The 56,998-nt window shown below is 60.9% G+C and carries 52 protein-coding genes, 1 tRNA gene and 1 pseudogene (1 of these 54 cut by a window edge); 32 read left to right on the top strand and 22 right to left on the bottom strand.

Annotated features, from left to right (window positions below; all coding sequences use genetic code 11):
- A protein-coding gene (locus tag J5N58_RS08850) for a hypothetical protein (RefSeq protein WP_113443074.1) crosses the window boundary here: on the bottom strand, positions 1-399 show its 5' portion. It extends 285 nt beyond the left edge of the window; 399 of the gene's 684 nt are visible here — the first part of the coding sequence; the start codon lies at positions 397-399; its stop codon lies beyond the left edge, outside the window.
- A gap of 228 nt (positions 400-627) precedes the next feature.
- On the opposite strand from J5N58_RS08850, the gene ftsE reads away from it, so the two are divergent.
- The 4 genes from ftsE (at position 628) to J5N58_RS08830 (ending at position 3,966) form a co-directional block, all read left to right on the top strand.
- Positions 628-1,287: a cell division ATP-binding protein FtsE gene (ftsE, locus tag J5N58_RS08845; protein ID WP_162708311.1), complete on the top strand. Its 660-nt coding sequence runs from the start codon at positions 628-630 to the stop codon at positions 1,285-1,287.
- Between the two features lie 55 nt (positions 1,288-1,342).
- Entirely contained in the window at positions 1,343-2,293 is a 951-nt protein-coding gene (locus tag J5N58_RS08840; protein WP_425314459.1) for a cell division protein FtsX, read from the top strand.
- Between the two features lie 92 nt (positions 2,294-2,385).
- A complete protein-coding gene (locus J5N58_RS08835; protein ID WP_244710532.1) occupies positions 2,386-3,093 on the top strand; it encodes a YdcF family protein in 708 nt (235 codons plus the stop codon).
- An 84-nt stretch (positions 3,094-3,177) separates the two neighbouring features.
- A complete protein-coding gene (locus tag J5N58_RS08830; RefSeq protein ID WP_113465923.1) occupies positions 3,178-3,966 on the top strand; it encodes a lysophospholipid acyltransferase family protein in 789 nt (262 codons plus the stop codon).
- Between the two features lie 33 nt (positions 3,967-3,999).
- On the opposite strand, the pseudogene tlpA reads toward J5N58_RS08830, so the two are convergent.
- A pseudogene (gene tlpA, locus J5N58_RS08825) lies at positions 4,000-4,745 on the bottom strand (thiol:disulfide interchange protein TlpA).
- Between the two features lie 24 nt (positions 4,746-4,769).
- Between tlpA and argH the strand changes: the two are divergent.
- The 4 genes from argH (at position 4,770) to J5N58_RS08805 (ending at position 10,566) form a co-directional block, all read left to right on the top strand.
- Positions 4,770-6,173, top strand: coding sequence for an argininosuccinate lyase (gene argH, locus J5N58_RS08820; RefSeq protein ID WP_113338235.1), 1,404 nt, complete (start codon positions 4,770-4,772; stop codon positions 6,171-6,173).
- Positions 6,174-6,265: 92 nt separating this feature from the next.
- Complete coding sequence (gene lptM / locus J5N58_RS08815; protein WP_244710691.1) at positions 6,266-6,472, top strand: LPS translocon maturation chaperone LptM; 207 nt, start codon at positions 6,266-6,268, stop codon at positions 6,470-6,472.
- Positions 6,473-6,485: 13 nt separating this feature from the next.
- Positions 6,486-7,754 carry a diaminopimelate decarboxylase gene (gene lysA, locus J5N58_RS08810; protein WP_244710529.1) on the top strand — a complete coding sequence of 423 codons (1,269 nt, stop codon included), beginning with the start codon at positions 6,486-6,488 and terminating at the stop codon, positions 7,752-7,754.
- Between the two features lie 154 nt (positions 7,755-7,908).
- Positions 7,909-10,566, top strand: a complete 2,658-nt coding sequence (locus tag J5N58_RS08805; protein ID WP_244710527.1) for a TIGR02302 family protein — start codon at positions 7,909-7,911, stop codon at positions 10,564-10,566.
- A gap of 88 nt (positions 10,567-10,654) precedes the next feature.
- On the opposite strand, the gene J5N58_RS08800 is transcribed toward J5N58_RS08805, so the two are convergent.
- The 8 genes from J5N58_RS08800 to J5N58_RS08765 all read right to left on the bottom strand — a co-directional run bounded on the left by J5N58_RS08800 (position 10,655) and on the right by J5N58_RS08765 (position 17,374).
- Complete coding sequence (locus J5N58_RS08800; protein ID WP_244710525.1) at positions 10,655-11,938, bottom strand: sensor domain-containing phosphodiesterase; 1,284 nt, start codon at positions 11,936-11,938, stop codon at positions 10,655-10,657.
- Positions 11,939-12,022: 84 nt separating this feature from the next.
- Positions 12,023-12,904: a 3-hydroxybutyryl-CoA dehydrogenase gene (locus J5N58_RS08795; RefSeq protein ID WP_112830344.1), complete on the bottom strand. Its 882-nt coding sequence runs from the start codon at positions 12,902-12,904 to the stop codon at positions 12,023-12,025.
- Between the two features lie 130 nt (positions 12,905-13,034).
- On the bottom strand, positions 13,035-13,964 hold the full coding sequence (locus J5N58_RS08790; protein WP_112830343.1) for an electron transfer flavoprotein subunit alpha/FixB family protein: 930 nt from the start codon (positions 13,962-13,964) through the stop codon (positions 13,035-13,037).
- Between the two features lie 27 nt (positions 13,965-13,991).
- The gene (locus tag J5N58_RS08785; RefSeq protein ID WP_112830342.1) at positions 13,992-14,741 is read right to left on the bottom strand and encodes an electron transfer flavoprotein subunit beta/FixA family protein; all 750 of its coding nucleotides are present in this window, start codon (positions 14,739-14,741) and stop codon (positions 13,992-13,994) included.
- A 177-nt stretch (positions 14,742-14,918) separates the two neighbouring features.
- On the bottom strand, positions 14,919-15,704 hold the full coding sequence (locus tag J5N58_RS08780; protein ID WP_112830341.1) for a rhomboid family intramembrane serine protease: 786 nt from the start codon (positions 15,702-15,704) through the stop codon (positions 14,919-14,921).
- A gap of 19 nt (positions 15,705-15,723) precedes the next feature.
- On the bottom strand, positions 15,724-16,302 hold the full coding sequence (locus J5N58_RS08775) for a cob(I)yrinic acid a,c-diamide adenosyltransferase (RefSeq protein WP_112830340.1): 579 nt from the start codon (positions 16,300-16,302) through the stop codon (positions 15,724-15,726).
- An 11-nt stretch (positions 16,303-16,313) separates the two neighbouring features.
- Positions 16,314-16,511 (bottom strand): twin transmembrane helix small protein, encoded by a 198-nt coding sequence (locus J5N58_RS08770; protein WP_113338240.1) that lies wholly within the window; start codon positions 16,509-16,511, stop codon positions 16,314-16,316.
- A gap of 29 nt (positions 16,512-16,540) precedes the next feature.
- Positions 16,541-17,374, bottom strand: a complete 834-nt coding sequence (locus tag J5N58_RS08765) for an SDR family oxidoreductase (RefSeq protein ID WP_244710522.1) — start codon at positions 17,372-17,374, stop codon at positions 16,541-16,543.
- An 83-nt stretch (positions 17,375-17,457) separates the two neighbouring features.
- Between J5N58_RS08765 and J5N58_RS08760 the strand changes: the two genes are divergently transcribed.
- Positions 17,458-18,342 (top strand): YihY/virulence factor BrkB family protein, encoded by an 885-nt coding sequence (locus tag J5N58_RS08760; protein ID WP_113338242.1) that lies wholly within the window; start codon positions 17,458-17,460, stop codon positions 18,340-18,342.
- Here J5N58_RS08760 and gluQRS read toward each other — a convergent pair.
- Positions 18,310-19,191 carry a tRNA glutamyl-Q(34) synthetase GluQRS gene (gluQRS, locus tag J5N58_RS08755; protein ID WP_244710520.1) on the bottom strand — a complete coding sequence of 294 codons (882 nt, stop codon included), beginning with the start codon at positions 19,189-19,191 and terminating at the stop codon, positions 18,310-18,312. The two genes, J5N58_RS08760 and gluQRS, sit on opposite strands and share 33 nt — an antisense overlap.
- Before the next feature lie 77 nt (positions 19,192-19,268).
- Here gluQRS and J5N58_RS08750 point away from each other — a divergent pair, with 77 nt between their 5' ends.
- Together J5N58_RS08750 and J5N58_RS08745 are read left to right on the top strand one after the other, a co-directional pair.
- Positions 19,269-19,928, top strand: a complete 660-nt coding sequence (locus tag J5N58_RS08750; RefSeq protein ID WP_244710518.1) for a DNA-3-methyladenine glycosylase family protein — start codon at positions 19,269-19,271, stop codon at positions 19,926-19,928.
- Positions 19,929-20,008: 80 nt separating this feature from the next.
- Positions 20,009-20,566 carry an HNH endonuclease gene (locus J5N58_RS08745; RefSeq protein WP_112830334.1) on the top strand — a complete coding sequence of 186 codons (558 nt, stop codon included), beginning with the start codon at positions 20,009-20,011 and terminating at the stop codon, positions 20,564-20,566.
- Positions 20,567-20,579: 13 nt separating this feature from the next.
- Here the strand turns inward: J5N58_RS08745 and J5N58_RS08740 are convergent, their stop codons facing one another.
- Positions 20,580-21,092: a disulfide bond formation protein B gene (locus tag J5N58_RS08740; protein ID WP_113437675.1), complete on the bottom strand. Its 513-nt coding sequence runs from the start codon at positions 21,090-21,092 to the stop codon at positions 20,580-20,582.
- 15 nt (positions 21,093-21,107) lie between these two features.
- The gene (locus J5N58_RS08735; protein ID WP_113338246.1) at positions 21,108-21,698 is read right to left on the bottom strand and encodes a YqaA family protein; all 591 of its coding nucleotides are present in this window, start codon (positions 21,696-21,698) and stop codon (positions 21,108-21,110) included.
- Between the two features lie 217 nt (positions 21,699-21,915).
- On the opposite strand from J5N58_RS08735, the gene J5N58_RS08730 reads away from it, so the two are divergent.
- The 4 genes from J5N58_RS08730 to J5N58_RS08715 all read left to right on the top strand — a co-directional run bounded on the left by J5N58_RS08730 (position 21,916) and on the right by J5N58_RS08715 (position 25,089).
- Positions 21,916-22,000 (top strand) — tRNA-Leu (locus J5N58_RS08730).
- Between the two features lie 162 nt (positions 22,001-22,162).
- A complete protein-coding gene (locus J5N58_RS08725; RefSeq protein WP_244710516.1) occupies positions 22,163-22,705 on the top strand; it encodes a hypothetical protein in 543 nt (180 codons plus the stop codon).
- Entirely contained in the window at positions 22,702-23,355 is a 654-nt protein-coding gene (locus J5N58_RS08720) for a hypothetical protein (protein WP_244710514.1), read from the top strand. The genes J5N58_RS08725 and J5N58_RS08720 overlap by 4 nt, the downstream gene beginning before the upstream one ends.
- Positions 23,356-23,451: 96 nt before the next feature.
- A complete protein-coding gene (locus J5N58_RS08715; protein ID WP_244710511.1) occupies positions 23,452-25,089 on the top strand; it encodes an AMP-binding protein in 1,638 nt (545 codons plus the stop codon).
- Between the two features lie 49 nt (positions 25,090-25,138).
- Here J5N58_RS08715 and J5N58_RS08710 read toward each other — a convergent pair whose 3' ends face one another.
- The 3 genes from J5N58_RS08710 to secA form a co-directional block, all read right to left on the bottom strand.
- Positions 25,139-26,416 carry a GNAT family N-acetyltransferase gene (locus J5N58_RS08710; protein ID WP_244710509.1) on the bottom strand — a complete coding sequence of 426 codons (1,278 nt, stop codon included), beginning with the start codon at positions 26,414-26,416 and terminating at the stop codon, positions 25,139-25,141.
- 2 nt (positions 26,417-26,418) lie between these two features.
- Positions 26,419-27,822, bottom strand: coding sequence for a lipopolysaccharide biosynthesis protein (locus tag J5N58_RS08705; protein WP_244710506.1), 1,404 nt, complete (start codon positions 27,820-27,822; stop codon positions 26,419-26,421).
- A gap of 235 nt (positions 27,823-28,057) precedes the next feature.
- Positions 28,058-30,763 (bottom strand): preprotein translocase subunit SecA, encoded by a 2,706-nt coding sequence (gene secA / locus J5N58_RS08700; protein ID WP_112830695.1) that lies wholly within the window; start codon positions 30,761-30,763, stop codon positions 28,058-28,060.
- Between the two features lie 244 nt (positions 30,764-31,007).
- On the opposite strand from secA, the gene J5N58_RS08695 reads away from it, so the two are divergent.
- From J5N58_RS08695 to J5N58_RS08670, 6 genes are all read left to right on the top strand, one after another.
- On the top strand, positions 31,008-31,868 hold the full coding sequence (locus tag J5N58_RS08695) for a peptidylprolyl isomerase (protein ID WP_112830694.1): 861 nt from the start codon (positions 31,008-31,010) through the stop codon (positions 31,866-31,868).
- 63 nt (positions 31,869-31,931) lie between these two features.
- Positions 31,932-33,173, top strand: coding sequence for a bifunctional glutamate N-acetyltransferase/amino-acid acetyltransferase ArgJ (gene argJ, locus J5N58_RS08690; RefSeq protein WP_112830326.1), 1,242 nt, complete (start codon positions 31,932-31,934; stop codon positions 33,171-33,173).
- A gap of 8 nt (positions 33,174-33,181) precedes the next feature.
- Positions 33,182-33,961, top strand: a complete 780-nt coding sequence (locus J5N58_RS08685) for a GNAT family N-acetyltransferase (RefSeq protein WP_112830325.1) — start codon at positions 33,182-33,184, stop codon at positions 33,959-33,961.
- The gene (mutT, locus tag J5N58_RS08680) at positions 33,958-34,371 is read left to right on the top strand and encodes an 8-oxo-dGTP diphosphatase MutT (protein ID WP_112830324.1); all 414 of its coding nucleotides are present in this window, start codon (positions 33,958-33,960) and stop codon (positions 34,369-34,371) included. Before J5N58_RS08685 ends, mutT begins: the two co-directional genes overlap by 4 nt.
- 108 nt (positions 34,372-34,479) lie before the next feature.
- Positions 34,480-34,797: a hypothetical protein gene (locus J5N58_RS08675; RefSeq protein ID WP_112830323.1), complete on the top strand. Its 318-nt coding sequence runs from the start codon at positions 34,480-34,482 to the stop codon at positions 34,795-34,797.
- Between the two features lie 60 nt (positions 34,798-34,857).
- On the top strand, positions 34,858-35,031 hold the full coding sequence (locus J5N58_RS08670) for a Flp family type IVb pilin (protein WP_112830322.1): 174 nt from the start codon (positions 34,858-34,860) through the stop codon (positions 35,029-35,031).
- Between the two features lie 9 nt (positions 35,032-35,040).
- Here the strand turns inward: J5N58_RS08670 and J5N58_RS08665 are convergent, their stop codons facing one another.
- A complete protein-coding gene (locus J5N58_RS08665) occupies positions 35,041-35,922 on the bottom strand; it encodes a methyltransferase domain-containing protein (RefSeq protein ID WP_112830321.1) in 882 nt (293 codons plus the stop codon).
- A 92-nt stretch (positions 35,923-36,014) separates the two neighbouring features.
- Between J5N58_RS08665 and J5N58_RS08660 the strand changes: the two genes are divergently transcribed.
- Genes J5N58_RS08660 through J5N58_RS08645 form a run of 4 tightly spaced genes read left to right on the top strand, consistent with a single transcriptional unit; the run spans position 36,015 to position 38,372 of the window.
- Positions 36,015-36,764, top strand: coding sequence for a ComF family protein (locus J5N58_RS08660; protein WP_244710504.1), 750 nt, complete (start codon positions 36,015-36,017; stop codon positions 36,762-36,764).
- Positions 36,765-36,816: 52 nt separating this feature from the next.
- Entirely contained in the window at positions 36,817-37,074 is a 258-nt protein-coding gene (grxC, locus tag J5N58_RS08655; protein ID WP_112830319.1) for a glutaredoxin 3, read from the top strand.
- Between the two features lie 12 nt (positions 37,075-37,086).
- On the top strand, positions 37,087-37,947 hold the full coding sequence (locus J5N58_RS08650; protein ID WP_244710502.1) for a carbon-nitrogen hydrolase family protein: 861 nt from the start codon (positions 37,087-37,089) through the stop codon (positions 37,945-37,947).
- Positions 37,944-38,372, top strand: a complete 429-nt coding sequence (locus J5N58_RS08645) for a DUF1178 family protein (RefSeq protein ID WP_112830318.1) — start codon at positions 37,944-37,946, stop codon at positions 38,370-38,372. The genes J5N58_RS08650 and J5N58_RS08645 overlap by 4 nt, the downstream gene beginning before the upstream one ends.
- 31 nt (positions 38,373-38,403) lie before the next feature.
- Here the strand turns inward: J5N58_RS08645 and J5N58_RS08640 are convergent, their stop codons facing one another.
- Positions 38,404-38,955, bottom strand: a complete 552-nt coding sequence (locus J5N58_RS08640; RefSeq protein WP_244710500.1) for a DUF924 family protein — start codon at positions 38,953-38,955, stop codon at positions 38,404-38,406.
- Positions 38,952-39,722 (bottom strand): bifunctional 2-polyprenyl-6-hydroxyphenol methylase/3-demethylubiquinol 3-O-methyltransferase UbiG, encoded by a 771-nt coding sequence (gene ubiG, locus J5N58_RS08635; RefSeq protein ID WP_244710498.1) that lies wholly within the window; start codon positions 39,720-39,722, stop codon positions 38,952-38,954. The genes J5N58_RS08640 and ubiG overlap by 4 nt, the downstream gene beginning before the upstream one ends.
- A 313-nt stretch (positions 39,723-40,035) precedes the next feature.
- Here ubiG and J5N58_RS08630 point away from each other — a divergent pair, with 313 nt between their 5' ends.
- The gene (locus tag J5N58_RS08630; RefSeq protein WP_112830315.1) at positions 40,036-40,755 is read left to right on the top strand and encodes an SH3 domain-containing protein; all 720 of its coding nucleotides are present in this window, start codon (positions 40,036-40,038) and stop codon (positions 40,753-40,755) included.
- A 235-nt stretch (positions 40,756-40,990) separates the two neighbouring features.
- Here J5N58_RS08630 and J5N58_RS08625 read toward each other — a convergent pair whose 3' ends face one another.
- Both J5N58_RS08625 and mprF read right to left on the bottom strand, forming a co-directional pair.
- Complete coding sequence (locus J5N58_RS08625; protein WP_244710496.1) at positions 40,991-42,355, bottom strand: virulence factor family protein; 1,365 nt, start codon at positions 42,353-42,355, stop codon at positions 40,991-40,993.
- Entirely contained in the window at positions 42,352-44,973 is a 2,622-nt protein-coding gene (gene mprF, locus J5N58_RS08620) for a bifunctional lysylphosphatidylglycerol flippase/synthetase MprF (RefSeq protein WP_280519922.1), read from the bottom strand. Before mprF ends, J5N58_RS08625 begins: the two co-directional genes overlap by 4 nt.
- A gap of 290 nt (positions 44,974-45,263) precedes the next feature.
- Here mprF and J5N58_RS08615 point away from each other — a divergent pair, with 290 nt between their 5' ends.
- From J5N58_RS08615 to clpB, 6 genes are all read left to right on the top strand, one after another.
- Positions 45,264-46,538, top strand: a complete 1,275-nt coding sequence (locus tag J5N58_RS08615) for an aspartate kinase (RefSeq protein ID WP_113443059.1) — start codon at positions 45,264-45,266, stop codon at positions 46,536-46,538.
- Between the two features lie 91 nt (positions 46,539-46,629).
- Positions 46,630-48,897, top strand: a complete 2,268-nt coding sequence (gene ptsP, locus J5N58_RS08610) for a phosphoenolpyruvate--protein phosphotransferase (RefSeq protein ID WP_244710494.1) — start codon at positions 46,630-46,632, stop codon at positions 48,895-48,897.
- Positions 48,898-48,921: 24 nt separating this feature from the next.
- On the top strand, positions 48,922-50,001 hold the full coding sequence (gene prfA, locus J5N58_RS08605; RefSeq protein WP_112830310.1) for a peptide chain release factor 1: 1,080 nt from the start codon (positions 48,922-48,924) through the stop codon (positions 49,999-50,001).
- A complete protein-coding gene (prmC, locus tag J5N58_RS08600) occupies positions 49,998-50,885 on the top strand; it encodes a peptide chain release factor N(5)-glutamine methyltransferase (RefSeq protein ID WP_244710492.1) in 888 nt (295 codons plus the stop codon). The genes prfA and prmC overlap by 4 nt, the downstream gene beginning before the upstream one ends.
- 333 nt (positions 50,886-51,218) lie before the next feature.
- Entirely contained in the window at positions 51,219-51,872 is a 654-nt protein-coding gene (locus tag J5N58_RS08595) for a DUF4167 domain-containing protein (RefSeq protein WP_113443055.1), read from the top strand.
- Positions 51,873-52,087: 215 nt separating this feature from the next.
- Entirely contained in the window at positions 52,088-54,688 is a 2,601-nt protein-coding gene (clpB, locus tag J5N58_RS08590; protein WP_244710490.1) for an ATP-dependent chaperone ClpB, read from the top strand.
- A gap of 118 nt (positions 54,689-54,806) precedes the next feature.
- Here the strand turns inward: clpB and J5N58_RS08585 are convergent, their stop codons facing one another.
- Positions 54,807-56,750, bottom strand: coding sequence for a M23 family metallopeptidase (locus tag J5N58_RS08585; RefSeq protein ID WP_113443053.1), 1,944 nt, complete (start codon positions 56,748-56,750; stop codon positions 54,807-54,809).
- Between the last annotated feature and the right edge of the window lie 248 nt (positions 56,751-56,998).

Below are 56,998 nucleotides of genomic sequence, written 5' to 3'. Positions count from 1 at the left end.
CAGCGGGCCGGAAGGCGCCGCCGCGTTCTTCGCAGTGCCGCCGGCAAAGACGCTGGCAGCGGCAAACATCAGGGCGAAGGACGCGGAAACGACAACCGCGAAGGTTTTCTCGGAGAGCCGCTGCAGCGCCTGTTCGCTCCAGTGCAGAGGGGCGGCAAGGACGTTTGTCCAGTGGTTGAGAGAGGGCGCGGAGGTGAAGCGATGGGTTGAGCGGCGGCTGTTGTTGCTCCCGTTCGTGCCTTGCGACCGGGAGACGGCCTCGCGGATGACCACGAAATGGGCATCGACAATGTCCTCATCGACGCGGATCGGCCAAGCGTGCTGGTGGCGGCGGCGTTCGGGCGGCAAAAGGTCGATGACCGGCTCGTCGGGAACTCGTCGGGATCTCGCTGCGCTCATGGACCGGAGCCTTCCTTGAACCGCCCTTCCAGGAGCCTCTCCTCAAAGCGTCTGGGGGTGGACAAAACTGGGGCATTGAAACAATTTGTCCCCAGTCGTAAATTTAAATGGTTAATGCTTCGAAAAGATCCGGCGGAGAGAGCCGTTCTTTGACCCGTGTTTACCGGCCGTTAACGTGTGGCGTTAACATGTGGCCGGTCGTTAGATCCGTCAGACTGGGCCCGTCGGTTGATCCATTTCGAAAATGTCGGTTTGCGCTACGGAATGGGACCGGAGATCCTCCGCGACCTGACCTTCGACATTCCGAAGCGTTCGTTTCAGTTCCTCACCGGCCCTTCCGGAGCGGGCAAGACGACTCTGTTGCGCCTGCTTTTCATGTCGCTTCAGCCGACGCGCGGACTGATCCGCAGCTTCGGCCGGGACATCACCCGGATTCCACGCAGTGAGTTGCCGATGTTGCGCCGGCGGGTGGGAATCGTGTTCCAGGATTTCCAGCTTCTCGACCACCTGACGACCTATGAGAACGTGGCGCTGCCGCTTCGCGTGCGAGGCAAGGATGAGAACAGTTACCGCAAGGACGTCCTGGAACTGCTGAAATGGGTCGGACTCGGCGAGCGCATCAACGTCTTGCCGCCGGTTCTGTCCGGGGGCGAGAAGCAGCGTGTGGCGATCGCCAGGGCGCTGATCGACCGGCCGGAAATCCTGCTTGCCGACGAACCGACCGGCAATGTCGATCCGCCGATGGCGCGTCGGTTGCTCAGCCTTTTCCTCGAACTCAACCGTCTCGGAACTGCCGTCGTCATCGCCACCCATGACCTGGCGCTGATGGATCAGGTGGATGCGCGGCGGATGATCCTTACCGACGGGCGGCTCGACATCTATGAGTGATATCGATCAGCCTTCCCGCCGGAAGAATGGGGGCCAGACTCCGCGCCGCATCGAGATGAGCGTCCGCCCGACCGCGCCCATCCTGCCGCCCTCCAATATCCAGGGCAATGCCTTGATGGTGGTGATCGCGATCATGGCCTTCCTCGCCTGCCTGACGCTCGGCGCGGTCAGCATGGTGCGCGCGACCGCCGCAGGCTGGCAGAGCCAGATCTCACGGGAAATCACCATCCAGATCAAGCCGGACGACAATCTCGACATGGAGAAGACGCTGGCAAGGGCGCGTGACCTGGCGCTCACCTTCGTCGGCACCAAGGATGGCCGGATCATGGACGATGCAGCGACTGCGCGGCTCCTGGAGCCCTGGCTCGGCACGGGTCTCGACATCAACGAACTGCCGGTGCCGCGCCTCATCATCATTACCATCGACGAGACTCATCCGCCCGATTTCGCGGCCATGCGGGATCTCCTGAAGGCCGAGGTGCCGCAGGCCTTCCTCGACGATCATCGTACCTGGGTCGACAGGCTCGTGCAGATGGCGCGCACCACTGTGCTGATCGGTTCGGGCATTCTCGTCCTTGTGTTTACCGCCATGGTCCTGACCGTGGTCTTTGCCACCCGTGGAGCGCTTTCCGGAAACAGGCATATCATCGAGGTGCTGCATTTCGTCGGCGCGGAAGGCTCGTTCGTTGCCCAGGAGTTCCAGAAGCATTTCCTCAAGATCAGCCTCAAGGGGGCGGCTGCCGGCGGCATTCTCGCCGCCGCGCTGTTTGCGGCTGCCGGCTTCTGGCAAAGCCGCTCGCTCGCCACGCCCGAAAGCGATCAGGCGACCGCATTGTTCGGCACGTTTTCGATCGGCTATCTCGGCTATCTCGGTATTTTTGCCACGATGATCGTGATCGCGCTTCTGACGACCGTGACAGCGCGCATAACCGTTATGAGAACCATTTACGAAATCGATCTCGTCAGGTCGGATCCTGCGCGCACGGACGGCCTGCTCAAGGATTGAGCGCTTGAGCCGAAAGCCTGTTGAATTGCCACAAAGCCGCCTGTTCCGTGTGTGAAAAGCGCGCTATTCACAAACCCATGTCGATGGACCGAATGATACGGAAGAAAGCGTCCAGAGAAGAGTTGTCGCTGCGTCCGACGGGCGGCATTCTCTCGCGTCATGGGCGTTTGCGCCGTTTTCTCCACTATGCCGGACTGGTGCTGATCTTTGCCTGCGCTCTGGTGCTGGCGGGTTTTCTGCGTTTTGCCGATGCCGTGACCACGTTCACGCCGCCAATCGATGCGAAAGCGGACGCAATCGTCGTGCTAACGGGAGGCTACCAGCGGATAGACCAGGCGATCGAATTGCTTCGCAAGGGCATGGGAAGGCGGCTTCTGATTTCCGGCGTGCATCCGACGACCACGCCCGCACAGATCCGCAGGGTGACCCAGAGTTCGCCCGATCTTTTCGAATGCTGCATCGATGTCGGCTATGAGGCGATGGACACCATCGGCAACGCCAACGAGACATCGCGGTGGATCCACGATCGCGGTTATTCGTCCGTGCTTGTCGTCACCAGCAATTATCATATGCCGCGCAGCCTGATGGAATTGCGCCGCATCGATCCGTCGACCACCTTCATTCCCTATCCCGTCGTGATTTCAGACCTGAAGACGACGGCCTGGTATGCGGAACCCAATCTGCTGAGAACGCTGCTTTCCGAATACGGCAAGACGCTTGTCGCCTATGCCCGCGGCGTCATCGGCTGGGGTGTGGGTGAGGGGCTGCGGTCGAAGGGGCATCTTGCCAAGGTGGAATGATCTTCCGTGAAAGGTCAGCGTTCGGCTTTTGCTTTCCGGGATTTTGAGATAGGGACGTGCGAGCCCGCCCACGGATAACGCCCCATGACCACCCTGCGTTCGATCTTCTTTAACACGGTTTTCTATGCCAACCTCATTCTGCGCATGATCGTGCTGTCGCCGGTCTATTTCCTGATGCCGCGCAAGAAAGCCTTCTCCATTCCGAAGAACTGGGCGCTTTCCTGCCATTGGCTGATGGAGAGGATCGTCGGCACGACCTTCGAGATCAAGGGACTGGAGAACATTCCGAAGGGCGGCTACATCCTCGCACCGAAGCACCAGTCTTTCTGGGATACTTTCGCGCTGTTGCCCTGGCTCGACGACCCCGTCTACATTTTGAAGCGGGAACTGATGTGGATCCCGCTGTTCGGCTGGTACGCGAAGAAACAGCGGATGATCCCGGTTGATCGCGGCGCGCGCGGCAAGGTGATGGCTGCGGTCATGGAACGCGCCAAGCAGGAAATGCGCAACGGCCGCCAGCTCATCATCTATCCGGAGGGTACGCGTCGCCCGCCGGGAGCCGAGCCGCTATACAAATACGGCATTGCCCGCATCTATCGCGACCTGCAGGTTCCGGTAGTCCCGGTCGCTATGCATCCCGGCATCTTCTGGCCGCGGCGCAAGTTCATGCGCTATCCCGGTCATTTCAAGGTCCGGATCCTGCCGCCGATCGAACCGGGCCTCGATCCGGACGCCTTCTTTGAAACGCTGATCGCTCAACTCGAAAAGGCAAGCGATGAACTGTTGCTGGAAACAGTTCGCGACAATCCGCATGTGCCGTTGCCGCCGACGGCGCTCAAGCGGCTCGCGGAGTTGAAGAACGCTTCTTCCTGACGGGTATTCCTGTGCCGGCCCGATCTGCGATGGTCATGCGCCCGTCGCGGCACGGACCAGCTTTGCCGCATCCTCGCTGTCCCAGGCCGCGGGGCCGTTCATCGAGCCAAGCAGGCAGCCTTTTGCATCAATGAGCAGCGTCACAGGAAGACCGAATGCCAGGCCTTCCTTCTTCATCTCGTTGAAGACACCCATGCTGGAGTCGCGGTAGAGGCCGAGAGCATTGACGCCGATCTCGCTGAGAAATGTCTTTGGTTTTTCAGCACTTCCTGTGTCGATGTTGATCGCAAGCACCTGGAACTTGTCGTTGCCCTCCGCCTTCTGCAGAGCGTCGAGTGCCGGCATTTCCTCGCGGCAGGGCACGCACCAGGTGGCCCAGAGATTGAGAAGAACCGTCTTGCCCGAGAAGTCGGCAAGCGTCATGTCCTTGTCCGNCGGCAGGGCACGCACCAGGTGGCCCAGAGATTGAGAAGAACCGTCTTGCCCGAGAAGTCGGCAAGCGTCATGTCCTTGTCCGATGCATCCTTGAAGGAGAGGCCGTCGATCACACGGGGGGGGCTTGCCGCCACCATTGCGGCGACCTGTCCGGTCGTAAAGGACTTCAACGCCTCGGCCTTCTGGGCAGTGCCCTGGCACTGCGCGGTTTCGGCTGCGACCTCGCCATTGCCAGACATGGTCTGCTTCACGTATACCGCTGCCGCGCCGGCGAGAATACCGGCGACCGCCGCAATCGCAACCAGCTTGGCGGAAGGAAGTCCGAGCGGTCTTTTTTCTGTCATTGCAGTCTCCAGGATGGGCATCGCATGGCCGAGGACACCAACAACACGAAATCCTCCAACCAGATGTGGGGCGGACGCTTCGCTTCCGGACCTGCTGCCATCATGGAGGAGATAAATGCCTCCATCGGTTTCGACAAGAAGCTTTATGCCCAGGATATCCGCGGCTCAATCGCGCATGCGACCATGCTGGCGCATCAAGGCATCATATCGGCGGACGACAAAGACAAGATCGTTCACGGCCTGAACACGATCCTGTCAGAGATCGAAGCCGGCCAGTTCGTATTTTCGCGCAAGCTCGAGGACATTCACATGAATGTCGAGGCGCGCCTTGCGGAACTGATCGGCCCCGCCGCCGGCCGTCTTCATACCGCCCGCTCGCGCAACGACCAGGTGGCGCTCGATTTCCGCATGTGGGTCAAGGAGGAATTGCAGAAGGTCGAGGTTGCCCTGACCTCGCTCATTGCAGCCTTCCTCGATCGCGCCGAGGAGCATGCCGACACGGTCATGCCCGGCTTCACTCACCTTCAGACCGCGCAACCGGTGACCTTCGGCCATCACTGCATGGCCTATGTCGAGATGTTTGGACGGGATCGGCAGCGCGTGCGCCATGCCATCGAACACATGGACGAAAGCCCGATCGGGGCCGCGGCTCTTGCCGGCACCGGCTTTGCCATCGACCGCCACATGACGGCGAAGGCGCTCGGCTTCCGCGAGCCGACCCGCAACTCGATCGACACCGTGTCGGATCGGGACTTCGCGCTCGAATTCCTGTCGATTGCCTCGATCTGCGCTACTCATCTGTCCCGGCTTGCCGAGGAGATCGTCATCTGGTCTACGCCGCAATTCGGCTTCGTACGCCTGTCCGACGCTTTCTCCACGGGCTCGTCGATCATGCCGCAGAAGAAGAATCCGGATGCAGCCGAACTGGTGCGTGCCAAAACCGGCCGCATCAACGGATCGCTGATCGCGCTCCTGACGGTGATGAAGGGCCTGCCGCTCGCCTATTCCAAGGACATGCAGGAAGACAAGGAACAGGTCTTCGACGCCGCAGAAAGCCTCGAACTGGCGATCGCCGCGATGACTGGCATGATCCGTGACCTGACGGTGCGCGCCGACCGGATGAAGGCCGCCGCCGGCTCAGGTTATTCGACCGCGACCGATCTTGCCGACTGGCTGGTGCGGGAAGCGGGCCTCCCCTTCCGTGAGGCTCATCATGTCACTGGTCGTGCGGTGGCGCTCGCCGAACAGAAGGGTTGCGATCTCGCGGAGCTTTCGCTTGAGGATCTGCAGTCGATCAACCCGGCCATCACCGCCGGCATCTTCGACGTCCTGACGGTCGAGGCCTCCGTTGCCAGCCGGAAGAGCTATGGCGGCACGGCTCCATCCGAAGTGAAGAAGCAGATCGCCTGGTGGCGCGCCCGCAACTGATCACATTCGTTTGCAGGCGTATCACGAGATTGAGGGTGCACAAGCCCAGAGATTTTCGCTACAGGCTATAGGAAGATGTTCCGGTGGATAAGATGATGGTGAAAACGCTACGACGCTCAATAGTCGCCGCTGGCCTGCTTGTAACGGCTGCTCTCGTGCTTTCCGGCTGTGGCCGCAAGGCCGATCTCGATCCGCCGAGCATGCCGGCTGACCAGCAGAACGTACGCACGACCGGTGGCAAGCCGCAGGCTGCTCCGGCAAAGCCGGACGATCCGTTCATCCTCGATCCTCTTCTCTGACAGGCCACACCCCGTGAACCACTTCGACTATCGCGATGGCGTCCTCTATGCCGAGGATGTGCCTGTGCCCGAAATTGCCCGGGCCGTCGGCACACCCTTCTACTGCTATTCCACGGCGACGCTGGAGCGGCATTACAAGGTATTTTCTCAGGCATTCGACGGCGTCGACGCGATGGTCTGCTATGCGATGAAGGCCAATTCCAACCAGGCCGTGCTGAGAACGCTGGCCCGGCTCGGCGCTGGCGTTGACGTCGTTTCCGAGGGCGAGCTTCGCCGTGCGCTTGCAGCCGGCATTCCGGCGAAGCGCATCATGTTCTCCGGTGTCGGCAAGACCGTCTCCGAGATGGATCTCGCCCTTGAGGCCGGTATCTACTGTTTCAACGTCGAATCCGAGCCGGAACTCGAGGTTCTCGCTGCCCGTGCCGCAAAGTCCGGCAAGCAGGCGCACGTCTCCTTCCGCATCAATCCCGATGTCGATGCGCGCACCCACGCGAAGATTTCGACCGGCAAGAAGGAAAACAAGTTCGGCATTTCCTATGAGCGCGCCCGCGCGGTCTATCAGCGGGCGGCGAGCCTGCCGTCGATCAAGGTGACCGGCATCGATATGCATATCGGCAGCCAGATTACCGAACTGCAGCCGTTTGAGGATGCCTTCCGACTGCTGCGGGAACTGGTGGAGACCTTGCGCGGCGACGGCCATGCCATTGACCATGTCGATATCGGCGGAGGTCTCGGCATTCCCTATCGGGACGACAACAACCCGCCACCGGAACCCGATGCCTATGCCCATATCGTCAAGGAACAGCTTGCCGGGCTCAATTGCCGGATCGTTACGGAGCCGGGCCGGCTGATCGTCGGAAATGCCGGCATTCTTGTCACCGAGGTCGTCTTTGTGAAGGACGGAGGCGACAAGACGTTCGTGATCGTCGATGCGGCCATGAACGATCTCATCCGGCCGACGCTTTACGAGGCCTATCACGAGATCCGTCCGGTCGTGATTTCGGCGGCCAGCGCCCCGCGTATCCGGGCGGATGTCGTCGGTCCCGTCTGCGAGACGGGGGATTATTTGGCTCTCGACCGGGAAATGGCCATGCCCAAGACCGGCGATCTGCTCGCTGTCGGTTCCGCAGGAGCCTACGGCGCCGTGCAGTCGGGCACGTATAACAGCCGGCGGCTGGTTCCCGAGGTGCTGGTGAAGGGTGGCGAATTCCATGTCATTCGGCCGCGACCGAGCTACGAAGACCTGATCGGACTCGATTCCGTGCCTTCCTGGCTTGACTGATTGCCGTTCACTTTTCAGCGACCAGGGCAAAAAAGCGGTTCGAATGGCGCTGTCGCCCTCGTCTTCGCCACAAACGATGTTATCTTTTAGCGAATGATTGCGCTCATGGATGAGCCGCGCGCTTCGATCAGTGGACGAAACGGAGACCCGACGGATGGCCCCTCCCCAGCCGGGCAGTACGCGAAAGGGCGCATTCCGCACCGACCCGGTGCTGGCGCGTCGTGTCGCCGTCAAACGCCTGCTGGCGCGCTTTGTCCTTTTCGCTGAGCGTCTTCTGCCGCTGTTTCTGCCGGTGGCGGGTATTGCCGCGATTTTCGTCTCATTGGCCTGGTTCGGCGTTTTCCGGCAATTGCCGGATGTCCTGCGGCTGATTGTCGTCTTTGCCCTCACCTTTGCTTTCGTCTGGTCTCTCCTTCCGTTCACACGCCTGCGCTGGCCCGAAGCAGAAGAGGCCGACCGGTTGTTGGAAGAGCGCAACGGGTTGCCCCACCAGCCGGTGGCGGTCCAGGATGACGAGCCGGCTTTCGAGACGCCTTTCGCCCGCGCCCTCTGGCAGGAGCATCAGCGACGCATGGCGGAGACCATTGCAGCGCTGGACGCCGGCCTGCCACAGCCGGATATCGCCCGTTTCGACCGGCATGCCCTGCGCGCCATACCGGCGCTGCTCCTTGTGACCGCGTTTGCCTATTCGAGTTCGAACGGGGCAGGGGTCATCGCGGATGTCTTCCGCTGGAATGCGGGCGGGGGTACGGGCCAGGAGATCCGGGTCGATGCCTGGATCACCCCGCCATCTTTTACGGGTCGCGCTCCGATCTTCCTTTCAGGCGCCGGTGCGCAGGCTGAGGAGGCCGGTGGCGTACGCGTGCCGCAGAATTCGCAGGCGACTGTGCGCATCAGCGGCGGCAGCTACGACGAGAAGGTGCTCTACCGGGTCGCCGATGGGGGTGAGGTCGTCGATATCGCAGCGAGTGCCGGCGCATCGCCAATCGAACCCAACGCGGGCGACTCTGCTCCGGTCGTTACCAGTCGCACCCATGAATTCAAGCTGGAGCAGAACGGCGAACTTCTGGTCGGCCAGAAGCGTTGGGCGATCGAAGTCATCGCCGACAAGCCGCCGGAGATCGCTTTCGACGGAATGCCGAAACCGACGGTCAACGGCGCGTTGGAGATCGGCTTTACAGCGCGTGACGATTACGGCCTGCAGTCCGCTCGGGCGGAGATCGTGCCGGTGGAAGAGAAGCCTGGCGCCACCCCGCTTTATCCGCCGCCGGACTACAGGCTGGATCTGCCGCGCCATAACTCGCGTGATGCCAAGGGGGTTTCGAGCCGCAACATCACGGATCATCCGCTCGCCGGCCGCAAAGTTCGGATCACGCTGACGGCAACCGACGGTTCCGGCCAGACCGGCCGCAGTCCGTCCCATGAAATGGTTCTGCCGACCCGTCATTTCGTCGAACCGCTTGCCGCCGCCGTTGCCGAGGAGCGGCAGGTGTTTGCGCTCGATACCCGCGATATCGACCAGGCGATCGCTCTCAACGAAGCCATTTCGCTGCGCGCGGACGAGACCATTCCGAACCCCACGCATTTCCTGCTCATTCAATCCGCGCAGGCGCGGATGAAGCTTGCCCGATCCAATGATGACCTCAAGGATACCGCCGATTATCTCTGGGAGATCGCGCTTGGCATCGATGACGGGGATCTTTCGCTGGCGGAACGCAAGCTGCGGGATGCGCAGCAGGCGCTTGCCGATGCGCTGGAGCGCAACGCTTCCGACCAGGAGATCAAGCGCCTGATGGACGAACTCCGTGCTGCCATGCAGGAGTTCATGAAGGCTGTTGCCGAACGCCAGCAAAATGCGCAGGGCGACGGCCAGCAATCGGCGCAGAATATGATTCGCCAGAGAGACCTGGAAAACATGCTGAACCAGATCGAGAATCTGGCCCGCTCCGGCAACCGGGACGCTGCGCGCCAGATGCTATCCGAACTGCAGCGCATGATGAACAGTCTTCAGGCCGGCCGGCCTCAACGCGGCGGGCAGCAACAGCAGCAGACCAGCGAGCTGCGCCAGCAGATCGACAAGCTGGGCGAGATCATGCAGGAGCAGCAGAAGCTGATGGACGAGACCTTCCGTCTCGACCAGGCGCTGAAGGACCGCATGCAACGCGGCGATCCGGGTGACGGTGAGGATGGCGAGTTCCTGCAGGACCAGCCGCCGGTGACGGAAGACGGGCGGCAGGGTCAGCAAGGCGAGCAAGGTGAACAGGGCGGTTCGGCAATGGATCGTATGACTGCCGAACAGCTCCGTGAAGCCTTGAAGAACCTGCGTGGCCAGCAAGAGGCGCTCGGCAAGAAGCTCGAAGAACTTCAACAGGGGCTGAAAGGTCTCGGATTTCAGCCCGGCGAAGGAATGGGCAAGGCGCAACGTGAGATGAAGGGCGCGGGCGAGGCCCTTGGCGAAAGCCAGGGCGAGCGCGCTGTCGAGGGGCAGGGCAAGGCCATGGAAGCGCTGCGGCAAGGTGCGCAGGAGATGATGGGGCAGATCCAGCAGGCGATGCGCGCCGGCCGACAGCCGGGAGATGGCGACAACGGTCAAGGCGGTCAGCGCGGACGGGACCCGCTGGGCCGGGAACCTGCCAGAACGAGTGAGGAGATGGACGACGGACGGCTGAGGGTTCCCGACGAGATCGAGGTGCAGCGGGCCCGTGAAATTCTCAATGCCATTCGCAAGAAGCTCGATACGATGTCGGTGGACGATGTCGCTCGACCCGAGCTTGAGCGCCGCTATCTCGAGCGACTGCTCGACATACAATAGCGGTGCGCACGGCATCGTGCTGGTAGCGAAAGGTGGATCGAAAATTCGTCACTGTGGACGTCACGGCTGTGCGTGACTTCCTGTCATTTCAGCCTGCAGGTATTGCCGCAGTGCCGAGATTGCTTTTCCCGGCTCCCTTTTTCCATAAGACTATTGCATCGGCGGATATGGGCCGCCCAAGATGAAACCCCTGGGCGGCGTCGACGCCGAGGATGCGGAAGGTCTCGGCCGCTTCGGCGGTTTCCACTCCTTCGGCGACCAGGGTGCAGCCGATGTCACGGGTGAAACTTACCAGCGCTGCAGCGAGCGCCCGCCGCACGGCATCTTCCTCGATTTCATGACAAAGCTCTGCGTCGAGCTTGATAATGTCCGGTCTCAGATTGAGGATGTGGCGCAGGCTTGCATAACCGGCTCCGGCGTCATCCACGGCAAGCCGCAGTCCCCGCGTCCGCAGGGGCGCCAAAGCGTCTGCCAGTCGGTCGTAGTCGTGGATATCCGCGTGTTCGGTCACCTCTATGACGAGACGCTCGAGCGGGAGACCTTCGACCAACTCCGCAAAACGAGCATCGAGCAGGGTCGCCGGCGACACATTCACCGCCAGATAGCCATTCTCCGGGGGGAAGGGCGGATTCTCGATCACCAGTCGCAGGGCCTTCAGCTCGAGTTCGACGCCGTGGCCGACCTCGAACGCTTCGGCAAACCAGGTGTCCGGGCCTCGCGCAGGCATGGCAGAGAAACGGGCCAATGCTTCGAAGCCAACGATTTCGCGGCTGTTGAGGTTGAGGATGGGCTGATAGACCATCGTTATGCGGTCATTCTCCAGCGCATCGAGAATGCGGGCCTCCGCATGCCGTTGGCTGACGCGCTTGTCGATCGCGCGGTCGAGTTCGAAGGCGGCGAAGCGGGCAAAGGAGCGCAGAATTTGCAGATCGCGCTCGTTGAGCGTTGGATCGGGCCGGGTGGAAAAGCAGCAGAAGGTACCGTAAAGGCGCCCGTCTCCCAACCTGATCGGCACACTCATATGGGAGCCGATCGGGAAGGCATGGGTCGCCTCGATTTCCAGGGCGGTAGGTAGCAATGACGTATCGGGAATAAGTTCCGGCAGTTCGCCATCGACGATCCTCTGGCAATAGCCTTCGTCCATGGGTAGCCAGTCGCCGGCGCGCAAGAGTTCGTCCGGCAAGCCGATATCCACATAACGGAGAAAGCGCCGACTGCCGGCGAATTCGGAGATGAAGCCGATATCCATGCCGAGGCAGTTGCGCGCGGTCGCCAGAATATTGCCGATACGCTCTTCTGCCTCGATCTGCTGCTCCAAGCTGAAAAGCAGATCGTGCAGGCCGTGTTGCCTTGCTCTGTCAAAAAACGTCATGAGGGAATCCATGCGACTCTTCACCTTTAAAGTGAATAAGCTGCCTCGAACGGATTCAAGTGCTAATTTTAGCAGTATCCGGCATTATCTGGTGGGAACGGGGTGCTCGCCACGGTAGTCGTAGAAACCTCGGCCGGATTTACGCCCCAGCCAGCCTGCTTCCACGTACTTCACCAGCAACGGGCATGGGCGATATTTGCTGTCGGCCAGCCCGTCATGCAGAACCTGCATGATCGAAAGGCAGGTGTCCAGGCCGATGAAATCTGCCAACTGCAACGGTCCCATAGGGTGGTTTGCGCCGAGCTTCATGGCCGTATCGATGGCCTCGACCGAGCCGACACCCTCGTAGAGCGTATAGATCGCTTCATTGATCATCGGCAGGAGAATGCGGTTGACGATGAAGGCCGGGAAATCCTCGGCGACCGTGATCGTCTTTTCGAGCGAGCGGGCGAAGTTCTTGGCGGTCTCGAAGGTGCTTTCCTCGGTGGCGATGCCGCGGACCAGTTCGACGAGCTTCATCACGGGTACGGGATTCATGAAGTGAATGCCCATGAAGCGTTCCGGCCGGTCTGTGGCCGAGGCGAGGCGCGTAATCGAGAGCGAGGAGGTGTTGGTGGCCAGTAGCGCCTCGGGTTTGAGCACGGGGCAGAGCTGCGCGAAGATCTTGCGCTTGACGGTCTCGTCTTCGGTCGCCGCCTCGATCACCAGATCCATGGGCGCCATGTCGTTGATGTCGGTGGTGCCGCTGATGCGGCCAAGTGCGGCCTTGCGATCCTCGTCAGAGAGCTTGCCGTTTGAAACCTGCCGGGCCAGGTTCCCGTTGATGGTGGCCAGTCCCGCCTCGATCCGCTCCTTGGCGAGGTCGTAGATGGTGACCTTGTAGCCGGCGAGCGACGCGACATGGGCGATGCCACATCCCATCTGGCCCGCTCCGACGACGCCTACATTGTCCAAAACCGTGGTCATGCCGTTCTCCTCACCTGAACCCGCAACGCCTGACAAAAATGCCGGGCCAACGTTACGGTTGGTCCGGCATTTTTGATAGCCCTGGACGGGGTGATTTTCCAGTCTTTTCGCAGTTGCGAAGAGCGATGCCTCAAAGCGCCTTTTCGAGCTCGGGGAGAGCTTCGAAGAGGTCTGCGACGAGGCCGTAGTCCGCGACCTGGAAGATCGGGGCTTCCTCGTCCTTGTTGATCGCGACGATGACCTTCGAGTCCTTCATGCCGGCGAGATGCTGGATGGCGCCGGAGATGCCGCAGGCGATGTAGAGCTGTGGTGCGACCACCTTGCCAGTCTGGCCGACCTGCCAGTCGTTCGGGGCGTAGCCGGCATCGACCGCCGCGCGCGATGCGCCGACGGCGGCGCCCAGCTTGTCGGCAACCGGAAGGATCACTTCCCTGAACTTTTCCGAGGACCCCAGCGCGCGACCGCCTGAGATGATGATCTTCGCCGAGGTCAGTTCCGGACGCTCGGACGACGAAAGCGCATCCGAGACGAAGGTGGAAAGACCCGGGTTGGCGGCAGCCGCCACCGTCTCGACGGACGCCGAGCCGCCTTCGCCCGCAGCGGCGAACGATGCCGTGCGGACCGTGATTACCTTCTTCGCATCGGTCGACTGGACGGTCTGGATGGCGTTACCGGCATAGATCGGACGCTTGAAGGTGTCGGCGGAAACCACTTCAATGATTTCCGAGACCTGCATCACGTCGAGAAGGGCGGCAACGCGCGGCATGACGTTCTTGCCGACCGAGGTGGCGGGCGCGATAATGACGTCATAGGACGGAGCGAGCGAGACGATCAGTGCGGCAAGCGGCTCAGCCAGGTTGTTGGCGAGGCTTGCGTCGTCGGCGACGAGCACCTTGGAGACGCCGGAGAGCTTGGCTGCCGCGTCTGCTGCTGCCTTGGCGCCCGAACCTGCGACCAGCACATGAACGTCGCTGCCGATCTTGGCAGCCGCCGTCAGCGTCTTAGCGGTCTGGTCGGAGACGGTTGCGTTGTCGTGTTCTGCCAGAAGAAGAATGGCCATCTTTGTGTTCTCCTTGTCCCGTCCCGATTACAATACGCCGGCTTCGGTCTTGAGCTTCTCGACCAGTTCGGCGACGCTCTTGACCTTGATGCCCGCCTTGCGGCCGCCCGGTTCTTCAGTCTTCAGCACCTTGAGGCGCGCTGCGATATCGACGCCGAAGTCGGCCGGCGACTTCTTGTCGAGCGGCTTCTTCTTGGCCTTCATGATGTTCGGCAGCGAAGCATAGCGCGGTTCGTTGAGGCGAAGGTCCGTCGTGACGATGGCCGGCAGCTTGACGTTGATCGTCTGCAGGCCGCCATCGACTTCGCGGGTGACGTCGGCGGAGCCGTCCTTGATCTCGAGCTTGGAGGCAAACGTTGCCTGCGCCCAGCCGAGAAGGGCCGAAAGCATCTGGCCGACCTGGTTGGAATCGTCATCGATCGCCTGCTTACCGGTGATCACCAGCCCCGGCTGTTCCGCTTCCACCACGCCTTTCAGGATCTTCGCGACGGCGAGCGGCTCGACCGCTTCTTCGGTCTCGACCAGGATGGCGCGGTCGGCCCCCATGGCGAGCGCCGTACGCAGGGTTTCCTCGGCCTTTGCCGGGCCAACCGATACCACAACGACTTCCTCAGCCTTGCCGGCTTCCTTCAGGCGAAGCGCTTCCTCGACAGAGATTTCATCGAAGGGGTTCATCGACATCTTGACGTTCGCAAGCTCGACACCCGTCCCGTCCGCCTTCACACGGATCTTGACGTTGTAATCAACAACTCGCTTAACAGTCACCAATACTTTCATGACTTCCTTCCTTCATTGCCCTGTCTGAAAATGCCCCTTCAGACGGCCCTCCGATGGTCAATGGGCGACATGGATACGCATTTTTTTTCCAATTACAACGCCCGATACACCCGGCATTCCTCTTAAAAACGATTAATTGACGTTTACGTTTACGTCAATATACTGGAACTGCAGAATCTAGCGGCCCCAATGAATGTTTCGCCGCGGTGCGGAAGGCGGCGTCACGGCGGTTCCGACAGGGGGTACCCGTATGTGCTCCACCGCTTTCGGGGTCACGATCGTCCGGTCGAAGAGCGGGACGCCGCGCCTGCGCATGACGATCACGAGCAGGGCGCCTGCAATGATGCCGCCGACATGGGCGCCCCAGGAGACTTCGCCTTCGCCGTCGATAGCCAGCATAACGAACTGCTGCCCGATCCAGAAGAGAAGTGGCAGGAAGGCCGGAAGCGGCAGGGGGAAACGGAAAAGCACGAGAACCCAGACACGCACCTTCGGGTGCAGCATCAGATAGGCGGCTACCACCCCGGACACGGCGCCGGATGCGCCGATCAGCGGACTTTGCGACGTCGGGCCGACGAGACCATGGAAAAGGGCGCCGGCGGCGGCGCAGGCGAGATAGAACAGCAGGAAACGAAAATGGCCGAGTGCATCCTCGACATTGTCGCCGAACACCCAGAGGAAGAGCATGTTGGAGCCGAGATGCATCAGATTGCTGTGCAGGAAGGCATAGGTGATGAACGTGGCATCCGGCGGCACGAGGGTGAGCGCGGGATCGAGAGCCGCATAGTCGAACACCACCGCGGGAATGAAGCCCAGCCCGTAGACACTTGCCTCAATGACGGAATCGGGGACCAGAAGGGTGGTGAATGCAAAAACCAATGCATTCGTCAGGATGAGGCCGATCGTGACATATTGCATGCGGATATGCCGGAGGGCGTTGCGGTCATGCAGGGGAATGAACATCGCGACCTCCCGGAGCCGTTCAGCGGGTCTTGCCGGGAACCCAGAGGATATCGGCCCTGCCGCCGTCATTGGCGAAGCGCGCCGCCACGAAGAGGAAATCCGACAGCCGGTTGATGTATTTGAGCGCCGGCGGATCGATGGTTTCCCCCTCGAAACGCGAGAGTTCGACCATGATGCGTTCCGCCCGCCGGGCCATCGTCCGGGCCAGATGAAGGTGTGCGGCGGCCGGTGTGCCGCCGGGTAGGATGAAGGATTTCAGAGGGTTGAGGCCGGCATTGAGCTGGTCGATCTCATGTTCGAGCCGCGTCACCTGCGCCTCGATCACGCGAAGAGGTTCGTAGCTCAGCACTTCGCCGGTGTCCGGGGCGGCGAGATCGGCGCCGAGATCGAAGAGGTCGTTCTGGATGCGCAGCAGCATGGCGTGCAGTTCCGGCAGTCCCTCGGTATGCAGCCGGGCAACCCCGATCGAGGAGTTCACTTCATCGATGGTGCCATAGGCGTCGACCCGCAGGTCGTGTTTCAGACGGCGGGGGCCGCTGACGAGGGCCGTGGTGCCGTCGTCTCCTGTGCGCGTGTAGATCTTGTTGAGGCGAACCATAGTCGTTTCTCCTATCGTCCGCCGCCGGTCAGCCAGAGCGTCAGCATAATCAGGGCAACGGCTATCGCCTGCAGTACGAGGCGCATCTGCATCAGCTTGTTGGAGGTGTTGCCGCTACCGCCCTTCAGCATGTTGAAAAGGCCACGCACGAGGACGAGCACGACGAGGCCCATGACGATCAGGGCGAGAACTGTGGTGAAACCGGACATGGTGTCTTTCTGGCCTTTTTGTCTTTGCCTCAGTCCAGCGATCGCATCAATCGATAGAAGAGATCCGCCGGCAGCAGACGTTTCAGGAAAGCGCCCTGCCGAGCCGGCGTCGTTACGAGATAATGTGGGCGAGCCCGGTCGGCGGTCAAGGCGTGCTTCAGGACTTTGTAGACGGCGTCAGGGCCGAGCTTGTGCTTATTGACCGGGCCGGTGCCGTTCAGCCGGGCCAGCTGCCGTTCGTATTCCCTGGCATGAGCGGAGCCGACCAGATCGATATTTTCCTCAATCTGTTTCAGTGCGTTGGCGGTAAACCGGCTTTCGATAGGACCGGGCTCGATGAGGCTCACCTGAATGCCGCTTCCTTCAAGTTCCATGCGCAGCGTGACCGAAAGCCCTTCCAGCGCGTATTTCGAGGCGGTATAGGCACCCCGGTAGCGGTAGGGCAGCAGGCCGAGGATCGACGAGCACTGGACGATCCGGCCGGAGGCATGGGCCCGCATCAGCGGAATCACGCGGCGTGTCAGTTCGTGCCAGCCGAAGACATTGGTTTCGAACTGCCGACGAAGCACGTCGGTCGACAGGTCTTCAACCGCACCGGGCTGCCCGTAGGCGCCGTTGTTGAAAAGCGCATCGATCCGGCCACTCGTGCGCATCGCAACCTCGTCGACCAGGGCCGCGATGCTCGCATGGTCGGTGTAGTCCATCTGCAGGGCCTCGACCCCCGCATCCTCCAGAGGCGCCAGATCCGCGCTGCGGCGAACCGTTGCGAAGACGCGCCAGCCGTCCGCCTTGAGAGCCCTTGCGCAATAGGCGCCGATGCCAGAGGAACAGCCGGTCACGATGATGGTTCGAGCATTCGTCATGGAATGTTCCCTGTACAAATCCGAACCGGTTTCCCATATTCGCCGTGGGGTTACAATCGGCACGCCGCGATCGAGGAGAATGGATGCGGGCTTTCCTGCGCACGATCTACCGGGTCGGGTTCGACGCCTTCTATCACTTTACCGAGGACGATGGCTGGGCCATGGCGAGCCATGTGGCCTTGTCCGCGCTTCTGGCAGTCTTCCCGTTTCTGATCTTCGGCACGGCGCTGGCGACCTTCCTCGGAGCCGATCGCTTCGCCGAGACCGCCATCCACATCATTTTCGATACCTGGCCCGAATCGATTTCCAAACCGGTATCCGACCAGATCGTCCGGGTGCTCACGATCCCCCGCGGCGGGCTTCTGACGATCTCGGTGCTGGCGGCGGCCTATTTTGCCTCCAATGGGGTAGAGGCGCTTCGCGTCTCGCTCAACCGCGCCTATCGCGTGGGAGAGACGCGACCGTGGTATGTCACCCGCCTCGTCAGCCTTGGCTTCGTTCTCGGGGCGGTCGTCGTGCTGATGGTCATCAGTGCCTTGCTCGTTGCCGTTCCGGTGGCGCTCGCCTTTGCCGAGAAATGGTTTCCCTGGCTGAAGGAATGGCTCGCGACGATATCGAACTGGCGTGTCTACGGGACCATCGGCCTCCTGGCTCTCGCCCTTCTGATCTTTCACCTTGGCCTGCCTGCCGGCCGCCGGCGCCTGCTCGACGTGATCCCCGGCGTTCTGCTAACGCTGGTGCTCTGGCTGATCGGTGCGCTGGTCTTCGCTTATTATCTTGCGAGTTTTGCCAACTATGCGGCCATGTATGCCGGTCTCGCCTCGATCATGGTGGTGATCGTTTTTCTCTATATGGTCGGAGTGATCTTCATCATCGGTGCGGAGTTCAACGCAGCGCTGATGAAATTCAACGTATTGCCGTCACGGGCCGTCGCGTCAAAGACCGACGAGCCGGCGGATCGCATCTGAAGTCCGGCCTGCTTTCCTGAGTTCCAAGAGCGCCGTGTCGCCCTGGCTCTTGGAAAGCTTGCGCCCGTCCTCGCCCAGGATCAGCCGGTGGTGGCGATAGCTGGGCGCGGGAAGATCGAGAAGCGTCTGCAGCAGGCGGTGGACCGAGGTTGCATGAAAGAGGTCAAGGCCGCGTATGACATGGGTAATGCCCTGAACGGCGTCGTCGACGGTCACCGAAAGATGGTAGCTCGACGGCGCATCCGAACGCCACAGCACGACATCGCCCCACGCTCGGGGATCAGCGACGATTTCGCCGGTTTGTCCATCACCCGTCTCGACCCAGGTCAGTTCCGTATTGATGGAGGCGACAGCCCTCTCCATGTCCAATCGCCAGACATGCCGCTCGCCCGCGGCGATGCGTTGTTGACGGATCGAAGCGGCAAGGTATCGCTCGTCGTTTGGATAATGCGGGGCTCCATCCGGATCCCGCGGCCATGCTTTGCCAGCGGCTTCCGATTGCGCCGCGCGCGCCTTGACCTCGCCGCGGGTCATGAAGGCCGGGTAGGCGAGGCCATCGGCAATCAGCCTGTCGAGCGCTCTACGATAGTCATCGAGATGTTCCGACTGCCGGCGCACCGGTTCCTCCCATGGCAGACCGAGCCAGGCAAGATCGTCGTAGATCGCCCTCTCGAATTCGGGCGTGCAGCGGCCAATGTCGATGTCTTCCATCCGCAACAGAAGCCTCCCGCCCGTCGCCTTCGCCATGTCGGCATTGAGCAGGGCCGACAAGGCGTGGCCGAGATGCAGGCGTCCGTTGGGGCTCGGAGCGAAACGGAAGACGGGCTTTTGACGGGCAGGCGGGATCATGCTCTCTATCTCGCATGGAAAATGGCTGCGGGGAACGGGGTCTTGGACAAAGAGCCGGCAATGGAGCCGAACATCGGATGACGATCGCAACACAGGCTGATCTGGATGCCGGCCTCGACCGGCTTCTGGCTGCCGATCCCCGCCTTGTCGTCGTGGCGGAAGCCTGCGGCCCATTGCCGCTGAGGCTGTCGGAGCCGGGCTTCGCCGGCCTCGGCCATATCGTCGTGTCTCAGATGGTGTCGAAAGAGAGCGCCGACGCCATCTGGCGGAGGATCGTCGCGGCTACCGGAGAGCCGCCGACGGCGAAGGCCTATCTAGCGCTTCATCCGACGGTCGTCGCCACATTTGGCCTTTCGCGCGCCAAGGCGGATACCCTGCTCGCCATCGCCCAAGCCGTCGCCTCCGGACATCTCGACCTTGCGGGAACTGCGCGGTTCGAGGCCTCAAGGGCCATCGACGAACTTACCTTTTACAAGGGAATCGGCCTTTGGACGGCCGAGGTGTACCTGATGTTCTGCGGTGGTCATCCCGATATCTTTCCGGCCGGCGACGTGGCGCTGAGGGTCGCCGTCGGAGATGTGTTCGGCTATCGGGAAAGGCCTGATTTCCGGGAGGTGAGGCGGATAGCGGAAGCCTGGAAACCGTGGCGTTCCGTGGCTGCCCGGCTGCTCTGGGCGCACTATGCAAGGCGCACCGGCCGGCAGGCGATTCCGGTGGATGTTCAAGCTCTTCCCTGAACTGCAAGAAGGGGCTTCACAATGCTGTAACAACGGACCTAATATACATGGGCAGATGCCGAATCGCTCAGGAGAATGCCTTGACGATTGCAGTCTCACCCCAGTCCTTGCCGGCACTCGTCCTGAATGCCGACTACAGGCCTCTAAGTTACTACCCCTTGTCGCTCTGGTCCTGGCAGGACGCGATCAAGGCGGTCTTTCTCGACCGTGTGAACATCATCGCCGAATACGATCACTCGGTCTGCTCGCCGAGTTTCTCGATGCGGCTGCCGAGCGTCGTCAGCCTCAAGACCTATGTTCAGCCCACCCGCAACCCGGCTTTTACCCGCTTCAACGTGTTTCTGCGTGACAAGTTCGAATGCCAGTATTGCGGCTCGGCGGACGATCTGACCTTCGATCACGTGATCCCACGCGCTCATGGCGGCGAAACCACGTGGGAGAATGTCGTTGCGGCCTGTTCGCCCTGCAATCTCAGGAAGGGCAGCAAGCTTCCGAAGCAGGCATCGATGTTTCCTGCCCAGAAGCCCTATCGTCCGACAGTGCAGGACCTGCACAATAACGGCCGGCTTTTCCCGCCAAATTACCTGCATGAAAGCTGGGTCGACTATCTCTACTGGGATTCCGAACTGCAGCCGTAAGCCAGGTTTTCGCTCAGTTCCGCCTGCGGAACACGGCCCAGACGGCGACCGCGGCAAGGACCGTGCTGGTAATGACATTCCAGCCTGCAAAGGAGAGACCGAGCACGCGGAGCGCCGCTTCCGTGCAGGACGGTCCCTTGGTCTCGTTCAAGGCTTCCAGAACATTGACCGGAGCCTCGCCGCCGGTTGCTCCCACGGCACAGGTCGTCGGTCCTTCCCAGAACTTCCATTCGACCCCGGCGTGATAGGCGCCAAGTCCGATGCTGACGATCATCAGGATGGCGATGATCGCGATCAGCCCGCGGGTGATGGCGACAGGCAGACGGAAGACCGAGGAGAGTGTCGCGAGTATGCCGACGCCGATGCCGATGTAATAGGGATTGCGCTGCATGAGGCAGAGTGCGCAGGGAACATACCCGCCGATATGTTCAAACCCGAGCGCCGAGCCGACCACTACGGCCATTGCAAGGGTCAGGACCGCGGCTATCGCCGTGTCGTTCTTAAGATACGAGGCAGATGCGCCCATAACGTCTTCCAGTTCTCAGTGCATGAAGTAGCGATAGGCGACATATAGCACGATGAGTGCGGCCGCCCCGACCGAGGCAATCTGCCCCAACCGCTTTTCGATGAAGTCGCGGATCGGCTCGCCATAGCGCTGCAAAAGCCAGGCGAGAAGCAGGAAGCGCGCGCCGCGGGCAACGATAGCCGAAACGATGAAGAGCCAGATGTTGATTTGGGCGACGCCCGAAAGGATGGTCACCACCTTGATCGGCGGCAGGTGGGCGAGGCCAGATGTGACCAGCAGCAACAGAACAGTCTGGTAATCGACCGAAGTGCGCAGTTGTTCGAAGGCTTCGTATTTGCCGTAGAATTCGAGAATCGGCCGGGCAACCGCCTCGAAGGCGTAGTAGCCGAGGAGCCAGCCAGCGATGCCGCCAAGCACCGAAGCGACCGTTGCTATGATGGCATAGCGCCAGGCCTTCTGCGGCTTGGCGAGCGCCATCGGCAGGTAGAGAACATCGGCCGGCACCAGAAAGATCGAACTTTCAATGAAGGCAATGACGGCGAGCCAGCGTTCGGCCGACTTGCGCGCGGCGAGCGACATGGTCCAATCGTAGAGGCGACGCAGCATCCAGTCTTTCCCGGTCTTTCGGTTGCTCGGTTTTATGCAAGCCAGCCTTCACTGTAAATGGGCCCTTTTGCGGCGCAGCATGCACGAAACAAACATTTGCGTGAAGTCGAACACCAAAAAGCCTTCCCGGCTGTCGGCTTACAGGCCTCATGCACCCCAAGTTCACCCTTGCATGGGTGCTCAGGCCCATGGTAGAGGCCCTTCCACTACCCCGTGTGCCCCATTGGCGGAACTGGTAGACGCGCTCGACTCAAAATCGAGTTCCGAAAGGAGTGCTGGTTCGATTCCGGCATGGGGCACCACCCTTGCAAGTGTTAAATTCAGTTATTCGCGCCAACTTGCGGGGATTTTGTTTGGAACCGAGAACATTTCCGATCCTGTGCGATTTAGAAGCATGACTGCCTTGACTTGTTGAGCATCAGTGCTCAACCATGCCGGGAGTTTATCGGGATGGTTGGATTACGATGAGGTTGATCACTTCATGGAAGATTTTGGCGATACTTGCGAGCATATTTTCAGCAAGCGACTTACGTGCGGATTGGGTTGACGGCCATTACGACGCTGATTGTGCTGTCGTGGGACAGGCCTATCGAGCCACCCGCGCTACCTATCATTATCGCGAGACGGTCTATGAACTCGACCCAAGCGGCGGCAAGAAAAAGTATGCCGAGGTCATCTATGGTCCTGTTAATGCCTTCCAAAGGATGGAGGAGACGCAGAGGTGGGAAGTTTTCAGCCTGTTGGGTCGGCATGACGAGGTGAACCTCACGTCATGTACTTTTGTTGAGGCTTCCAAAGGAAAGCTTCGATATTTTGCGACGTGGCACAGCAATGATAGGAAATACACCGCATCCGCTGATGTGTGGCTGACTGCCAAAAAACCCCGGAAACTAGAAACGGCGATTCGTAACTATCCCAAGGACGGTCAGCAGTTTCCGTTTTCCGTCTCTTTATCGGTTTTCGATTATGAGCTCGAGAACGTGCGAGAACCGGTGTTGAGTGATTGAAAACGGTTGGCTTTTTTTTAAGTATCTTTCCAAATCATTCGATCCAGGTGTTGGTCATGCGGTTTTTTCCAATCGTTCTTGCCTCGTTGACGATACTGATTCTGTCGTCTGTGAAGCCCTTTGCCGAAAGTGGGCAAGGCGTGGACGCGATCAGTCAAGCTCCTGCAGAGGACCCATCATGCGACCTTGTGAATCGAGCCTACCAGAAGACGTATCGGTCCGAACGGTTGAGTTTTGTCGTGCACGAACTTACCCAAGAAGGGCGGTTGAGACGTCGTCTTGAATTACGCTTGATTGATAAAGTGGCATTCCAGCGACTGGAACCCGACGGAGAATGGAGTTCCTGGGAAATCAACACACGGCCTTCGATTTTCACAAGTTCCGGGCCGGTGTTCAGTGATTGTAAGCTTCTGCGAGAGGAGGATATCGGTTACTCAAAACTGGTGGTTTACTCATCGAAGTGGAAGCGAGAGCAGTATAGAGCGTTCATCACGGTTTGGATTTCCGAGACAGATGGCAGGATCGTGAGGACACGTCGTGATTTTGATGCGGCGTATCCCCGTGTTCATGAGTTCAGAACGGACTCCGTGGTCGATATTTACGAATATGACGAGAACAAGATAGTTCATCCCCGCCTCGTCGGTTTCTAGGCGCGAGAAGAGGCGGCCTTGCCAATTCTGCCTGCCTATTGTGCACCTGCGAGAGGAATGATAGCAAAAAGCCCAATGTGATATGGGTTTTTCGCCATGTTTCTGCCTGAACGGGGCACTTACGAGACGCTTTGCCGCGATTTCTCGTGGTCTATTCCTGACGATTTCAACATAGGCCGTGCGGTCAGCGACGACTGGGCGTCTCATTCGCCCGAGCGCATCTGCCTGCAGCATTTCAGTCCGGATGGCGATCATCTGTCGATGACCTATGGCGAGCTTTCGCGGCGTTCGGCGGCCTTCGCCCACGGGCTGCGGGCGCTCGGGGTCGAGCCGGGCGACCGTGTCGCGCTTCTCCTGCCGCAGTGTTTCGAGACGGTCGTCGCCCATGTGGCGATCTACAAAATGGTCGCGATCGCTTTGCCGCTGGCGCTGCTGTTCGGTGCGGAAGCGCTGGAATACCGCCTTGCCGCCGCCGGTGCAAAGATCGTCATTACCAATGATTTCGGTCTATCCCGGCTCAACGAGATCCGCTCGCGCCTGTCTGATCTGCAGGATGTCGTGACGATCGGAGCCGCGACACCCGGCGTGCATGCCTTTTCGGATGTTGAGGCGGGGCACCCCCCCGCCTTCGAGGTGGCGGAAACCGGACCCGATACGCCGGCACTGATGATCTTCACCTCGGGTACCACTGGCCCGCCGAAGGGTGCGCTGCATGGACATCGGGTTCTGCCCGGCCATCTGCCCGGCTTCCAGATGGCGCATGATTTCATTCCGCGCGACGGCGACAGGATGTGGACGCCGTCGGATTGGGCCTGGGCGGGCGGCCTGCTCAACGCGCTCCTGCCGTCGCTCCTGCTCGGTGTTCCCGTCGTTTCCTCGCCGGCGCAGAAATTCGATGCGGATACGGCCTTCCGGATTATGGCGGAAATGAAGGTGCGCAACGCCTTCATTCCGCCGACGGCATTGAGACTGCTGAAGTCGGTGGAGCGTCCGCGGGAGAAATACGATCTCGTGCTGCGATCGATCGGTTCGGCGGGAGAGGCTCTGGGTCGGGAGACTTATGAGTGGGTGAAATCCGCGCTCGGCATTGTTCCCAACGAATTCTACGGACAGACGGAGTGCAATTTCGTGCTGTCGTCGGCGACTCATATCGGCGTCAGTCGGGCAGGCGCCATTGGCCGGCCGGTGCCGGGTCATCGCGTCGCGATCATCGATGACGAAGGCAGGGAGCTTCCTCCAGGCAGTACCGGGCAGATTGCAATTGCCCGACCCGATCCGGTGATGTTCCTTGGCTACTGGCAGGACGAGCGGGCGACTGCTGCAAAATTCGTCGGTGACTGGATGAAAACGGGCGATCTCGGTCGGCAGGATCGGGAAGGCTACGTCGAGTTTTTCGGACGGGACGACGACGTCATCACATCCTCCGGTTATCGTATCGGGCCCGCGGAAATAGAGGACTGCCTTGGCGGTCATCCCGCGGTGCGTCTTGCCGCCGTAATCGGCAAGCCCGATCCTTTACGCACGGAAATCGTCAAGGCTTTCGTCGTGCTTGCCGACGGCTTCTCTCCAAGTGACGCGCTTGCCATCGATATCCGCGACTGGGTGAAGCATCGCCTCTCGATGCACGAATATCCGAGGGAGGTGGCATTCATCGACGAACTGCCGCTCACCACCAGCGGCAAGGTTATCCGCCGTCTCTTGCGTGACCGTGAACTGGCCCAGGCGGCGGAATAGGCACCCAATCGTGGGTCTCGGCCTTCCTTTAGCCGGAATAAACCCTCCGTCAGTCGTTAAGGCGGCGGGATATGATCTTGTCGCGCAGGATGCGGGCGATATTGCGCGTGTTACGGTACATGTGAAGCTGGGCGGCGGCCTGGCGTACGTCGCGGTCGGCATTGGGCCGAAGACCGATGACCAGCGTGCCCATCTCCTCGCGTTCCCTCCAGAACCGGCTCATGATCGGGTGATCCGGCACGGCGCAACTGTCGGTGCGCTGGATATTGGCGTCGTCGAGATGCCATTCGGTGAGGTCGGCCATCAAGAGCTTGCCCGGTGAGAAGCGGGCATAGCGTTCGTCATAGGCCGTCTTCCACGTATAGGCCTCGCCTGCCATGATGAAGACCACCATCGAAGCGATGGCCCTGCCGTCGAGGTCGAGCGTGTGAATGCGCACGGCATCCACCTCGGCGAGATTGGTGATGGCCTCGCGGGCAAAGGCTGAGCGCAGGCGGTCCATGACCATGGCGGACCGTTTCTGGCCTTTCCAGCCGCTGGCTTCGAGCGCCAGGAACTCCTCCATTCTGAGACGAATCTCCTGCGGCTGGCGGGCGACGTTGTAGGTCACCTCCCCCTGTTCGCTGAGCATGCGAAACTGTCGGCGCATCTCGCGCAGGTGGGATTTCGAGACCGCCTGCCGCAGATAGGTTTCGCCGTCCTCCGGGCTTTCCAGCATCGGCCGCGTGAAGGTGTTGGTGACTGTCAGCGGCAGGTCGCGGCTGATGGCGATGGCCTTCATGAGCTGGGCGAAACGGCCGTTCAGCCTGAGATCGGGCAATACGAAGACGCCCGGCAGGCGCGCGTCGGGACGGGCCAGCGCCTCCAGCAGATTATCCAGTGTCTCGGCCGCTTCCTCTGCATCCACCAGCAGCGTTCCAAGCGGACCAAAGGGGTTCGACCAGACCCGCAGAATCGACGGACCGACGGAGAAGCCCGGCTTTTCGATGGAATAGGGCATCAGCAGACGAACACGGCTGCGCCGCCCGTCCTCGTCGCGAATGACGGCAAGATGGATATGCCTGTCTTCCAGCCGAGGCATGGCGGGTGCAAGGAAACGGGGCGCGAAGAAGACGTTCGCCTCCATCACCCGATAGGTGAGGTAATCGAGTTCCTCCTGCAGATCATAACCGGCCCTGCCCGGATAAAAGGTGAGATGGCGCCCGGGGCGGCCAACCTCTATCGTCTGGTCGGCGGCGGGGCGGCTGTTCTGCAGGCCTGCCAGGCTGCCTGCGGCGCGGTGGGCGCCGTTGCTGTTGCTCTCACGATGGACCGGAGGTTCCGTCATGGTCAGGATGCCTTCGTCTTGTTCAGAATCGACAACGGGTCGGCAAAAGCGAAGAGGACGATGCCCAGCGCGCGGCGGACCGCCACATGCAGGAGCAGGGCCTCGGCCATCATGGCGGCGGCCGTCGCCGCTGCCGCTCCGGTCAAACCGAAGAGGGGTATCAGGGTGATGTTGAGGCCGATGTTGACGGCGAGCGCGCCGATATAGAGGAAAACGCAGAGCTTCTGATGGCCCGTCATGGTCAGCAGCACCTCGCCCGGGCCGACGAGCGCCTTGGAGAGGCTACCGGCAAACAGGATTGCCATCAGCATGTAGCCGGCAGTGAAGGCAGGACCGAACAGCGCCAGCAGGAATTCACCGACGGCCAGCACCGCAAGCCCGACGAGAAGCGACGGCCAGAAGCTCCAGCGGGTCGTCTGGCCCGCGAAGGCTGCAAGCTGGCGGAGGTCGCTGGCGGCGACCATGGCGGAAAAGCGTGGGGCTGCGGCGGCCTTCACGGCAAAATAGACGAATTGCACCAGCGCCATGGTTTTTGCCGCAGCGAAATAGATCGCCACCTGATCGGGATCGAGGTAGAGGCCGACGACGACGACATCCGAATTGGTCAGAAGGAAGCCGAAGCCCTCGATCAGGAAGATCGGCAGGGCCACCTTGAACCAGGCGAGGAAATCGATCCTGCGTGGACCTGCGACAAAGCGCTTCTGCAGGCGTCGGTCGATCGTCAAGAATTGTGTGAGCGTGGTGACATAGGTCGCTGCCAATGCCGCCTGCATGGCTGTCGTCGCGGTATGGGGAGCGCCAGCCCGGACTGCCGCAACCATGAAGCCGAGGATCAGCACAGGCCGGATAATATAAGTGGGGCTGAGTGCCGCCACAGGCCAGCTATTGGCGCGCGCAGTGCCGTCGAGCACATCGCCGAGCGCGATCATCGGCAGGGCGAAAAGGCCGAGAAACAGCGGCAGAATGTAGTAGCTTTCGATCCTGTCGCCGAGGAGCGTCAATGTGGCAAAGCCGATGACGGCAAGCAGGCTTGCCGAGCTCATGGCAAAGACCCGCGCGGTCATGGTCAATCCGCGGATTTCGTCGTGTTCGTCACGGGCGTCATATTGCGGCAGGAAGCGGATGACTGTCGTGTGGAACCCCAGGCAGGAGAGATTGCCGAAAAGAACGACCAGCACCCAGACGAAGACGAAGATGCCATATTCGAATTCGCCCATGATCCGGGCCTGGATGATCTGTGAGATGAAGGCGATGGCGGCTGAAACGACCCTTATGGCGAAGGCGATCAACGCCATCCTTTGGGCGCGGGCGGTTTCGTCGGTTCTCGTGAAGGTGGCGACGAGTTTGTGCATCACCGGATGCAGGCCGGTCGGCAGTATCTTCTCCGCTGTCTGGACAACCGCCATTATCGACACGCACGGCCTATTGGAAACGCAAAACAACAATGCCGCACTGTTGTCAGATCAGGGTTAAGAAACGGTTTGCCGGACGTCGTCAGTTTACCTGTATCGACAGGCCGTGTTCTTCGCAAAAGACCAGATTTCGGCGAGTTCTTGGTTGTGCCGCCGGCTTTACCCTTTCGGTCGAAACAAAAAGGGCGGCCCGAAGGCCGCCCTGATCGTCATTCCGCTTTTCCGGTCTTCAGGCGCTTTCAAAGGCGCCGTGGCAATGCTTGTACTTCTTGCCAGACCCGCAAGGGCAAGGCTCGTTGCGGCCGATGCGTCCCCAGGTGGAGGGGTCCTGCGGGTTACGTTCTTCCGGAGCGACGTAATTTGCGGCGCTTTCGTCGAAATCGTCTTCGCCGGTGGTGGCATCGAGGTGATGACCTTCCATGACGGGCAGGGTCGGCGCCGGCGGCGCTTCGCGAACGATCTCGACGCGCGACATCTGCATGGTCACGGCATCCCGCAGGTTTGCGAGCAGGGCCTGGAAAAGTTCGAAGGCCTCCGCCTTGTATTCCTGCAAGGGGTCACGCTGGGCATAACCGCGGAAGCCGACAACGGAACGCAGGTGGTCGAGGTTGACGATGTGCTCGCGCCAGAGATTGTCGATGGTCTGCAGCACGATCGAACGCTCGACATAGGCAGTGATCTCCGGGCCGAAACGCTCCGCCTTTTCCGCAGCAGCCTTATCCGCGGCCTCGGTGATGCGGGTGACGATGTCGTCTTCCGCAATGCCTTCTTCAGTCGCCCACTGCTCGATCGGCAGGTCGAGGTTAAGGGTTGCCGCGACCTTCTGCTTGAGCCCTTCGACATCCCACTGCTCGGCATAGGCCCGTTCGGGGATATGGACACGGACCATGGTCTCGATGACTTCGTGGCGCATGTCGGCGATCGTGCCGGAGACGTCGGTTGCGTCCATCAGCTCGATGCGCTGTTCGAAGATGACCTTGCGCTGGTCGTTTAGCACGTCGTCATATTTCAGCAGGTTCTTTCGGATGTCGAAGTTGCGGGCCTCGACCTTCTTCTGGGCGCGTTCCAGTGCCTTGTTGATCCAGGGATGGACGATGGCCTCGCCCTCCTTGAGGCCGAGCTTCTGCAGCATGCCGTCCATGCGGTCGGAGCCGAAGATGCGCATCAGGTCGTCCTGGAGCGACAGGTAGAACTTCGAACGGCCGGGGTCGCCCTGACGGCCGGAACGGCCACGTAACTGGTTGTCGATGCGCCGGCTTTCGTGACGCTCGGTGGCGATGACGTAGAGACCGCCGGCAGCGAGCGCCTCTTCCTTGAGCTTTTTCACTTCCTCGCGGATAGCCTGCTCCCTGGCGTCCCGTTCGGGACCCGGTTCCATGCCCTCGAGTTCACGTTCCAGGCGCATGTCGATGTTGCCGCCAAGCTGAATATCGGTACCGCGACCGGCCATGTTGGTGGCGATCGTTACCGCGCCGGGCACGCCGGCCTGTGAAACGATATAGGCTTCCTGCTCATGATAGCGGGCGTTCAGAACCTGGAACTTGTCGAAGCCGGACTTCTTCAAGAGGTTGGCCAGCAGTTCGGATTTCTCGATGGACGTCGTGCCGACGAGAACCGGCTGCTTACGCTCGTGCGCGGCCTTGATCTCGGCGATGATCGCCTTGAACTTTTCGTCGAAGGTCCGGTAGACCTCGTCATCCTCGTCGATACGCTGGATCGGCAGGTTGGTCGGAACCTCGATGACGTCGAGGCCGTAGATGTTGGCGAATTCTTCCGCTTCGGTCGCTGCCGTGCCGGTCATGCCGGCCAGCTTGTCGTACATGCGGAAGTAATTCTGGAAGGTGATCGAGGCGAGCGTCTGGTTCTCGGGCTGGATCTGCACCTTTTCCTTGGCTTCCAGCGCTTGGTGCTGACCTTCCGAATAGCGGCGGCCCGGCATCATGCGGCCGGTGAACTCGTCGATGATGACGATTTCGCCGTTGCGGACGATGTAGTCCTTGTCGCGCTGGAAAAGCTTGTGAGCTTTCAGCGCGTTGTTGATGTGGTGGACGATCGAGACGTTTTCCACGTCATAGAGCGATTCACCTTTCAGGAGACCCGCCTGACGCAGCAGGTTTTCGAGCTTTTCGGTGCCGACTTCGGAGAAGTTGGCCGAGCGCTGCTTCTCGTCGATCTCGTAGTCTTCTTCCGACAGCATCGGAATGAAGGCGTCGATGGTGTTATAGAGATCGGAGCGGTCGTCCAGCGGGCCGGAGATGATAAGCGGCGTGCGGGCTTCATCGACGAGGATCGAGTCCACTTCGTCGACGATTGCGAAGGCATGGCCGCGCTGAACCATCTGGCTGCGCTCGTACTTCATGTTGTCGCGCAGATAGTCGAAGCCGAGCTCGTTGTTGGTCGCGTAGGTGATGTCGCAGGCGTAGGCCGCGCGGCGTTCCTCGTCGGTCAGGCCATGGACGATGACGCCGGTGGTGAGGCCGAGGAAGCCGTAAAGCCTGCCCATGGTGGTGGCGTCGCGCTTGGCGAGATAGTCGTTGACCGTGACGACATGGACACCCTTGCCGGCGAGGGCGTTCAGGTAGACGGCCAAGGTCGCAACGAGCGTCTTGCCTTCACCGGTCTTCATTTCGGCGATGGAATTGTCGTTGAGGATCATGCCGCCGATCAGCTGCACGTCGAAAGGACGCATGCCGAGGGCGCGGCGGGACGCCTCGCGGGCAACGGCAAAAGCGGGCACGAGAATATCATCGAGCTTTTTTCCTTCGGCGAGCTGCCTGCGGAATTCCTGCGTCTTGCCGGCAAGCGCCTCGTCGGAGAGGGCTTTCATCTGGTCTTCGAGAGCGGCAATGGCCGCCACCTTCGGCTGATAGGAGCGAACACGGCGCTCATTGGCCGATCCGAAGAGTTTGCGGGCGAGCCCACCGAGACTGACCATTCGATGGTCCTTTCTGACCTGCGTCATATTCGTTGCGTATCCTTGTCGCCGGCCGAAAATCGGCACGCAGGCACGGTTGGGCCCGGAAACGGCTCTGGACGCGCGGTTGCGTGACAGATAAGAGGGGGGTCGAATGATGTCAACGGCGCAGACGGACCGCAAACGCTTGGCCTACCGTGCTTTGGACAATTTTTCGCCCGATTCGAACGGTCAAGAAACGGTTCCCCCATCCGAAAGGTTTCACATGCTTCGCTTTCATAAACTCGCCCTTGCCGCCTGCGTCGCACTGATCGGTCTTCAGAACCAGGTTCTGGCCGAAGATGCCGTCGTGGCCAAGGTCGGCGACCTGACGATCACCCAGTCGGAACTCGATCTGGCCGTTGCCAACCTCGATCCGCAGCTTTCGCAGCTTCCCGACGAACAGAAGAAGGTGGCCGCGCTTTCCGGCGCCATCGATGTCAAGCTGCTTGCCGGTAACGCCATGGGCGAAGGCCTGAAGGACGATCCCGAATACCAGCGCCGCATGGCCTTCATCGCCGACCGCGAACTGCATAATCTCTATTTCAAGAAACATGTCGTCGATGCCGTCACCGACGCCGACGTGAAGGCCCGCTACGACAAGGAAATCGCCGCCCTTCCCAAGCAGGAGGAAGTTCGCGCCCGTCACATCCTGGTCAAGACCGAGGAAGAGGCCAAGGAGATCATCAAGGAACTCGACGCAGGCAAGGATTTCATCGAGCTTGCCAAGGAAAAATCGACCGACCCGAACAAGTCGGAAGGTGGCGATCTCGGCTACTTCACCAAGGGCCGCATGGTTCCGGAATTCGAGGAAGCCGCCTTTGCCATGGAGAAGGGCACCTACTCCAAAACCCCGGTCAAGACGCAGTTCGGTTTCCATGTGATCAAAGTCGAGGACAAGCGCGACGCTGCTCCGCCGAGCCTGGAAGAGGTCGGTCCGCAGGTCCGTCAGCTTGTCATGCGCGACAAGTATCTCGAGATCATCGAAAAGGCGAAGGCCGAAAAGAAGGTCGAGATCGTCGACGAGGCCCTGCGCAAGGGCTATGAGGATGTGAACAAGCAGCAGGAACAGCAGCCGCAGCAGTAATCGCTGCCTCCGTTCAACCCTCAGGCCCGCATTTTGCGGGCCTTCCTGTGACAGGTCGTGCCGATGTCCGCAAACGTTTCTCCCCTTGCTCCGAAATCCTTTGTCGAAATGCCGGTGATCCGTGGCGTCTCCATGGCGACCGCCGCAGCCGGCATCAAGTACAAGAACCGTACCGACGTGCTGCTGATGGCCTTTGAACGTCCGGCCGCCGTCGCCGGCGTTTTCACGAAGTCGAAATGCCCCTCGGCACCGGTCGATTTCTGCCGTTCCAACCTCGGTCATGGCGTGGCGCGAGGTGTCGTCGTCAATTCCGGGAATGCGAACGCCTTCACCGGCCTCAAGGGCAAGGCGGCAACGGAGCTTACCGCGAGGTCAGCGGCGGCCGCACTCGGTTGCGCCGAAAACGAAGTCTATCTCGCCTCCACCGGCGTGATCGGCGAGCCGCTCGATGCGACGAAGTTTTCCGGCGTACTGGGTGACATGGCAAAGAGCGCGACCGGCGACTTCTGGCTGGAAGCGGCACGCGCAATCATGACGACCGATACCTATCCGAAGGTTGCGACCCGTTCGGCGGAGATCGGCGGCGTCAGGGTGACGATCAACGGCATCGCCAAGGGGGCCGGCATGATCGCGCCTGACATGGCGACCATGCTGTCCTTCGTTGTGACGGATGCCGATATTGCCGCGCCAGCGCTACAGTCTCTTCTTTCCGCCGGCGTCGAGCCGAGTTTCAATTCGATTACGGTCGATAGCGATACTTCTACATCGGACACGCTTCTACTGTTTGCCACCGGTGCCGCCGCTGCAGATGGTCAGACGAAGATTGAAAATGCGGATGATCCGGCGCTGTTCGGGTTCAAGGCAGCCTTGAACGATCTCCTGAAGGATCTCGCTCTTCAGGTGGTGCGCGACGGCGAGGGCGCCCGCAAGATGGTCGAGGTGACCGTTGTCGGCGCTGAGACGGATCAGGCAGCCAAGAAGATCGCGCTTTCCATCGCCAATTCGCCGCTGGTCAAGACGGCCGTTGCAGGTGAGGATGCGAATTGGGGCCGCATCGTCATGGCGGTTGGCAAGTCCGGCGAGATGGCCGACAGGGATCGTCTGGCGATCTGGTTCGGCGATATCCGCGTTGCCGTCAACGGCGAGCGGGACCCAGCCTATTCGGAAGCCGCGACGACAGCGGTGATGAAGGAGCAGGATATCGCCGTGAAAGTCGATATCGGCCTCGGCAATGGCCGGGCGACCGTGTGGACATGCGACCTCACGAAGGAATATGTCGCGATCAACGGCGACTACCGGAGTTGACGACCAGAATGCTCGCAGTGCCCTCCGAAGACAATCTGCCGCTGGTGCGTCGGCTGGAAGCCGTGGGTTTCCGCGCCTGGCCGGCGGCAAATGTGCAGTATGACGGCAGTTGGCAAATCCGGCTGACCGGCGGTCATCCGTCCAAGCGGCTGAATTGCGTTGTCGCGCTCGATCCGTCCGATAGTCGCGACATTGCGATCCGACTGGAGAAGGCCGGCCGAAAGTTCGCCGCCTATGGCCGGCCGCTGATCGTTCGACAGACGCCGCTCGCACCGAAGCCGCTCATCGGCCATCTGCGCGCAGAAGGCTGGGAATGTTTCGAGGACGTGGTCACCATGACCTGTGACCTGGCGGAAATCACATTGCCTGATACGCTCGATCATCTGCCGACCCATGATGTCGGCCGATACGTCGATGCAAGCCTGGAATTGCAGGGTGAGGATGCGGCACTGAAGCCGGCGCTTGCCGAAATCATCGGAGCGATCAAGCCGCCGACGGGCCTCTTCCTTATAGAGACCCCGGAGCGCGGGCCGGTGGCGGCGACACTCTGCGTTCAGGACAACGATCTCGCCGGCATCATGTCGCTGGCCGTCGCCGGGGACCAGCGACGCAAGGGGCTGGGGCTTGAGGTGCTGACGGCGGCGCTGCGCTGGGCGCGCATGCGCGGCGCCAAGCGCGCATGGCTGCAGGTTGTCGCGGACAACGAGCCGGCGCTTTCTCTCTACCGGAAGCTCGGTTTTACCGAGGCCTATCATTATCATTACTGGCGCAAGGAAGCCGGAGCATGAATGCACAGGGCAAACCGATCCTGCTCGTCGCCGCCTGTGCGCTGATCGATACCGACGGTCGCATCCTGCTGGCCCAGCGGCCGGAGGGCAAGTCGCTGGCAGGTCTCTGGGAATTTCCAGGTGGCAAGGTTGAAGCGGGCGAGACGCCCGAGGAAACCCTTATCCGCGAACTGGAAGAGGAAATCGGCGTCACGACCAAGGCCCCGTGCCTTGCTCCGCTAACATTCGCCAGCCATACTTACGAGACATTTCACCTCTTGATGCCGCTTTACGTCTGCCGCCGCTATGAAGGTATCGCCCGGGGCCGCGAGGGCCAGGCGGTGAAGTGGGTACGCCCGCAAGCCTTGCGGGACTATCCCATGCCGCCGGCGGATGAGCCCCTCATTCCCTTTTTGCAGGATCTGCTTTAGGATATTCTACAGTTTACGAACGCTTTAAGGACGTTCTTAACGCAAAGTTTATCACCGTCAGGCAAAGCTCGCTTCTGTTCATGCGTTAGAGCGTGCGTGGAGCGTGTCATGGCAAACGAGGATTTCTGGAAGACCGTGCGGTCGAGAGAACGGTCTTCGCAAAAGTCGGGAAAGACAGGGGTTTTGAACATCGCCTTGCTGTTCGGCACGGCGGCGATTGCCCTTTCGCTTGTGCTGACCCCGATGCTCGCCGGAAAATCGGAAAAGAAGAGCCTCGCTTTCCAGCCCGACGAATACGACATGCTCAGCACGGGATCGATCAACAGGTCGGACAGTGGCAAGCGCTACACTATCCGCCGCAGCGTGCTTCAGGAAACACCGGGATCAGTGTGCATCGTCGACGGCTACGGCGCCGACGGCTGCTGAAAAGACTACAGTTCAAAGCTTGGTTCGCCGCCAATCCAGCCGACGTTCATGGGAGACAAGATGCATCTCGTCCGGAAACTCTTTGCTGATCGGCAAGCGGCGACCGCTGTCGAATATGGGCTGATCGTCGCGATCATGGCGGCGGCTCTGATCGGCGGCTATGGCGCGTTCACCGGCGCACTCGGCGACGTGTTATCCACGATTGAGAAGGAAATCACCGCAGCCGGCGACTGAGCTCCTTGCTCAATCTTTTGCTGCGCGGTTTGGATCGAGCGCATCCGCAAGGCGCATCTTCGCCGAGCCCGGCTTCAGCGGCTTCTGCTGGCTTTCATGCGCCGCCCATCCGGACACATAGATGAACGAGAAGGTAGCGCGAATTCTCCCGTCCGGGTCCGCATGGCGCTCGGCATAGAGTTCGGCTGCCCTCACGAAGAATGATCTTCCCACCGGCCTGCGGCTGCGACCAAGCAATGGATTGGCCATACCCATGGCCTTCAGGTCCCGCATCAGCGGAAAGATCGAATCATAGCGGACTGTGTAATTTTCCTCGTCGATCACCGGCAGGGTGAAGCCGGCTCGTTGCATCAGGCTACCGATGTCGCGAATATCGGCAAAAGGCACGACACGGGGGCTTGCGCCGCCGTAGAGTTCCACTTCTGCCGTGAGGAGCACGTCGCGCAGTTCGGCAAGCGTGCCCGCACCGGGGATCGCCGCGAGGAACAGCCCGTCGGGCTTGAGGGCACGGCGTATCTGCACCAACATGCCGGGCGTATCATTGGTGAGATGAAGCGCCAAGGGGGAGAGCACGAGGTTGACGGATTGGGGCTCCAGCGGCACCGTTTCCCATGCCGCCTCCCGAACGGTCCCGTCGCTGCCGGCAAATCCCCTTACGACCTCGACGCGCTCCATCGTGCCGATCTTGCCGGTCGCGAGGGCGGTACGGGCGGCAATACCGGTCCCGCCATGCAGCTCAACCGCGTCATCGAAATGGCGCTCGACGAGCGCAAGACGTTCTGCGATCTCGCGGGCTGCGATGTCCAGCAGAAAATCGGCGCCGGGATTTCCGGCGGAAAGAGCCCGCCTGCGGTTGGCGGCGATCAGCCGGTCGTCGAAAAGCCTTTCCATCAGAAGACATCCTCTTGAGATTCACGGTCTGGCAAAGGCGCCCGCGAGCGCCTAATGTCAACCTTATGTCGGGTCGGACGGAGCAAAAATCCATGAGGGTCATCGCCGGCCTGTCGCTGCGGATGGCGACCGGCCTGCGCGACCTCGTCTTTCCGCCTGGCTGTGCCCATTGCCATGTGCGGACGGGATTGCATGGTGCGTTATGCCCAGCCTGCTGGTCGAAGCTGCGGTTCATTGAGCGACCCTTCTGCGAGATACTAGGCACGCCGTTCGGATACGATCCCGGTGCCGGCATGCTGTCTGCAGAGGCAATCGCCAATCCGCCGGTATTCGACCGTTTGCGATCCGTCGCTGTGCATGAAGGGATTGCCCGCGATCTTGTGCACAATCTCAAATATCGCGACCGGACCGATCTTGCACCGATGATGGCCGAATGGATGGTGCGTGCAGGTGGGGAGGCGCTTTCCGCCTGCGACTGTATCGTTCCCGTTCCTCTTCACCGCAGCCGGTTGTTCGGACGAATGTTCAACCAGTCGGCGGAACTGGCCCGTCACGCGGCGCGGCTTTCCGGCAAGGCGTTCGAACCGTTGGCGCTCGTCCGGAGAAAGCGGACCAGCCAGCAGGTCGGGCTGACCGCCAATGCCCGCGAGCTCAATGTCAGGGGGGCTTTCGTCGTGCCGGAGAGCAGGGCGTCAGCCGTCTTCGGGCGACGCATCGTGCTCATCGACGATGTCTATACCACGGGTGCGACCGTCAGTTCGGCGACACGGGTACTGAAGAAAGCAGGGGCCACGGATGTCACAGTTTTAACCTTTGCAAGGGCATTTTCCGGTCCTATATGAGCGTAATCATGACAGCCTCGCATCTTCCCGTATCTTCCGGCCGGAGTATTTCATGGCATCGGTGACCATCTACACTCGACAGTTTTGCGGCTATTGCGCCCGCGCAAAAAGCCTGTTGGAATCCAAGGGCGTTGGCTATGTCGAGCATGACGCGACAGACAAGCCGGAACTGCGGCAGGAAATGATCTCCCGCGCCAACGGCCGGATGACCTTTCCGCAGATTTTCATCGGCGACGTCCATGTCGGCGGTTGCGACGATCTTTACGCATTGGACCGAGCCGGCAAGCTCGACCCTTTGCTCGCCAGTTGAGGAATGAAGGATATGAGTTTTAAGGCTGCCGCCATTCAGATGTGCTCCGGTGTCAATCCGGAAAAGAATGCCGCCGCAATGGTTCGCCTCGTCCGCGAAGCCGCGGGGCAGGGCGCCATCTACATACAGACGCCGGAAATGACCGGGGCGGTGCAGAAGGATCGCAAGGAACTGCAGACTATCCTGCGGGACGAGGATAGCGACCTCATCGTCAGGACAGCTTCGGAGCTTGCCCGGGAACTGTCAATTCACCTGCATGTCGGTTCGACCGCGATCCTGCTTGCCGACGGGAAGATTGCCAATCGTGCATTCCTGTTCGGGCCGGATGGCCGCAAGATTACAAGCTATGACAAGATCCACATGTTCGACGTCGATCTCGACAATGGCGAGAGTTGGCGCGAGAGCGCCGTCTATCGGCCGGGTACGCGCGCCGTGGTGGCGGATCTGCCGTTTGCGCGTCTCGGTTTCGGCGTCTGCTACGATGTGCGGTTTCCACAACTCTTCCGGGCGGAAGCTCTTGCCGGCGCGGAAATCCTGACGACGCCGGCCGCATTTACCCGGCAGACGGGTGAGGCGCATTGGGAAGTGCTGCTTCGGGCGCGAGCCATCGAGAACGGCGCATTCGTGATTTCGGCGGCCCAGGCCGGGCTGCACGAGGATGGACGCGAGACCTTCGGTCATTCGATGATCGTCGATCCCTGGGGCAAGGTGCTTGCCTCGGCCGAGGGCGCGGGTGAAGCCGTCGTCATCGCCGACATCGACACCGCCGCGGTGAAAGCAGCGCGGGCAAAGATCCCGAATCTCAAGAACGCCAGGGAGTTCGAACTCGATGTTCTCTCCCCCATGCTTGCGAAAGGGGGTGTCACGGTTTGATCCGCTACTCCCTTATCTGTGAAAATGCGCACGACTTCGAGGGCTGGTTTTCGGAGAGTGCCGATTTCGACCGTCAGAAGGCGAGCGGTTTCCTCACCTGTCCCGTCTGCGGTTCGCTCGATGTATCGAAAGTGCTGATGGCGCCTTCGGTCTCGACCGCGCGGCAGAAGGACAAGATCAGCGCACTGGCGGTCCACGAGGCGCAGAAAGAAGCCGTTGCGAAACTGAAAGAGGTCATAGCCTCCATTCGGGCAAACAGCGAGGATGTCGGCGAACGGTTTCCCGAGGAGGCCCGCAAGATCCACTACGGCGAGGCGGAAGCCAGAGGCATTATCGGGCAGGCTTCACTAACCGAGGTTAAGTCGCTGATGGACGAGGGTATCGAAATCGCACCGCTGCCAATGCTTCCGGAGGACGCCAATTGAGCGGTTTCGCCATGCCGTTGGCTAGCCCTCGTCAGCCGCTGAAGCCGCCGCTTTCGAGATAGGCCTTTTCCTCGGGCGTGGTCTCTCGGCCCAAGGCTGCGTTCCGGTGCGGGAAGCGGCGGAAGCGGGCAATGATATCGCGATGTTCTATCGCATAGTCGAGAGAAACCCGATCTGCGGTCCGTTCGAAATGCTGGGTGAACAGCGAAACGCTGATTTCCTGGTCAGACGGGTTTTCGGAATGTTCGAATGGCAGATAGAAAAAAATAGCCAGCGATTGATCGACGATCTCGTCGAATCCTCTGTCTAGAGCGCGGCTGGCGACGGCGCGGGCCAATCCATCTGTTGCAAAGGCATGGGCGCTACCGCGAAAGAGGTTGCGCGGAAACTGATCGAGCAGGACCAGGAGAGCGAGTGCTCCTTCCGCGGTTTCCTCAAAGGAGGCGTATTCTCCCCGCGAGGCGGCGAAATGCGCGGCCAGATAGTCACTCCTGATGAAGGCATCGAAAGCGTCATCCTTGGCGAACCATTTGTCCGGTCCGGCCGCGGTCCAGAAAGCTAGAATGTCGTCCGGTTTCGTCATGGCGCTCCTGTCTGGCCGTTCTGGGGCGGACGCCTTGCCAGCACCATGTAGTTGACGTCGATGTCGGCGGAGAGGTTCCACCGGTTCTGCAACGGATTGAAGAACACGCCTTTCATTTCCACGATCTGCATGCCGTTTTTCGTTAGCGGCGCTTCGATCTCTTCCGGCCGCACCAGTTTCTCATACTGGTGGGTGCCGCGCGGCAGCCATTGCAGCACGTATTCGGCTCCCACGATGGCGAGCGCTGCGGCCTTGAAGGTGCGGTTTATGGTGGAGACGAGCATGAGACCGCCAGGCCGGACCATGGAGGCGCAGGTCGTCAGGAAGAAGTCGACATCGGCGACGTGTTCGACGACTTCCATGTTGAGCACGACATCGAAGGTTTCGCCGGCCTCGGCCAGCGCTTCGGCGGTTACCGCGCGATAGTCAACGTTGACGCCGGTCTGACCCGCATGGGTCATGGCGATCTTGATGTTCTTTTCCGAAGCGTCCGCGCCGAGCACGTCAGCGCCCATGCGGGCAACCGGCTCTGAAAGCAGGCCGCCGCCGCAGCCGATATCGAGAATGCGCAGACCTTCCAGCGGCCGATGCGTCTTTGGGTCGCGGCCGAAATGGGCCGATACCTGGTCACGAATATAGGCGAGGCGCACCGGATTGATCTTGTGCAGCGGCTTGAACTTGCCCGTCGGGTCCCACCATTCCGCCGCCATGGCGGAAAAGCGGTCGACTTCAGACTGGTCGATGGTGGTGCGGGCCTCAGCGCTCATAACCGGATCTCCCTCAGATTTCTGGCGTTTCAAGTCGGACGATCGGATGGCAAAGTCAAGGGCCGCGAACTCATCCGAGGGAAACGCCAACGCTATAGGCAATCGTTCAAGATTCATTCATGCGGGATTTCCTAGATCAAGGTTGCGACGCTTTATTCGGCCGAAAGGCGCAGGTGCCGCATAAGTTGCAGTTGGCTGAAAGCACGAGCAATTTGCCGCAATGCCGCCGAAAAGGCGGAACATGGTGAACTGTCCGAGCGTTGATGCGTCAGGAAATAAAAGCCCCGAAAAGGGGACCCGAGGAGTCACCTGAATGAAAAAACTGTCAATTCTGGCGGCGGGATTGCTGGCGGCACTCGTTGCTCCGGCGGTTGCCGAGGCTGCGCCAGCCTATTCGACCGCCAATGTGAACATGCGGTCCGGACCGAGCACGCGCTATCCGGCCGTCATCGTTATCCCCTACGGCGCCCGCGTGGATATCAAGGGCTGCATGCAGACCGCCAACTGGTGCGACGTTTCCTATGCCGGATACCGGGGCTGGGTATCAGGTACCTATCTGCAGGCGCTCTACTCGCAGCGACGGGTTTATGTCGGTCCGGAATACTATCGTCCGCTCGGTATTCCGATCATCACCTTCTCGATAGACAACTATTGGGACCGCTACTATCGCAGTCGCGACTTTTATCGTGATCGTGACCGGTGGCGCGACGATTATCGTCCTCGTCCGCCGCGTTATGACGACGGCGACTGGAACCGCCCTCGTCCGCCGCGCTACGACCCCGATTACAACGCTGATCGCTGGGATCGTCCGCCACCGCGTTATGACAGGAATGATGACAACAACTGGAATCGGCCGCCGCGGCGGGAGGAAGAGAACCGGAATCGCCCGCCACCGGCGCGGCATGACGGCGCGCGCGACAATCAGCCGCCTCGCGCCGAGGAGCCCCGTCCGCCTCGCGAGCAGCGTGGCGTGAGCCGGAACAGATGCATCATCCCGGGCTCACCGGACTGCGGACGCGAAGGCAGCGATTGACATCAGTCTTCGAAGAACTATCCAGATGGCGGCTGCAAGGCCGCCATTTTTGTACATGCGCTGTCAGCGCAGCGTGCGTTGTGCGGAAGGTTTATACGCGGCATCGGCCGGCAGTTGCGGGAGAGCGGGCATCGCATGCTCTTCGATCCCCTTAGTAACGGACCCAGGAACCTGAGGATGGCCGTCCGGCTACAATCCCAGAGGCCGGACCTTTGAGAGCGAATGGGGAAGGCCTTCAACCTCCGAGGCGCCGCGCGAGCCCATCGACGATCAGTTTCGTCAAAGCCTCGTAATCGCCATCGAAATGATGACCGCCTTCCAGCCGGATAACCTCGACAGGGGTTCCCTGGAGAGCCGGGCAGGCATCTTCATCGTCGTCTGCGCCGTAAAGGCACTGAACGATCTTCGGATCGATCTTACGGATGTCATCCACCGGATCGCCGGCTCCCGAGCCGCCGCTGGCGCCAAGCCAGCCGGATACGGAGATTTCCCAGTCGATCTCGTGGGAAAGTCCGAGCAGGCTCAACTGGATGATGCTGCTCTTCGCCTTGTCGCCGAGGCCGTTGTAGCTTGCGGGCAGGATGTCCGCTCCGAAGGAATAGCCGATCAGGAGAACATGACGGACGTTCCAGCGCTTCTTGTAGGCGTGAATGATGCGTTCGAGATCGGCGGATGTTTCGACAGCGGTGCGCGCCGACCAGAAATAGCGTAGCGAATCGACGCCAACGACCGGAACGCCGCCTTTCTGCAGAAAGCCCGCGATCTCGCTATCGATGTCGCGCCAGCCGCCATCGCCGGAATAGATGATGGCCATGGTATCGCGTGCCGGCGCGGCATCAAGGATCGAGAGCGGCAGGCCGAGCGGCGATTCGGTCTGGCTCTCGGCGGCGATGAGTTCGTCCAGCGTCGCGCTCAAGGCCGTGATGGCATCGTCCTTGCCATCTCTCACATCGATGTCGGGGTGTTTGCTCACCAACGCGCTCACATGGTCGCGTCCATCGGAGGGGCCTGCCGGGGTGAATATCACGGTCGCCGGGTCCGGCAGTTCGCCGTCCGTCAGGCCATAGATCATATGATCGCCCTGCACCGTCTTCTCGGCCGGTGTGCAGAGTTCCTTGGTGAGGGGGATGCCGGCCTCGGGATCGACGGCGAGGGTCTGCCCGATGGTGGCCTGCGGCGTCTGCGCGAGGATGGCCAGCGCCACGGTGCCGCCGAGTCCGCGGCCGGCGACAATCGGCTGCAGGACGGAAGCGTTGCCTGCCTCGCGCTGAACCTGATGGCTGAGCGATTCGATGTCCGAAACCGTGTATATACAGTCGTCGGTGTCCTTGGCGAGCGACGCGAGATATTTCGGCGTGTCTATGCCGATGACGATCGCTCCGTTACCGTTCAGTCGTTCGGCCTCCTGCCGGTCCTGGTCCTGCCAGCCGGAAGCGTCGGAAAGGAGGAAGACAATAGCCTGGGGCTTGTCGTCCGGTATCAGGATCAAAGGCGAAGGGATCATGCCGGTATCGAACCGGGAGCCCTCGGCGAACACCGGAGCGGAGAGGGTGAGCGCGAGCGAAAGCGCGACAACGGTTTTTATCAGCTTCGTCTTCATCTCTTCACCACGCCTTTAAATCCGCCGCCGATCAGGAGAGTCGCATCAAGCAGCGCGATGATCGGGCTCAGTCCGCCAGACACTGCAAGATAGCGCGGCTGCCATTCGGGATGGAACTTCGACTTGAAGGCACGCAGTCCCTTGAAGTTGTAGTAGCGCTCGCCGTGTTCGAAGAAGGTGTTGGCAATGCGATCCCATGCGGGCGCCACCTCGCGTCGGGAGAGGCCGGCCAGCGGTGCCATGCCGAGGTTGAAGTGCCGATACCCCTCGTTTCTAAGCTCGGTAAGCAGTTTTACGAAAAGCAGGTCCATCGCACCCTTCGGTGCATCGGGGGCGAAGCGCATGAGATCGATGGAAGCCTCTTCCTTCGTATCGGTGAGCAACATATTGGCGAAGGCGACGATGCGGCCTTCGAAACGCAGCAGGGCAACCGGCTGCATCAGCATGTAGTCGTCGGTGAAAGTGCCGAGCGAAAATCCCTTCTCCTTCGCGTTGTGCTCGTCCAGCCAGGCGTCGGAAACTGTCCGCAGATCCTGTAAAATCGCAGGTACCTGTTCAACCGGAACAATCTCGAAGGTCAGTCCGTCGCGTTCAGCGCGCGCCGCTGTCTGGCGCAGGGTGGCCCAGCGTCCGCCTTTCAGGTCGAAACGCTCTAGATCGACCAGGGCGCTTTCGCCCAGCTTGTAAGCCTGCATGCCGGCATCGGCGATGGCTGGCAGAAGGGCAGGAGAAGCCTGATAGAAAACGGCACGGCAGCCGGCGGCGCGTGCCGTTTCCACGAACTGCCAGACGAGCTCCGCGCGGGACTTGCGCGGTCCGACCGGATCGAGAAAGGCGATGAAAGAGCGTCCCTGCTTTCCATACATGATGAAGGCATCGCCGTCCGGGGAGAACATGACCGACTTGTCGCCGGTGCGCACAAGATTTGCGTCTGCGATATCCTGAGTGGCGACGATGGCGATGGCCTTCGCAATGGCGTCCGGGTCCGATGGCGCAACCGGCAGGGAGGCGGGGCGCAGAAGGCCGAAAAGGGCAAGGGTGGAAGACAGGATCGCAAGACCCAGCATGGCGCGCAACGAGCGAGGTGCATCAGCCTCGAATTCGAACTGCCACCAGAGATTATGGCTGTATTCGACATCGCGATAGACGAACAGCATGACCACCACGGCGCCGATGCAGAGCACTGCAATGGCCAGCAGCCATGAAGAGGTCAGCGCCTGACGGAAGAGCGACGCCGGCCTTACAAACAGCCGGCGACTGGCCAAAAGGCCAAGGATCAGAACGGCCAGCATGGATGCCTCGACGATCGCCACGGCCTTCAGGAGAGAAAGCACCAGTGCCGCGCCGGCTGCAATGAGGGTCGTCCACCAGGCTCCATCGAGGCGTTGGGACAGACCGCGTGCTGCGATGACCAGCAGGAGGCCGGTGAGGCTTGCAAGGAAATGCGCTCCTTCCACGATCGGGAGCGGCAGGAAGCCTGCGAGGAATTCGAGGTTGTCGCTTGGTGTCGGCGTGACGCTCGACACGATCAGCATGGCTCCCAGAATGAAGGTCAGCGTAGCCAAAAGCAGAGGAGCGATCCTGGAGGCGGTACGCACCATGCCGGCGGGAAGTTGCTTGTCGGCGACATGACGCAGTTCCGTGATGGTGACAAGAACGATGGCGATCAGCAGCGGCAGGACATAGTAGATCAGCCGGTAGGCAATGAGAGCCGCGAGGATCTGGTCGGTGCCGACCTGGCCGCCGAGCGCCGCAACCATCACGGTTTCGAAGACGCCGATGCCGGCCGGCACATGGCTGACAATGCCGAGACCGATGGCGACGGCGTATATGGCGAAGAAGGCGGGCCAGGAAATGGCTGCGCCGGCCGGCAGCAATGCATAGACCACCGAGGCCGAGAAGGCGATGTCGACGACGGTGACAAGGAATTGACGCGACAGGGTACGGGAATCGACGAAGCGGAAGACGGAGCCGAAGGCCGAATTGCGGGCGATGCGTGCGATCACAAAGGCCAGTCCCAATCCTGCAAGGATGAGAATGGCCAATGTCTGGAGCCAGACCGGATCGAGCCCGACGAGCGGCGCTATTTCCGGTGACATGGGGATCAGGGCGACCGCGGTGATGATCGTCAGACCGAGCGAAAACGACAGCGTCACGAAAGCGATGATGCGGGCGATCTCGTCCGGGGCAAGGCCTGCGCGTGCATAGGCGCGATAACGGATCGCGCCGCCCGAGAGCGCGCCAAAGCCTGCGACGTTGCCGACGGCATAGGCGCTGAAAGCTGTAAGGGCCACTTCGCCGAGAGGACGCTTCCTGCCAATGAAGGACAGGGCATTCCAGTCGTAGAGACAGAGCGTGGCAAAGCTCAGAACCGTGAAGAACACGGCAAGAAGGATCGAGGACGGGCTGGTCGCGGCCAGCCCGCGGACGACGTCGTCGTAACTCACCTCTTCGGTCAACCGGTATATGGCGAAGCCGACCAGTGCGAAGACGAAAACCGTCAGGACCGCCGTCAGAGGCTTCGCATATCGGGCCAGCCGGCCGTGGCGCCGGTCGAGCGCATCCTCGGTTTCGTCCGGTCCGAAGGCTGTATTATCGTCTCTTGCGCTCGAACTCATGGGTCCTCGTTCCGGCCGGTGGCGTTGTCCCTGGAACCGGCTGCCACCATCTTCATCCGGTTCGCAGGCTGCGGGTCGCATGCTTGTCACTGCAATTCGCGCCAAATTATGGCGGCCGCCGCAAGGCTTCCTAAGTTCGCCAGAGGTTCGCCGCGGGCGTACCGTCCAGTTCGAAAGGGGCGTTGCGCCAGCTTCGCTTATTCGCTAAAAGCCCCGCAACCAAGAGCCTTTCGGGGCGCAACATCTTTTGCCGGACTTCCGGCGCATGGCAAGGGCATACGGTCAAGGCAATGGCACGCATCGTGATGAAATTCGGCGGAACATCCGTCGCCAATCTCGAACGCATCTATAACGTTGCCCGACATGTCAAACGCGAGGTCGATGCCGGCCACGAGGTGGCGGTCGTCGTCTCGGCCATGTCCGGCAAGACCAATGAACTCGTCGACTGGGTGCAGAACATGCCGAAAGTCACCGGTGCGAACTCCCCCTTCTATGATGCGCGTGAATACGATGCCGTGGTCGCCTCGGGCGAGCAGGTCACGGCAGGTCTGCTGGCGATCGCGCTGCAGTCCATGGATATCAATGCACGTTCCTGGCAGGGTTGGCAGATCGCCATCAAGACCGACAATGCCCATGGCGCCGCACGCATCCAAGAGATAGACGGGTCCGAGATCATCCGGCGAATGGGCGAAGGTCAGGTTGCCGTGATCGCCGGCTTCCAGGGCATCGGTCCGGACAATCGCATCGCGACCCTCGGCCGTGGCGGTTCCGATACCTCGGCTGTGGCGATTGCGGCGGCCGTCAAGGCGGACCGTTGCGACATCTACACCGATGTGGATGGCGTCTACACGACAGACCCCCGCATCGAGCCGAAGGCGCGCCGCCTGAAGAAGGTGGCGTTCGAGGAAATGCTCGAAATGGCCTCGCTTGGTGCAAAGGTCCTGCAGGTGCGCTCGGTCGAGCTTGCGATGGTCCACAAGGTGCGCACATTTGTGCGCTCGAGCTTCGAAGATCCCGATGCGCCGGGCATGGGCGATCTTTTGAATCCGCCCGGCACATTGATTTGCGATGAGGATGAGATCGTGGAACAGGAAGTCGTCACCGGTATTGCCTACGCCAAGGATGAAGCGCAGATCTCGCTGCGTCGGCTCTCCGATCGACCGGGCGTTTCCGCAGCCATCTTCGGACCGCTGGCCGAGGCGCATATCAACGTCGACATGATCGTCCAGAATATCTCCGAGGACGGTTCGAAGACCGACATGACCTTTACCGTACCCTCCGGCGATGTGGACAAGGCGCTTGCCGTTCTCTCCGAAAACAAGGAGAAGATCGGCTTCGACGTTGCCCAGAGCGAAAAGGGTCTGGTCAAGGTTTCGGTGATCGGCATCGGTATGCGCAGCCATGCCGGCGTTGCTGCAACGGCCTTCCGCGCACTCGCCGAAAAGGGCATCAACATCAAGGCCATCACTACCTCCGAAATCAAGATTTCGATCCTGATCGATGGTCCTTATGCCGAACTCGCAGTTCGGACTTTGCATTCCTGCTACGGCCTCGATAAGAATTGATTCCATAAAGCGGAATTCGCCATCCTCGCCGGTCTTATCCCGCGGGCGGCGAGACCGCCCGACCAACGATGTATTCGGGAGTATGCCGGCGATGAGAGACCTTTCCGCGGGTCCACGCGTCCTCCTCAAGCGGTTGCGCGAACTGATGGCGGAACCGCTTGAGCCGCAGGAGCGGCTTGACCAGATCGTTCGCCAGATCGCGAGCAATATGGTCGCGGAAGTATGTTCGGTCTACGTGCTCAGAGCGGACGGGGTTCTGGAACTCTACGCAACCGAAGGCCTCAACAAGCAGGCCGTTCACTTGGCCCAGCTCAAGATGGGCCAGGGTCTTGTCGGCACGATTGCCGCTTCGGCGCAGCCGCTCAACCTCTCCGACGCCCAGGCGCATCCCGCTTTCCGATACCTGCCGGAGACGGGCGAGGAAATCTATCACTCCTTCCTCGGTGTACCGATTCTTCGCGCCGGCCGCAGTTTGGGCGTTCTCGTCGTTCAGAACAAGGCGCAACGCAACTATCGGGAGGACGAGCTTGAAGCGCTCGAAACCACCGCAATGGTGCTGGCCGAGATGATTGCGACCGGCGAACTGAAAAAGATCACCCGTCCGGGTCTCGAACTCGATCTGACGCGCGCTGTCACGATCGATGGCGACAGCTATTCGGAAGGCATCGGTCTCGGTTATGTCGTGCTGCACGAGCCGCGCATCGTCGTCACCAATCTCCTCAACGAAGACAGCGAGAAGGAAATCCGCCGTCTTGCCGATGCGATCGGTTCGCTTCGGATTTCCATCGACGACATGCTGTCTCGCCGCGAGGTTTCCATGGAGGGCGAGCATCGCGAGGTGCTCGAAACCTATCGCATGTTCGCGCATGACCAGGGCTGGGTGCGCCGCATGGAGGAAGCGATCCACAACGGCCTGACGGCCGAGGCGGCCGTCGAGAAGGTGCAGAGCGATACCAAGGCGCGGATGATCCGCCTGACGGACCCTTATCTGCGCGAGCGCATGCACGATTTCGACGATCTGGCGAACCGGCTGCTGCGTCAGTTGACCGGCTTTTCTCCCCGCACTGTGGCTGACGGATTCCCGGCGGACGCGATCATCTTCGCGCGCGCCATGGGGGCTGCGGAACTGCTGGATTACCCGCGCGCCAATCTGCGGGGGCTGGTCTTGGAAGAGGGCGCGGTCACGAGCCATGTGGTCATCGTGGCTCGCGCCATGGGCATCGCGGTGGTGGGCCAGGCGGCGGGCGCCGTGGCGCTTGCCGAAAACGGCGATCCGGTCATCATCGACGGTGATGACGGCAAGGTGCATGTGCGCCCCATGGCCGACCTGCAGAAGGCCTATGAGGAGAAGGTCAGGCTGCGTGCCAAGCGGCAGGAGCAGTTCCGCGCGTTGCGGGATGTCGAACCCGTCACCAAGGACGGCAAGCGGATCAAGCTGCAGATGAACGCGGGACTTCTGGTCGATCTGCCGCAGCTTGTCGATTCCGGCGCCGAGGGCATCGGTCTTTTCCGAACCGAACTTCAGTTCATGATCGCTTCCACCATGCCGAAGGGGGAGGAGCAGGAGAGCTTCTACCGCAGCGTCCTGAAACAGGCTGCCGGCCGGCCGGTGACCTTTCGTACGCTCGATATCGGCGGCGACAAGGTGGTTTCCTATTTCCGTGGCCACGAGGAGGAAAACCCGGCGCTGGGCTGGCGGGCGATCCGTCTGTCGCTCGACCGGCCCGGCCTCCTGCGCACCCAGTTGCGGGCGCTGCTCAAGGCTGCGGCAGGCGCCGAACTCAAGATGATGCTGCCGATGGTGACCGAGGTAGCGGAAATCCGGGCGGTGCGCGAACTGATGCAGAAAGAGGTGCAGCACCTCTCCAAATTCGGCCATACGTTGCCCAAGAAGCTGCAGTTCGGAGCGATGCTGGAGGTTCCGGCACTGATGTGGCAGCTCGACGAGTTGATGGAGGAGGTCGACTTCGTTTCCGTCGGGTCGAACGACCTGTTCCAGTTCTCGATGGCTGTCGATCGCGGCAATGCCCGGGTATCCGATCGTTTCGATGTGCTCGGCCGGCCGTTCCTCAGGATTCTCCGGGATATCGTGCGGGCGGGCGAACGCTACCAGACGCCGGTGACCCTGTGTGGCGAGATGGCGGGCAAGCCGCTCTCGGCGATGGCGCTGCTCGGGATCGGCTTCCGGTCGATTTCGATGTCGCCGACGGCGATCGGCCCGATCAAGGCGATGTTGCTCGGGCTTGATGTGTCCAAGCTGGCGGAGCTGCTCGAAACCGCTCTCGACGACCATCATTCGAATCAGCCGATGCGCGATCTGCTCGCAAAATTTGCAGCGGATAACAATATTCCTTTTTGAACGATAAATGTGGAGTGACGAAGGGTGGCGAAGCTTCCTGTCGAGAAAATGCGCGAACTCGAACGCCGTTTCGGCGAGATAGAGGCACGCATGTCCGCAGGGCCGGCCGCGGACGTCTATGTGAAGCTTGCCTCGGAATATGCGGAATTGCAGCCGGTGGTCCGAAAGATCCGTGACTATGAGAGCGCCCTTGCCGAAGTGGCGGGGCTGAAGACGATGCTGTCGGACAAGGGCACCGAACGCGACATGCGCGATCTGGCCGAAATGGAACTGCCGGAGGTCGAAGAACGTATCGAAGCGCTGGAGAAGGACATTCAAATCCTGCTCCTGCCGAGGGATGCGGCAGACGAGAAGAGCGCCATTCTGGAAATCCGCGCCGGCACGGGCGGTTCGGAGGCGGCTCTTTTTGCCGGTGATCTCTTCCGTATGTACGAGCGTTTTGCGGGTTCCAAAGGATGGAAGGTCGAGGTTCTCTCCGCCAGCGAAGGGGAAGCCGGCGGCTACAAGGAAATTATTGCCACGATTACCGGGCGTGGCGTCTTTTCGAAGCTCAAGTTCGAATCCGGTGTGCACAGGGTCCAGCGTGTGCCCGAGACCGAGGCAAGCGGGCGGATTCATACGTCCGCGGCGACGGTTGCCGTGCTGCCCGAGGCGGAGGAAATCGACATCGAAATCCGCCCGGAGGACATCCGTATCGACACGATGCGGTCTTCCGGGGCCGGCGGCCAGCACGTCAACACGACGGATTCCGCGGTCCGGATCACGCATCTGCCGACGGGCCTCGTCGTCACTTCTTCGGAGAAGTCACAGCACCAGAACAGGGCCAAGGCGCTGCAGGTTCTGCGCTCGCGGCTTTACGATATGGAGCGGCAAAAGGCGGATAGCGAACGCTCGGCCGATCGCAAGAGCCAGGTTGGTTCCGGCGATCGTTCCGAACGCATCCGCACCTATAACTTCCCTCAGGGGCGGGTGACGGATCACCGCATCAACCTGACGCTCTACAAGCTCGACCGCATGATGGAGGGCGAAATCGACGAAATGGTCGATGCCCTGATCGCCGATTACCAGGCAGGCCAGCTTGCCCAACTCGGCGACGCCCCGTGAACGGAAAGACCGAAAGTGCGGGTGCGGATACCGTTGGCGGTTTGATTGCCGAGGCAAGAAAACGGTTCTCGCAAGCGGGTCTTTCCGATCCGGCGACCGACGCACGTGTGCTGGTGAGTGGGTTGCTGAGGCTTTCGGCGACCGCTCTCGTGCTCGCAGCCAATCAGTCGGTGGATGCCGCGCATGCGGCAATCATCCGTTCTGCGATCGGCCGGCGTGAAGCGCGTGAACCGGTGCATCGCATTCTTGGCGAACGGGATTTTTACGGGCTCACCCTCAAGCTTTCACCCGAGACGCTGGAGCCGCGTCCGGATACCGAAATACTGGTCGATGCCGTGCTGCCGCACCTGAGGCGAATTGCCGCAGCCAAGGGCGCAGCAAGCATACTCGATCTGGGCACCGGCAGCGGCGCAATTGCGCTTGCGCTTTTGAAGGAATGCGAGACCGCTCGCGCAATCGGGACAGATATTTCCGCTGGCGCCCTTACAATCGCCGCAAACAATGCCTATCTCAACGATGTCGGCGAGAGATTTGAGGCGCGGGAAAGCGCCTGGTTCGAGAAGATCGAGGGACAATCCTTCGACATCATCGTGTCAAATCCGCCTTATATACCCACAAAAGTGGTCGAAGCGCTTGAGCCCGAAGTCAGGAAATTCGATCCTGCAAGGGCGCTCGACGGCGGCCAGGATGGCCTTTTCGCCTATCGCGCGATCGCGGAAAACGCGGCGTCGCATCTTGCGGAAGGAGGCATAGTGGGGCTGGAAATCGGTTACGATCAGAAGCAATCGGTCATCCAAATATTTGAGGCAAAAGGTTTTTTCCTTCTCGACGCACGACAGGACTATGGTGGCAACGACCGTGTTCTGTTGTTCTATCCAAGGTAGACGTGACGATTTTGCTGCGTGTGCTAAGGATATTTTGCCTTTTGAAAGAAAAGGCTTGGTTTTCGGAATGAAGCGTAATAGTTTGCGGGCACGCAACGGGCAGCGGGGAATGAACGAAGATTCGTTCGGGTCTGGGTCTGCTTCGATTTTCGCTCGTCACAGAGCTTCGCGGGGCGAGCAATCCCGGTGCGTAACTCAGTAAACTTGACTTTCACCAGCGGCAAGAAGCGATGGCGCAGTATGCCCGCGGCAGGCGCAGCCTTGGTCCGGTCCAACCAGAACCAGAAGCGTTGCCTTTTATCAGCACAACAGAAGAATTCAGGTGAATCATCGATGAGGCCAGGACAGCAGAACAAGCGTGGTCGGGGGCGTAACAACGGCGGCGGAGGCGGTGGAAACAATTTCAACCGTAAGGGCGCCAATCCCCTGACAAGGACCTATGACAGCTCGGGTCCGGACGTGAAGATCCGCGGTACGGCCCAGCACATCGCCGAGAAATATGCCGCTCTCGCACGCGATGCCCAAGGCGCCGGCGATCGGGTCATGGCCGAAAACTACCTGCAGCATGCAGAACACTACAATCGGATCATCGCTGCGGCCCAGGCCCAAATGCAGGAACGGTTCCAGCGCGACGATCGGGACGATCGTAGCGATTTCGCTGACGATATGGACGGCATGGACGAGCCCATGGCCGTTTCCCAGCCGCAGCATCAGCCTCAGGTTCAGCCGCAACAGCAGCGGCCTGTTGAAATCGCCGGAAGCGGTCCGCAGCCGGTCATCGAGGAGATGCCGGCCGAAGTTGCCGCTGTCGTCGAGGAGAGCGGTGCAGAGGGAGCAGGTGAGCGCCAGCCGCGCCGGCGTAACGCTTCGAACCGTCCGCGCCGCCAGCCGCGCCGCGCTAACGCTGCAGGGGAAACTTCCGAAGGCGCAGACGGCGCCGCGTCGACAGAATCAGCGCCGGTGCTTGCGGAAGCGGCTTCGGAGTAACGACCGGAAGGTCCGGTTCTGTAGTTTTGACGATTGTGAAACTCCGGTCATCGACCGGAGTTTTTTCGTTTAAATGCCTCTTTAAACGGCAAAAACCGCTTACCATATCTCGCTCGAAGGGGATCATTCAGCGTCCCCACAGCCCGCCTTCAAGGGGGCTATCCTCAATCGCCGTTCTGTGCCTTTCCGGGCAGGGCGGAAAATGGAGACCGGTTATGAACATCGAAAAATATTCCGAGCGCGTTCGCGGGTTCTTGCAGTCGGCGCAAACCCATGCGCTTTCCGAGGGGCATCAGCAATTTGCCCCCGAGCATGTCCTGAAGGTCCTGCTCGATGACGATCAAGGCATGGCGTCCTCGCTGATCGCGCGCGCCGGCGGCGATCCCAAGGAGGCATGTGTTGCCAATGACGCCGCACTCGCCAAACTGCCGAAGGTTTCGGGCGGCAATGGCCAAGTTTACCTATCTCAGCCTCTGGCGAAGGTTTTCTCGACGGCCGAAGACGCCGCAAAGAAGGCCGGCGACAGTTTCGTTACCGTCGAGCGGCTGCTTCTGGCCCTGGCAATCGAATCCTCGGCCTCGACCTCCGCTACTCTGAAAAAGGCGGGCGTGACCGCGCAGGGGCTCAATCAGGTCATCAACGAAGTGCGCAAGGGCCGCACTGCTGATACGGCGAATGCCGAGCAGGGCTTCGACGCCTTGAAGAAATATGCGCGCGACCTGACGGCAGAAGCCCGGGAAGGCAAACTCGACCCGGTCATCGGTCGCGACGACGAAATTCGTCGGACGATCCAGGTCTTGTCGCGTCGCACCAAGAACAATCCCGTCCTGATCGGTGAACCGGGCGTCGGCAAGACGGCGATCGCCGAGGGGCTGGCATTGCGTATCGTCAATGGCGACGTGCCGGAAAGCCTGAAGGATAAGCAACTGATGGCGCTCGACATGGGCGCACTGATCGCCGGCGCCAAGTATCGCGGTGAGTTCGAAGAACGACTGAAAGCCGTTCTCAACGAAATTCAGGCGGAGAACGGCAATGTCATCCTGTTCATCGACGAGATGCATACGCTGGTCGGTGCCGGTAAGGCCGATGGGGCGATGGATGCCTCCAACCTGTTGAAGCCCGCGCTGGCGCGTGGCGAACTGCATTGCGTCGGTGCGACCACGCTCGACGAGTACCGCAAGCATGTCGAGAAAGACCCTGCCTTGGCTCGGCGCTTCCAGCCCGTCATGGTCGACGAACCGACGGTCGAGGACACGATCTCGATCCTGCGCGGGCTGAAGGAGAAATACGAGCAGCACCACAAGGTGCGGATTTCCGACTCGGCGATCGTTGCTGCTGCAACCCTGTCGAACCGCTATATCACCGACCGTTTCCTGCCGGATAAGGCCATCGACCTGATGGACGAGGCCGCATCGCGGCTCAGGATGCAGGTCGACTCGAAGCCGGAGGAACTGGATGAACTCGATCGCCGTATCATCCAGCTCAAGATCGAGCGGGAGGCGTTGAAAAAGGAAACCGATCCGGCCTCCGCTGATCGGCTGAAGCGGCTGGAAACGGAACTGGCCTCGCTGGAAGAGCAGGCAGATGCGCTGACGGCCCGCTGGCAGTCTGAAAAGCAGAAGCTCGGGCTGGCGGCCGATCTGAAGAAGCGGCTCGACGAAGCGCGAAACGAACTGGCGATTGCACAGCGCAAGGGTGAGTTCCAGCGCGCCGGCGAGCTTGCCTATGGCGAGATCCCGAAGCTCGAAAAGGAGTTGGCCGAGGCGGAAGCAAGCGATAGCAACGCGTCCTCCATGGTTCAGGAAGTCGTAACGCCCGACGGTATCGCGCATGTCGTTTCCCGCTGGACCGGCATTCCGGTCGACAAGATGCTGGAAGGCGAGCGCGAAAAGCTGCTCAGGATGGAGGACGAACTGGCCAAGTCGGTCGTCGGGCAGGGGGACGCGGTTCAGGCGGTTTCAAGGGCGGTCCGCCGCTCTCGCGCCGGACTGCAGGATCCTAACCGGCCGATCGGCTCGTTCATCTTCCTCGGCCCCACGGGCGTGGGCAAGACCGAACTGACCAAGTCGCTTGCACGCTTCTTGTTCGACGATGAGACCGCGATGGTTCGGATCGATATGTCGGAATACATGGAGAAACACTCCGTGGCCCGTCTGATCGGGGCGCCTCCGGGCTATGTCGGATACGAAGAGGGCGGCGCGCTGACGGAATCGGTTCGTCGCAAGCCCTATCAGGTTGTCCTGTTCGACGAGATCGAGAAGGCCCATCCGGACGTCTTCAATGTGCTCCTGCAGGTGCTTGATGACGGCCGACTGACCGATGGCCAGGGTCGCACCGTGGACTTCAAGAACACGATCATCATCATGACCTCGAACCTCGGCGCGGAATATCTGACCGGTCTGCGAGACGACCAGGACAGCGAAGCGGTTCGCGATCAGGTCATGAATGTGGTGAAGGCGTCCTTCCGGCCGGAATTCCTCAATCGCGTCGATGAAATCATCCTGTTCCACCGGCTGCGCCGGAGCGAAATGGGTGCGATCGTCGATATCCAGCTGAAGCGCCTGACCTCGCTTCTGGCTGAGCGGAAGATCACAATCGACCTGCAGCCGGATGCACGCGAGTGGCTGGCGGAAAAGGGCTATGACCCGGTCTATGGCGCACGCCCGTTAAAGCGCGTGATCCAGAAGTTCGTCCAGGATCCGATGGCCGAACAGATCCTTTCGGGCACGATTGCCGACGGTTCCACCGTCAAGGTCGCCGCCGGGTCCGACCGCCTGCTGTTCTCTACTACGGGAAAGGTCAGCGAAGCGGCCTGAATTCCTGAGCGATGCATGACCTGACGATGGCGGCCTGTCGGCCGCCATTTTCGTTTATGCTCGCATGCAATCCTGCCGGTCGAGTGGTTCGCCGCAGGCGTTTCGGAGGGAGAGAAGATCAGTTGCTTGCGACTTCGGCCGGCTTGCCGCCCTGGACGAGCATGGTGTCGATGCGTTTGCGTTCGTCCTGGAAGCGGGCAAGCGCCTCGCCCTCCAGCGACTTGCCGCCGGGCAGACGGACCTTCATCGCATCGACCTTGGTGCCATTGACGATCAGTTCGTAATGCAGGTGCGAACCGGTGGACGATCCGGTCGACCCCACCCAGCCGATGACCTGCCCCTGTGTGACCTTGGCGCCGGGAGTTATGCCCTTGGCGATGGCGCTCTGGTGGTTGTAGGAGGATTCATATCCGTTGGCGTGGCGGATGATCGTCTGGTTGCCGTAACCGGATGCCCATCCGGCCTTTTCAACCACGCCATTGCCGGACGCGATGATCGGTGTGCCGCGGGGAGCGGCCCAGTCAGTACCTGTGTGCATGCGCGAATAGCCGAGGATAGGATGCCGGCGCATGCCGAAACCCGATGTCAGGCGCCCGTTCGGGACCGGGTTGCGCAACAGGAACTGCCGGATGCTCTTGCCGCTCTCGTCGTAGTAGTCGACGGAATTGTCGTCCGGGTTCTGGAAGCGGTAAAATGAGGTGACCGTATCCCCGAAGCGCGCGCGGACGTAGAGAAGTTCGCTCTCGTCGGTCGCACGGCCGCTGTCGTCCTCCACCGAGAAACAGGCTTCCATGGTGTCGGTCGGTTTCAGCTGTGCCTGGAAATCGACGTTCGCGGCGAGCAGGCGAATAATCAGCGCGGTCATGTCACGACTCATGCCGTAGGAGAGCGCGGCACGGTAGATACCGTCATAGACCCGCGGCAGATCGCGGCCGGTCAGCGCGACCGGCGCCTGTTCATCGAAGGCAGTTGCGACCGCGTCGAGTTTGGGTGGCTCCTCGCCTCGGACCAGGCGGCCGGCATCGTTGACGGCAAGCGTCACGATGTGCCCGCCCTGGCGATACAGGCTGATACGTACGACGCGGGCTTCCTCGCCGCGCTGAATGATGCCGATGCGCAGTACATCTCCCTCGAGAAGATCCGTCGAGCCCGCAAAAGGTGCGAGCACCCGGGCGACATCCTCGGCCTTCGACTTCGGATAGCCGGCAGAGGTCATCACGGCGTCGATACCCTGGCTGCGGCGCACCGGCAGGACGTCATCGGCATATTCCGGCGTTTCCGGTGTCAGCATTTCGGGCGCGGCAACCGACATGTTCTGTTCCACGACGCGCGCCGTCAGCCCTGAAGCAATGTCCATCGCGTCATCTTCGTCAGCGTCGAAGCGTCTCGGGTCGATATAGTAGAGTGCGGCCACCTGGCTCGATCCGTCCGTCAGCACCGAACCGTTCGAGCGCACATTTTCCTCGACCTCATCGAAGGACATTTCACCCGCGAAGGGATAGGTGCTCGATCCGGCGGGGAACGGGACCGTCTTGAGGCTCACCTCCGAATCCACATCCGAGCCATAGAGAGTGCCGGTCCGGCTGGCAGGGGCCGCCGATTTTTCGTTTGTCGCGAAAATCGCCAGCGGATCGAAAGGGGGGTAGTTCTCCTGCACCTGATAGTCGGCCGCGAGCCCCATCTTCACATGGGCGAAGGGTTGCCGGCGAACGACCTCGCGTTCGCCGTCATTGATGACCGTCGATACCTCGATGATCGCCTTGTCGACCGGGCGCGCGGCGATCTTCGGTCCGAAAAGGCGGGCGCCGCGCGTCACCGCTTCCGCCTGGGCGTCGCTGCCACCGGTTACCGCGAAGGCTTCCGCCGGAATTGCAAGCTGCTGACGCCCGTCGAGCGCGGCAAAGAGGGCGACCCCCATCAGGATACAGGAGGTAATACCGGTCAGGAATGTGCCGGAGAGCCAGCGCAGGGAGATTTCGCGTCGATCCGGGGCACGATGTCCATCGGCCAGGATGGGCGGTTCGCTGCCCAGCGATCGCAGCATGTTGCGGTCCGTCGTCATGCGGTCGGCATCCGTCCGTTCAAGGGGCGAGGTCCCGTTTGTCCATTTGCGGGCTACATCTGCATATTTCGCCGCTATCCGTCAAATCGGGGGGCAAAGCAGGTGCAGACGCGCCTGCGCGTGTCTCTAGAACATCCAAATATGGAATTGGCGGGACGGAAAGATGGCGGGTCGGTGGCGGATGCCAAAGAGGACGACGTTGAGGACCTCCTCTTTTGTATGGTTCTGAGTGTGTTTGTGGGGATGAT

The sequence above is a fragment of the Paenirhizobium cremeum genome (genome assembly GCF_022884085.1).
GTDB lineage: Bacteria > Pseudomonadota > Alphaproteobacteria > Rhizobiales > Rhizobiaceae > Allorhizobium > Allorhizobium cremeum.
The sequence above is the reverse complement of the archived record's forward strand: the minus strand, read 5'-3'. Positions and strand labels throughout refer to the sequence as shown.

Coding starts and splice junctions, on each gene's coding strand:
- ptsP (WP_244710494.1), top strand. CDS start 46,630: ATGAGAGACCTTTCCGCGGGTCCACGCGTCCTCCTCAAGCGGTTGCGC.
- J5N58_RS08760 (WP_113338242.1), top strand. CDS start 17,458: ATGCGGGCTTTCCTGCGCACGATCTACCGGGTCGGGTTCGACGCCTTC.
- J5N58_RS08840 (WP_425314459.1), top strand. CDS start 1,343: ATGAGCGTCCGCCCGACCGCGCCCATCCTGCCGCCCTCCAATATCCAG.
- J5N58_RS08715 (WP_244710511.1), top strand. CDS start 23,452: ATGTTTCTGCCTGAACGGGGCACTTACGAGACGCTTTGCCGCGATTTC.
- secA (WP_112830695.1), bottom strand. CDS start 30,763: ATGGTCAGTCTCGGTGGGCTCGCCCGCAAACTCTTCGGATCGGCCAAT.
- argH (WP_113338235.1), top strand. CDS start 4,770: ATGGCCGAGGACACCAACAACACGAAATCCTCCAACCAGATGTGGGGC.
- J5N58_RS08795 (WP_112830344.1), bottom strand. CDS start 12,904: ATGACCACGGTTTTGGACAATGTAGGCGTCGTCGGAGCGGGCCAGATG.
- J5N58_RS08630 (WP_112830315.1), top strand. CDS start 40,036: ATGAAAAAACTGTCAATTCTGGCGGCGGGATTGCTGGCGGCACTCGTT.
- J5N58_RS08665 (WP_112830321.1), bottom strand. CDS start 35,922: ATGGAAAGGCTTTTCGACGACCGGCTGATCGCCGCCAACCGCAGGCGG.
- J5N58_RS08830 (WP_113465923.1), top strand. CDS start 3,178: ATGACCACCCTGCGTTCGATCTTCTTTAACACGGTTTTCTATGCCAAC.
- J5N58_RS08705 (WP_244710506.1), bottom strand. CDS start 27,822: ATGGCGGTTGTCCAGACAGCGGAGAAGATACTGCCGACCGGCCTGCAT.
- J5N58_RS08775 (WP_112830340.1), bottom strand. CDS start 16,302: ATGGTTCGCCTCAACAAGATCTACACGCGCACAGGAGACGACGGCACC.
- grxC (WP_112830319.1), top strand. CDS start 36,817: ATGGCATCGGTGACCATCTACACTCGACAGTTTTGCGGCTATTGCGCC.
- J5N58_RS08695 (WP_112830694.1), top strand. CDS start 31,008: ATGCTTCGCTTTCATAAACTCGCCCTTGCCGCCTGCGTCGCACTGATC.
- J5N58_RS08725 (WP_244710516.1), top strand. CDS start 22,163: ATGAGGTTGATCACTTCATGGAAGATTTTGGCGATACTTGCGAGCATA.
- J5N58_RS08640 (WP_244710500.1), bottom strand. CDS start 38,955: ATGACGAAACCGGACGACATTCTAGCTTTCTGGACCGCGGCCGGACCG.
- J5N58_RS08660 (WP_244710504.1), top strand. CDS start 36,015: ATGAGGGTCATCGCCGGCCTGTCGCTGCGGATGGCGACCGGCCTGCGC.
- J5N58_RS08585 (WP_113443053.1), bottom strand. CDS start 56,750: ATGACGACGGACCGCAACATGCTGCGATCGCTGGGCAGCGAACCGCCC.
- clpB (WP_244710490.1), top strand. CDS start 52,088: ATGAACATCGAAAAATATTCCGAGCGCGTTCGCGGGTTCTTGCAGTCG.
- J5N58_RS08805 (WP_244710527.1), top strand. CDS start 7,909: ATGGCCCCTCCCCAGCCGGGCAGTACGCGAAAGGGCGCATTCCGCACC.
- J5N58_RS08800 (WP_244710525.1), bottom strand. CDS start 11,938: ATGACGTTTTTTGACAGAGCAAGGCAACACGGCCTGCACGATCTGCTT.
- J5N58_RS08750 (WP_244710518.1), top strand. CDS start 19,269: ATGACGATCGCAACACAGGCTGATCTGGATGCCGGCCTCGACCGGCTT.
- J5N58_RS08770 (WP_113338240.1), bottom strand. CDS start 16,511: ATGTCCGGTTTCACCACAGTTCTCGCCCTGATCGTCATGGGCCTCGTC.
- J5N58_RS08765 (WP_244710522.1), bottom strand. CDS start 17,374: ATGACGAATGCTCGAACCATCATCGTGACCGGCTGTTCCTCTGGCATC.
- J5N58_RS08790 (WP_112830343.1), bottom strand. CDS start 13,964: ATGGCCATTCTTCTTCTGGCAGAACACGACAACGCAACCGTCTCCGAC.
- J5N58_RS08685 (WP_112830325.1), top strand. CDS start 33,182: ATGCTCGCAGTGCCCTCCGAAGACAATCTGCCGCTGGTGCGTCGGCTG.
- J5N58_RS08675 (WP_112830323.1), top strand. CDS start 34,480: ATGGCAAACGAGGATTTCTGGAAGACCGTGCGGTCGAGAGAACGGTCT.
- J5N58_RS08740 (WP_113437675.1), bottom strand. CDS start 21,092: ATGGGCGCATCTGCCTCGTATCTTAAGAACGACACGGCGATAGCCGCG.
- J5N58_RS08735 (WP_113338246.1), bottom strand. CDS start 21,698: ATGCTGCGTCGCCTCTACGATTGGACCATGTCGCTCGCCGCGCGCAAG.
- J5N58_RS08625 (WP_244710496.1), bottom strand. CDS start 42,355: ATGAAGACGAAGCTGATAAAAACCGTTGTCGCGCTTTCGCTCGCGCTC.
- J5N58_RS08785 (WP_112830342.1), bottom strand. CDS start 14,741: ATGAAAGTATTGGTGACTGTTAAGCGAGTTGTTGATTACAACGTCAAG.
- mprF (WP_280519922.1), bottom strand. CDS start 44,973: ATGAGTTCGAGCGCAAGAGACGATAATACAGCCTTCGGACCGGACGAA.
- J5N58_RS08780 (WP_112830341.1), bottom strand. CDS start 15,704: ATGTTCATTCCCCTGCATGACCGCAACGCCCTCCGGCATATCCGCATG.
- J5N58_RS08710 (WP_244710509.1), bottom strand. CDS start 26,416: ATGACGGAACCTCCGGTCCATCGTGAGAGCAACAGCAACGGCGCCCAC.
- J5N58_RS08650 (WP_244710502.1), top strand. CDS start 37,087: ATGAGTTTTAAGGCTGCCGCCATTCAGATGTGCTCCGGTGTCAATCCG.
- ubiG (WP_244710498.1), bottom strand. CDS start 39,722: ATGAGCGCTGAGGCCCGCACCACCATCGACCAGTCTGAAGTCGACCGC.
- gluQRS (WP_244710520.1), bottom strand. CDS start 19,191: ATGATCCCGCCTGCCCGTCAAAAGCCCGTCTTCCGTTTCGCTCCGAGC.
- lptM (WP_244710691.1), top strand. CDS start 6,266: ATGATGGTGAAAACGCTACGACGCTCAATAGTCGCCGCTGGCCTGCTT.
- J5N58_RS08670 (WP_112830322.1), top strand. CDS start 34,858: ATGCATCTCGTCCGGAAACTCTTTGCTGATCGGCAAGCGGCGACCGCT.
- mutT (WP_112830324.1), top strand. CDS start 33,958: ATGAATGCACAGGGCAAACCGATCCTGCTCGTCGCCGCCTGTGCGCTG.
- J5N58_RS08615 (WP_113443059.1), top strand. CDS start 45,264: ATGGCACGCATCGTGATGAAATTCGGCGGAACATCCGTCGCCAATCTC.
- J5N58_RS08595 (WP_113443055.1), top strand. CDS start 51,219: ATGAGGCCAGGACAGCAGAACAAGCGTGGTCGGGGGCGTAACAACGGC.
- argJ (WP_112830326.1), top strand. CDS start 31,932: ATGTCCGCAAACGTTTCTCCCCTTGCTCCGAAATCCTTTGTCGAAATG.
- J5N58_RS08835 (WP_244710532.1), top strand. CDS start 2,386: ATGATACGGAAGAAAGCGTCCAGAGAAGAGTTGTCGCTGCGTCCGACG.